Origin of the sequence: Methylobacterium sp. WL69, assembly GCF_008039485.1 — a bacterium.
Classification (GTDB): Bacteria; Pseudomonadota; Alphaproteobacteria; order Rhizobiales; family Beijerinckiaceae; genus Methylobacterium.
The window spans coordinates 1-54,055 of sequence record NZ_VRUZ01000021.1; the positions used below are offsets into that span (position 1 = coordinate 1).

Annotated in this window: 41 protein-coding genes; 14 read left to right on the plus strand and 27 right to left on the minus strand. The window is 68.6% G+C overall.

All coding sequences use genetic code 11. From position 1 onward, the window contains the following. Window positions 1-89: 89 nt before the first annotated feature. From FV218_RS08570 to FV218_RS08580, 3 genes are all read right to left on the minus strand, one after another. Window positions 90-302, minus strand: a complete 213-nt coding sequence (locus tag FV218_RS08570; RefSeq protein WP_056094411.1) for a hypothetical protein — start codon at window positions 300-302, stop codon at window positions 90-92. 139 nt (window positions 303-441) lie between these two features. Next, window positions 442-1,689, minus strand: a complete 1,248-nt coding sequence (locus FV218_RS08575) for an LL-diaminopimelate aminotransferase (protein WP_056095099.1) — start codon at window positions 1,687-1,689, stop codon at window positions 442-444. A gap of 173 nt (window positions 1,690-1,862) precedes the next feature. Further along, window positions 1,863-2,198 carry a hypothetical protein gene (locus tag FV218_RS08580; protein ID WP_147709416.1) on the minus strand — a complete coding sequence of 112 codons (336 nt, stop codon included), beginning with the start codon at window positions 2,196-2,198 and terminating at the stop codon, window positions 1,863-1,865. 148 nt (window positions 2,199-2,346) lie between these two features. On the opposite strand from FV218_RS08580, the gene phaC reads away from it, so the two are divergent. Next, entirely contained in the window at window positions 2,347-4,149 is a 1,803-nt protein-coding gene (gene phaC, locus FV218_RS08585) for a class I poly(R)-hydroxyalkanoic acid synthase (RefSeq protein WP_147709417.1), read from the plus strand. Window positions 4,150-4,306: 157 nt separating this feature from the next. On the opposite strand, the gene FV218_RS08590 is transcribed toward phaC, so the two are convergent. Both FV218_RS08590 and FV218_RS08595 read right to left on the minus strand, forming a co-directional pair. Further along, the gene (locus FV218_RS08590; protein WP_147709418.1) at window positions 4,307-5,536 is read right to left on the minus strand and encodes a GGDEF domain-containing protein; all 1,230 of its coding nucleotides are present in this window, start codon (window positions 5,534-5,536) and stop codon (window positions 4,307-4,309) included. A gap of 455 nt (window positions 5,537-5,991) precedes the next feature. After that, complete coding sequence (locus FV218_RS08595) at window positions 5,992-7,311, minus strand: outer membrane protein transport protein (protein ID WP_147709419.1); 1,320 nt, start codon at window positions 7,309-7,311, stop codon at window positions 5,992-5,994. A gap of 379 nt (window positions 7,312-7,690) precedes the next feature. On the opposite strand from FV218_RS08595, the gene FV218_RS08600 reads away from it, so the two are divergent. Both FV218_RS08600 and bioB read left to right on the plus strand, forming a co-directional pair. Continuing rightward, window positions 7,691-8,575: a fumarylacetoacetate hydrolase family protein gene (locus FV218_RS08600; protein WP_147709420.1), complete on the plus strand. Its 885-nt coding sequence runs from the start codon at window positions 7,691-7,693 to the stop codon at window positions 8,573-8,575. A 61-nt stretch (window positions 8,576-8,636) separates the two neighbouring features. Then, a complete protein-coding gene (bioB, locus tag FV218_RS08605) occupies window positions 8,637-9,647 on the plus strand; it encodes a biotin synthase BioB (RefSeq protein ID WP_147709421.1) in 1,011 nt (336 codons plus the stop codon). Between the two features lie 3 nt (window positions 9,648-9,650). On the opposite strand, the gene FV218_RS08610 is transcribed toward bioB, so the two are convergent. The 4 genes from FV218_RS08610 to FV218_RS08625 all read right to left on the minus strand — a co-directional run bounded on the left by FV218_RS08610 (window position 9,651) and on the right by FV218_RS08625 (window position 13,856). Continuing rightward, window positions 9,651-11,105 (minus strand): HAMP domain-containing sensor histidine kinase, encoded by a 1,455-nt coding sequence (locus tag FV218_RS08610; RefSeq protein ID WP_147709422.1) that lies wholly within the window; start codon window positions 11,103-11,105, stop codon window positions 9,651-9,653. A gap of 387 nt (window positions 11,106-11,492) precedes the next feature. Further along, window positions 11,493-12,317: a VTT domain-containing protein gene (locus FV218_RS08615; RefSeq protein WP_246685043.1), complete on the minus strand. Its 825-nt coding sequence runs from the start codon at window positions 12,315-12,317 to the stop codon at window positions 11,493-11,495. Between the two features lie 179 nt (window positions 12,318-12,496). Continuing rightward, on the minus strand, window positions 12,497-12,898 hold the full coding sequence (locus FV218_RS08620) for a hypothetical protein (RefSeq protein ID WP_147709424.1): 402 nt from the start codon (window positions 12,896-12,898) through the stop codon (window positions 12,497-12,499). Between the two features lie 106 nt (window positions 12,899-13,004). Then, complete coding sequence (locus tag FV218_RS08625; RefSeq protein WP_246685044.1) at window positions 13,005-13,856, minus strand: hypothetical protein; 852 nt, start codon at window positions 13,854-13,856, stop codon at window positions 13,005-13,007. A 246-nt stretch (window positions 13,857-14,102) separates the two neighbouring features. Here FV218_RS08625 and FV218_RS08630 point away from each other — a divergent pair, with 246 nt between their 5' ends. The 4 genes from FV218_RS08630 to FV218_RS08645 all read left to right on the plus strand — a co-directional run bounded on the left by FV218_RS08630 (window position 14,103) and on the right by FV218_RS08645 (window position 18,336). Further along, window positions 14,103-15,113, plus strand: a complete 1,011-nt coding sequence (locus tag FV218_RS08630; RefSeq protein ID WP_147709425.1) for an LLM class flavin-dependent oxidoreductase — start codon at window positions 14,103-14,105, stop codon at window positions 15,111-15,113. Window positions 15,114-15,392: 279 nt separating this feature from the next. Next, complete coding sequence (locus tag FV218_RS08635) at window positions 15,393-16,424, plus strand: aspartate-semialdehyde dehydrogenase (RefSeq protein WP_056094434.1); 1,032 nt, start codon at window positions 15,393-15,395, stop codon at window positions 16,422-16,424. A gap of 188 nt (window positions 16,425-16,612) precedes the next feature. After that, window positions 16,613-17,647 carry a hypothetical protein gene (locus tag FV218_RS08640; RefSeq protein WP_147709426.1) on the plus strand — a complete coding sequence of 345 codons (1,035 nt, stop codon included), beginning with the start codon at window positions 16,613-16,615 and terminating at the stop codon, window positions 17,645-17,647. Between the two features lie 113 nt (window positions 17,648-17,760). Further along, window positions 17,761-18,336 (plus strand): hypothetical protein, encoded by a 576-nt coding sequence (locus tag FV218_RS08645; RefSeq protein WP_147709427.1) that lies wholly within the window; start codon window positions 17,761-17,763, stop codon window positions 18,334-18,336. Window positions 18,337-18,414: 78 nt separating this feature from the next. Here FV218_RS08645 and glgB read toward each other — a convergent pair whose 3' ends face one another. The 7 genes from glgB to FV218_RS08680 all read right to left on the minus strand — a co-directional run bounded on the left by glgB (window position 18,415) and on the right by FV218_RS08680 (window position 38,215). Next, window positions 18,415-20,709 carry a 1,4-alpha-glucan branching protein GlgB gene (gene glgB, locus FV218_RS08650; protein ID WP_056094441.1) on the minus strand — a complete coding sequence of 765 codons (2,295 nt, stop codon included), beginning with the start codon at window positions 20,707-20,709 and terminating at the stop codon, window positions 18,415-18,417. Further along, on the minus strand, window positions 20,710-23,967 hold the full coding sequence (gene treS, locus FV218_RS08655) for a maltose alpha-D-glucosyltransferase (protein WP_147709428.1): 3,258 nt from the start codon (window positions 23,965-23,967) through the stop codon (window positions 20,710-20,712). 169 nt (window positions 23,968-24,136) lie between these two features. Next, window positions 24,137-27,520, minus strand: coding sequence for a maltotransferase domain-containing protein (locus FV218_RS08660; RefSeq protein WP_147709429.1), 3,384 nt, complete (start codon window positions 27,518-27,520; stop codon window positions 24,137-24,139). A gap of 168 nt (window positions 27,521-27,688) precedes the next feature. Next, window positions 27,689-32,596: a malto-oligosyltrehalose synthase gene (locus FV218_RS08665; RefSeq protein WP_147709430.1), complete on the minus strand. Its 4,908-nt coding sequence runs from the start codon at window positions 32,594-32,596 to the stop codon at window positions 27,689-27,691. Beyond that, on the minus strand, window positions 32,596-34,407 hold the full coding sequence (gene treZ, locus FV218_RS08670; RefSeq protein ID WP_147709431.1) for a malto-oligosyltrehalose trehalohydrolase: 1,812 nt from the start codon (window positions 34,405-34,407) through the stop codon (window positions 32,596-32,598). Before treZ ends, FV218_RS08665 begins: the two co-directional genes overlap by 1 nt. A 183-nt stretch (window positions 34,408-34,590) precedes the next feature. Further along, the gene (glgX, locus tag FV218_RS08675) at window positions 34,591-36,690 is read right to left on the minus strand and encodes a glycogen debranching protein GlgX (RefSeq protein WP_147709443.1); all 2,100 of its coding nucleotides are present in this window, start codon (window positions 36,688-36,690) and stop codon (window positions 34,591-34,593) included. Between the two features lie 103 nt (window positions 36,691-36,793). Further along, the gene (locus FV218_RS08680; RefSeq protein WP_056094453.1) at window positions 36,794-38,215 is read right to left on the minus strand and encodes a trehalose-6-phosphate synthase; all 1,422 of its coding nucleotides are present in this window, start codon (window positions 38,213-38,215) and stop codon (window positions 36,794-36,796) included. 405 nt (window positions 38,216-38,620) lie between these two features. Between FV218_RS08680 and FV218_RS08685 the strand changes: the two genes are divergently transcribed. The 5 genes from FV218_RS08685 to FV218_RS08705 all read left to right on the plus strand — a co-directional run bounded on the left by FV218_RS08685 (window position 38,621) and on the right by FV218_RS08705 (window position 41,402). Then, window positions 38,621-39,157: an apolipoprotein A1/A4/E family protein gene (locus tag FV218_RS08685; protein ID WP_244475047.1), complete on the plus strand. Its 537-nt coding sequence runs from the start codon at window positions 38,621-38,623 to the stop codon at window positions 39,155-39,157. An 11-nt stretch (window positions 39,158-39,168) separates the two neighbouring features. Then, on the plus strand, window positions 39,169-39,564 hold the full coding sequence (locus FV218_RS08690; RefSeq protein WP_056094455.1) for a phage holin family protein: 396 nt from the start codon (window positions 39,169-39,171) through the stop codon (window positions 39,562-39,564). Next, on the plus strand, window positions 39,561-39,956 hold the full coding sequence (locus tag FV218_RS08695) for a DUF3618 domain-containing protein (protein ID WP_147709432.1): 396 nt from the start codon (window positions 39,561-39,563) through the stop codon (window positions 39,954-39,956). Before FV218_RS08690 ends, FV218_RS08695 begins: the two co-directional genes overlap by 4 nt. 74 nt (window positions 39,957-40,030) lie before the next feature. Next, a complete protein-coding gene (locus FV218_RS08700; RefSeq protein WP_147709433.1) occupies window positions 40,031-40,708 on the plus strand; it encodes a hypothetical protein in 678 nt (225 codons plus the stop codon). Window positions 40,709-40,850: 142 nt separating this feature from the next. Then, window positions 40,851-41,402, plus strand: coding sequence for an alpha/beta hydrolase (locus tag FV218_RS08705; protein WP_147709434.1), 552 nt, complete (start codon window positions 40,851-40,853; stop codon window positions 41,400-41,402). Here the strand turns inward: FV218_RS08705 and FV218_RS08710 are convergent. From FV218_RS08710 to FV218_RS08745, 8 genes are all read right to left on the minus strand, one after another. After that, window positions 41,386-42,444 carry a TIGR01620 family protein gene (locus FV218_RS08710; protein ID WP_056094467.1) on the minus strand — a complete coding sequence of 353 codons (1,059 nt, stop codon included), beginning with the start codon at window positions 42,442-42,444 and terminating at the stop codon, window positions 41,386-41,388. The genes FV218_RS08705 and FV218_RS08710 overlap by 17 nt on opposite strands. A 7-nt stretch (window positions 42,445-42,451) precedes the next feature. Beyond that, on the minus strand, window positions 42,452-43,891 hold the full coding sequence (locus FV218_RS08715; RefSeq protein WP_147709435.1) for a YcjX family protein: 1,440 nt from the start codon (window positions 43,889-43,891) through the stop codon (window positions 42,452-42,454). Between the two features lie 103 nt (window positions 43,892-43,994). Continuing rightward, complete coding sequence (locus tag FV218_RS08720) at window positions 43,995-45,182, minus strand: hypothetical protein (protein ID WP_056094473.1); 1,188 nt, start codon at window positions 45,180-45,182, stop codon at window positions 43,995-43,997. 85 nt (window positions 45,183-45,267) lie between these two features. Then, the gene (locus FV218_RS08725) at window positions 45,268-45,792 is read right to left on the minus strand and encodes a histidine phosphatase family protein (RefSeq protein ID WP_147709436.1); all 525 of its coding nucleotides are present in this window, start codon (window positions 45,790-45,792) and stop codon (window positions 45,268-45,270) included. Between the two features lie 11 nt (window positions 45,793-45,803). Beyond that, window positions 45,804-46,784, minus strand: a complete 981-nt coding sequence (locus FV218_RS08730; RefSeq protein ID WP_147709437.1) for an aldo/keto reductase — start codon at window positions 46,782-46,784, stop codon at window positions 45,804-45,806. An 80-nt stretch (window positions 46,785-46,864) separates the two neighbouring features. After that, entirely contained in the window at window positions 46,865-47,716 is an 852-nt protein-coding gene (locus FV218_RS08735) for a MoxR family ATPase (protein WP_147709438.1), read from the minus strand. A gap of 369 nt (window positions 47,717-48,085) precedes the next feature. After that, window positions 48,086-48,736 (minus strand): hypothetical protein, encoded by a 651-nt coding sequence (locus FV218_RS08740; protein ID WP_056094484.1) that lies wholly within the window; start codon window positions 48,734-48,736, stop codon window positions 48,086-48,088. Beyond that, complete coding sequence (locus FV218_RS08745) at window positions 48,733-49,944, minus strand: ATPase (protein ID WP_147709439.1); 1,212 nt, start codon at window positions 49,942-49,944, stop codon at window positions 48,733-48,735. The genes FV218_RS08740 and FV218_RS08745 overlap by 4 nt, the downstream gene beginning before the upstream one ends. A gap of 256 nt (window positions 49,945-50,200) precedes the next feature. On the opposite strand from FV218_RS08745, the gene FV218_RS08750 reads away from it, so the two are divergent. Next, a complete protein-coding gene (locus tag FV218_RS08750; protein WP_246685045.1) occupies window positions 50,201-52,045 on the plus strand; it encodes a cation:proton antiporter in 1,845 nt (614 codons plus the stop codon). A 32-nt stretch (window positions 52,046-52,077) separates the two neighbouring features. Here FV218_RS08750 and FV218_RS08755 read toward each other — a convergent pair whose 3' ends face one another. Beyond that, on the minus strand, window positions 52,078-52,251 hold the full coding sequence (locus tag FV218_RS08755; protein WP_056094491.1) for a metallothionein: 174 nt from the start codon (window positions 52,249-52,251) through the stop codon (window positions 52,078-52,080). A gap of 174 nt (window positions 52,252-52,425) precedes the next feature. Between FV218_RS08755 and FV218_RS08760 the strand changes: the two genes are divergently transcribed. Further along, window positions 52,426-52,677, plus strand: a complete 252-nt coding sequence (locus tag FV218_RS08760) for a hypothetical protein (RefSeq protein ID WP_056094493.1) — start codon at window positions 52,426-52,428, stop codon at window positions 52,675-52,677. Window positions 52,678-52,754: 77 nt separating this feature from the next. Here FV218_RS08760 and FV218_RS08765 read toward each other — a convergent pair whose 3' ends face one another. Both FV218_RS08765 and FV218_RS08770 read right to left on the minus strand, forming a co-directional pair. Continuing rightward, window positions 52,755-53,129, minus strand: a complete 375-nt coding sequence (locus FV218_RS08765) for a DUF6481 family protein (RefSeq protein WP_147709440.1) — start codon at window positions 53,127-53,129, stop codon at window positions 52,755-52,757. Window positions 53,130-53,336: 207 nt separating this feature from the next. Next, window positions 53,337-53,546 carry a cold-shock protein gene (locus FV218_RS08770; RefSeq protein ID WP_147709441.1) on the minus strand — a complete coding sequence of 70 codons (210 nt, stop codon included), beginning with the start codon at window positions 53,544-53,546 and terminating at the stop codon, window positions 53,337-53,339. Window positions 53,547-54,055: the final 509 nt, after the last annotated feature.

A 54,055-nucleotide genomic window follows, 5' to 3' on the forward strand; every position in this document is an offset into this window, starting at 1 on the left:
GAGGGGATGGGGTCCGGCCGACCATGGCGCAAACCCGCCGGCGTGTCCGTGGCGCTCGCGCGTCGCCCTGTGGGAAACCGATGGTCTGGTCAGCCCTTGGAATGGAGCACCACGTCGCGCTCGCGCTGGACGGGTGTGCAGGTGGTGTAGAACGCGTTGAGCACCGTCGGGCGCGAGTCGCAGGCATAGCCGAGGCCCGGCGCCGGAGCGGGGACCGGATCACGGGCGACGATGGGCTTCGGGGCGCAGGCGCCGGCCGACGCGGCGAACGCCAGCGCGGCAAGGAGGGTCAATCGGCGCATGCGATCCTCTGCGAATGAAACTCGCGTCATCGCCCGACCCTGCGGATGCCGGGCGCGGGTGACAAGCCGCGCCGACGGCCCGCCTTCCGCTTTGCCGCGCCCTGTCGCCGCCGCGCAACAATGCGCGGCGGATCTGGGGTCAGCCGGCCTTGGCGAGGGGCGCCGATCCGGTCGAGGGCTCGGCGGGCGGCACCACGTTGTGGAGCGTCCGGTCCGAGGTCTCGAAGAACCGCCGGATGTTGCGCGCCGCCTGCCGGATGCGCTGCTCGTTCTCGACGAGGGCAATGCGGACGAAGTTGTCGCCGTGCTCGCCGAACCCGATGCCGGGGGCGACGGCCACGTCGGATTTCTCCAGCAGCAGCTTCGAGAATTCGAGGCTGCCCAGCGACTGGTACTTCTCCGGGATCGGCACCCAGGCGAACATCGAGGCCGAGGGGCTCGGGATCTTCCAGCCGGTCTTGTCGAAGGATTCGATCAGGGCGTCGCGGCGCTTCCGGTAGATCCCCCGCATCTCGACGATGCAATCCTCCGGCCCGTTGAGGGCGGCGGTCGCCGCCACCTGGATCGGCGTGAAAGCGCCGTAGTCCAGGTACGATTTCACCCGGGTGAGCGCGGCGAGGAGCCGCTCGTTGCCCACAGCGAAGCCCATGCGCCAGCCGGCCATGGAGAAGGTCTTCGACAGAGAAGTGAACTCCACCGTGCAGTCGATGGCGCCCGGAACCTGCAGCACGGAGGGCGGCGGCTCGCCGTCGAAATAGACCTCGGCATAGGCGAGATCCGACAGGATGATGATCTCGTGGCGCTTGGCGAAGGCGACGAGGTCCCGGTAAAAATCGAGGCTCGCCACGTAGGCCGTCGGGTTCGACGGATAGCAGACCACGATCGCCACGGGCTTGGGGATCGAGTGCTGCATCGCCTTCTCGATGGCCGGGAAGAACGCCGGGGTCGGCTCGGCCGGCACGGAGCGGATCACGCCGCCCGCCATGAGGAAGCCGAAGGCGTGGATCGGGTAGCTGGGGTTGGGCACCAGCACCACGTCGCCCGGAGCCGTGATCGCCTGGGCCATGTTGGCGAAGCCCTCCTTCGAGCCCAAGGTCGCCACCACCTGGGTGTCGGGGTTCAGGCTCACGCCGAAGCGGCGCTTGTAGTAATTCGCCTGGGCGCGGCGCAGGCCGGCGATGCCCTTGGACGATGAGTAGCGGTCCGTGCGCGGCCGACCGGCCGTCTCCACCAGCTTGGCGATGACGTGCTTCGGCGCGTCGAGGTCGGGATTGCCCATGCCGAGGTCGATGATGTCGGCGCCGTTGGCGCGGGCCTGGGCCTTGATCCGGTTCACCTGTTCGAAGACGTAGGGCGGCAGGCGCTTGATGCGGTGGAAGTCGGTCATGGCCTTCACGGTGTCCATGGGCGCGGATCGGGACCGAGGCGCGCGAAAAGGAAGGGGCTGTCATCACCCGGAGATACCGGCGTGGTCTATCACTTCGCGCGTGGAGCGCCGACCGTTATCTTTTTGGCGCCGCCCCCAAGGAAAGTTCGTTTCCGGCGGCCCTGGCGGATGCTTCAGGGTGTCGCGGAGGCCGGGCGGGTGGCGCGGCCCGCGCTCTCGGCCGAACGGCCCTGCGCCTCGTTGCGGCCCCGCGCGCCCATGAGTTCGGCTTCCAGGGCCTTGGTGCCCTCGGCCGATTTCGCCCGGATCGGGCGGGCGGGCGCCGAGACGCCCACGGGCAGGAAATCACCCCCCGCCTTGCGCGACTCGGTCACGAAGGCCGGCGCCGCCGGTCCCGGCTGGTAGGCCGCTTTCAAGGGGTTGAGGTCGCTCGAGCAGGCACCCGCGAGCCCCGCCACGGCAGAGAGGCAGGCGGCGGTCGCGACGGCGTGAATCGAGGGCCTGTTCATGACGGATGGGGGCCGATGAAATGCGATGCGGTCTGGCGTAAGTTCGCGATGCCGCGTTAATTTGTCGGAAACGAGGCCCCGAGCCGCCGTCGCCCACGCGGGCGCCGGTCTCTCGCGAACGCGCCTCCGGCCAGGGAGAGAAGCACGCGTGACGACCGAACGGACGACGCCGCTGCCCGACATCGACGCCCTGTCGCGCAATGCCAGCCGGCTCATGGAGGAATTCGGGCGCGCCGCCGCCGTCTATATGAAGCCGGCGACCGACGTCGATGTCCTGAAGGCGCCGCCCGAGCCGCCCGAGGAGGTCAACGATGTGGTGCGGACGCTGGGCACCGTGGCCGAGCGCTGGCTCGTCGACCCGCAGAAGACCGTCGAGGCCCAGGCCAAGCTGAGCGAAGCCTTCATCAGCCTGTGGGGCCAGACCTGGAACCGCTTCCAGGGTGAGGCGGCCCAGCCCGTCGCCGTGCCGGAGGCCAAGGACACGCGCTTCGCCCATGCCGAGTGGTCGACGAACCCGGTCTTCGATTTCATCAAGCAGAGCTACCTCATCACCTCGCGCTGGGCCGAGGGGCTGGTGGACGAGGCCGACGGGATCGACGAGCACACCCGGCACAAGGCGCAGTTCTACCTGCGCCAGATCGTCGGCGCCCTGTCGCCGTCGAACTTCGTGATGACCAACCCCGAACTCATCCGCCACACCCTGGACGAGAACGGCGCTAACCTCGTTCGCGGCATGAAGATGCTCGCCGAGGACATCGAGGCCGGCAAGGGCCAGTTGCGCGTGCGCCAGACCGACCCGGCGGCGGGCTTCGAGGTCGGCGTCAACATGGCGGTGACCCCCGGCGAGGTGGTTTTTCGCAACGACCTGATGGAGTTGATCCAGTACGCGCCCACCACCGAGACGGTGATCAAGCGCCCGTTCCTCATCGTGCCGCCGTGGATCAACAAGTTCTATATCCTCGATCTCAATCCGGCCAAAAGCCTCATCGCCTGGATGGTCGCGCAGGGGCTGACGGTGTTCTGCATCTCGTGGGTGAACCCCGACGAGCGCCACGCCGACAAGGATTTCGAGAGCTACATGCGCGAGGGCATCGAGGCCGCCATCGACGCCATCGGGATCGCCACGGGCGAGAGCGAGGTGGCGGCGGCGGGCTACTGCGTCGGCGGCACCCTGCTCGCCGTCACCCTGGCGATGCAGGCGGCCACCGGCAACAAGCGCATCAAGAGCGCCACCTTCCTCACCACCCAGGTCGATTTCACCCATGCGGGCGACCTGAAGGTGTTCGCCGACGAGACCCAGATTCGCCTCATCGAGGCCCGCATGAAGAAGCGCGGCTACCTCGAGGGCACCGGCATGGCGACCGCGTTCAACATGCTGCGGCCCAACGACCTGATCTGGTCCTACGTCGTGAACAACTACGTGAAGGGCAAGACGCCGATGCCCTTCGATCTCCTGTATTGGAACGCCGACGCCACCCGGATGCCGGCGGCCAACCACTCGTTCTACCTGCGCAACTGCTACCTCGAGAACACCCTGGCGCAGGGCAAGATGATGCTCGGCAACGTCCGCCTCGACCTGAAGAAGGTCGAAGTGCCGGTCTTCAACCTCGCGACCCGCGAGGATCACATCGCCCCGGCCTTGTCGGTGTTCGAGGGCTCGACCAAGTTCGGTGGCCCCGTCGACTACGTGCTGGCCGGCTCGGGCCACATCGCCGGCGTGGTCAACCCGCCCGCCAAGCCGAAATACGGCTTCTGGACCGGCGGCCCCGTGAGCGGGACCCTGGAGGACTGGATCTCGGCCGCCACCGAGACCAAGGGTTCGTGGTGGCCGTACTGGTTCTCGTGGCTCGAGCATCAGGCCCCCACCCGGGTGCCGGCGCGCGTGCCGGGCGAGGCCGGCCTGCCGTCCCTCGGGCCGGCGCCGGGAACGTATGTACGGATGAAGGCCTGATCGGCGCCCCGTACCCTGAACGATCGACTCGGGAACGGTTGGACCGCATTGACGGGCGGATCATTCGGGTGATGGTTTTCGGGGATGCGGTCCGGCTCTCGATCGATCGCTGGCGCGGTTTGCGCCGGCGAGCGCGAACGGGTCGTGTTCAGACGCCTCAACACTCGGAAGACGACATCGGCGACGTCGGTCTGTCGGGTTCCGTATCCTCCGATGCGACGATACGATTGCGTCCGGATGTCTTCGCTCGATAGAGCGCCTGATCGGCCGCCCGGAACAGGATCTTGCCGTTCATTCGATCCACGGCGGATCCGCTCGCCAATCCGATGCTGACGGTGACGACGGACGCGGATTCGTGGTTCCGATGCGGAATGGTCAAGGCTTCCACGGCACGGCAAACCCGCTCCGCCAAGAGGTGAAAGTCCTCTGGCCGCATGTCCACGGCTGCGATCGCGAATTCCTCACCGCCCACGCGCCCGATCAGGGCGAGCGATTCGCAGGTTCTCGACAGGCAGAGCGCAACCGAGCACAGCACATCGTCGCCTTCGAGATGGCCGTACGTGTCGTTGAACTTCTTGAAGCAATCGATGTCGATCATCGCCACGGACAGGGTGCCGTGGATCGCGTGCGCCAGGGCGTCATCGAGTTGCGCATCGAAGCCGCGACGGTTCGCGATCTGGGTCAGCGGATCGATCGTGGCCAGCTTCTCCATAACGGCCTGCTGACGGGCGATCTGTTCGAGACGAATTTCCTCCCGAAGCGTCGTCACATAGTTGCGGCGGCGTTCGTTCTGGAGGCAATGGTTTGCCAGTATGCTCGTGAAGGCCACCATTGCGCCGACGAGTGCGTACGTCATCACGACCGTGCCGTTGGAGATCGGTGACAGCGCCGCCGCGCCCAGCATGCAGGAGACACTCACGGCACAGACGATTGCCGAGGCAAGTGTCGACTGCCCCAGCAAGTTGATCGTAAATCCCATCACGATAAGATTGGCAGATAGGTAAGTCAGGGCCGCCAATTTGTCGGATTGTGCGAATAGGATCGAAAACATGATGCAAGCATTGCATGCGGACAAGGTCGATGCCGCTTGATAAACTGCACGCGAACGCCCCGGATGGAGCATGATCCAGATCATGAGACAGTTGATCGGAATCGCGATGCCCAAGCGGAGGCCGACACTCATCCAAAAGAGTCCGGGGTCGACGATCCAATCGAAGACCATCAGCAGTATGAAAAACGCGGTGCCGAGCATCAGCCCGACCAAGCCGATCCGGCGCTGGGGCTCGCGCTCGTCCCGGATGAACGAAGCCTCCAACTCGCGTGGCAGTCGGACCAGACCGAACGACTGGTAGCGTGCCAGCCAGGAATTCAGCTCTTCGACGTTCACGCTCTATCCGCCCGATGGATCGGCCCAGATCAATATTGAAAAAACAAAGTCCTATTGTTCAATCTCTATGGCATTATGCGGCGATATTAAACACAAAAATCACCTATAATCGATAAACATAGTTGTTTATGTAATTATAAATATAAAAATGCCAGAATGGTCTTTCAGAAGGCTGCCGAGGTGTGACTGTCAGTTAGGATGTTCGCCATAGCCCTCCATCGAGAGTGTGACCTCGTGGATTAGATTGGTACTACTTTCGAAGGAGGCGATGCTTTCAAACGCGATCTCTTGCCGATCGCGCAAATGAGCGTTCATTGGATTGATCAACGGCAGGACCGCTGGTCGACGCCTCTGGTGATCTGCTGGCTCCGTCCGGCGAAGAGGGGCGGGAAGCCTCACGGGCAAGCGAGCGGCGGGACCGAGGTCGTCCCGCCGCTTGCGGGGAAGCCCCGCACTCAAAACTTTCGTATGACGGGCGCCGGCGCGGCAGCGGCGGGTTCGCCGAACACGTAGCGAAAGCCCACCGATACGAGATCGGCGCTGCCGTCGGCCACGCCCGCGAAGGCGATGTTCTGGACGTTGTAGTCGCGCCCCACCCCCGACAGGATGCGGGCCTTGTCGAGGAACAGGTGCGAGTAGGCGACGTTCAGGGTCAGCTTCTCGCTCCAGCGGTAGCTCGCACCGACGGAGACGTTGACGCGGTCGTTGTCCGGCAGGCGCACGGAGCGGTTGGAGAAGTCGATGGGCGATTCCTCGTAGGCCACGCCGGCGCGGAGCGTCAGGGCCGGCGACCAGTCGTACTCGCCGCCAATGGAGTAGGTGAACCCATCCTTGTAGTTCAGGGGCAGGAAGCTCACCGGCACGCCGCGGGTCTTCGAGACGATGCCGATGGTGCCGAGCCGGGTCCAGTTGTCCCACTCGAACCCGAGGCTGACGCGGGCCACGGGCGAGACCGCCTGGGTCAGGCCGACGCTGAGCTTCTCCGGGGTGTTGAGGTTGGCGGTGACCTGGCCGCCCAAGGGCGCCAGGGCCAGGAGCGGCACGCCGATGGAGCCCTCGATGTCGTGGTGGACCGAGGAGCGGTAGCCGATGCCGAAGGCGGTGCCTTCCCACGGGGTGACGAGGGCGCCCGCCGTGAAGCCGACGCCCCACGAGTCGCCCTTGAGGAACGAGCTCGGCAGGGCCGCCGGGTTGATGGGCAGCGGCACGGCCTGGCGCAGGGTGAGGCGGAAATACTCGATGTTCGGGCCGGCGGCGACGGACAGCCACTCGTTGACCTTGAAGCCGATGACCGGATTGAAGGCGAGGGTGAAGATCCGGTTCGAACGGCCGTAGACCTCGCCGGCCCAGACGTTGCGCGGCTTGGTCACGAGGCCGAACGGAGCGCCCGTCTGGATGCCGATCCAGACGCGGTCGCTGAGCTGATACGAGGTGGCGCCCGAGGGCAGCACCGCCCCCTGGCCGATGTCGCTGCTGCCGCCGAGCGGCAGGAAGACTGGGTTGGTGCCGGCCTGGGGCGTGATCCGTCCGGACAGGCCGATGAAGGTGAGGTTCTGCTCCGTGACCCAGCCGAGCCGCATGGTCACGGCGGCCGGGTTCCAGAACATGGACGAGACGCCGCCCGAACCGGCCGCCGCCCCGGCGAAGGCTTCGCCTTGCGCCTGCGTGCTCTGCTCGCGGATGCCGAAGGCGCCGGCGGAGGCGCCATCAATGCCGCCCACAACCATCGCCGACGCGACGCCCGCGAGGGCGATGGACCGAATTCTGCCTGCCATGGAGCTGCTCCCACCCGTTTGTCCGATGCTCGCTGTCGGCACCTTGACAGGGAGAGTGGCGTACTTGCGGCGACTTCGCAATGTGCGGAAAACTAGGTAAAATATACTGTATATAGAGAACTGCACTGTGTTCGGTGAGTAGATCTTTCGAGTCCGCTGTATCCGCTCGCGGACCTCGAATTTTGGTTTAGATGTAAACCTTATCCACGATTGGTCCGGCCCCCCGCGGAAAAGTGATCGGCGTCCGCGTTCCGTCGGCGGGTGTCGCATTCGGGCGACACCCCTGCGTGGGGTTTCGATGTGAGGCGGTTTGCGTCACCCTTGCGGCGGCGACCGCGACGGGCGATGCCGTCGCTCGGGTCAGGCGAAGGAGCGCGCGATGAAACTCATGCGGCACGGTGCGAGCGGCGACGAGCGGCCGGGACTCGTGGACGCAAAGGGTGGACTGCGCGACCTGTCCGGACATCTCCGCGATCTCAGCGGCCTCGCCCTCTCGCGGGAAGGGCTCGACCGGCTTCGCATCATCGACCCGGAAAGCCTGCCCCTGCTGCCGGCGGACACGCGCCTCGGCCCCTGCGTCGGCGGCACCGGCAACTTCATCGCCATCGGCCTCAACTACGCCGACCACGCCGCCGAGATCGGCGCCGACATCCCGGCCGAACCCATCGTGTTCAACAAGGCGCCGTCCTGCATCGTCGGGCCGAACGACCGGGTGATCCTCCCCAAGGGTTCGGCCAAGACCGACTGGGAGGTGGAACTCGCCATCGTCGTCGGCGCGCGCGCCTCCTACGTCCACGCCAACGAGGCGCTCTCCTACGTGGCGGGCCTCTGCCTCTGCAACGACCTGTCGGAGCGCGAATACCAGCTCGAGCGCGGCGGCACCTGGACCAAGGGCAAGGGCTGCCCGACCTTCGGTCCCCTCGGCCCCTGGCTCGTCACCCTGGACGAGATTCCGCGCCTCGACGATCTTCACCTGTGGCTCGACGTGAACGGCGAGCGGATGCAGACCGGTTCGACGGCGACGATGATCTTCGGCGTCGCCCAGATCGTCGCCTACCTGTCGCACTTCATGATGCTGATGCCGGGCGACGTCATCACCACCGGCACGCCGCCGGGCGTCGGCATGGGCGCCAAGCCGCCGCGCTTCCTCAAGAACGGCGACGTGATCACGCTGGGCATCGACGGCCTCGGCACCCAGCGGCAGGAGGTGGTGGCCTTCGACGACTGGACCGCCAGGGTGGCGGCGGGCGAGCCGACCCACTGATCCCGCCCCGCCGGCTTGATTTTCCGGCCGGGATTCGCCTTTTGGTGCCATGATCGAGACGATGACCGAGCTAGCCGCTCCCCGCCCCACCCTGGCGACCTCCGCGATCCGGCACGATTGGACCGTGGCGGAGATTCAGGCAATCCACGACCTGCCGCTCCTCGACCTCGTCTACCGGGCGGCGGAAGTCCATCGCGCCCACAACGATCCGGCCGACATCCAGCGGGCGGCGCTCCTGTCCATCAAGACCGGCGGCTGCCCCGAGGATTGCGCCTATTGCCCGCAATCGGCCCACCACAAGGAGGCGGGCGTGCCGCGGGAGCGGCTGATGCCCGTCGACGCTGTGCTGAAGGAAGCCGCCGCCGCCAAGGCCTCGGGCGCGCACCGCTTCTGCATGGGCGCGGCCTGGCGCCAGCCCAAGGACGGACCGGACTTCGACGCGGTGCTCGCCATGGTGCGCGGCGTGCGCAGCCTCGGCATGGAAGCCTGCGTGACGCTGGGCATGCTCAACCCCTCGCAGGCGGCGCGACTCGCGGAAGCCGGCCTCACCTCCTACAACCACAACCTCGACACCGGGCCCGAGTTCTACGGCGACATCATCTCGACGCGGACCTACGCGGATCGCCTGAACACCCTCCAGAACGTGCGCGACGCCGGCATCGGCCTGTGCTGCGGCGGCATCGTCGGCATGGGCGAGGGCGTGAAGGATCGCGCCGCCATGCTGCAGGTTCTGGCCAACCACGCGCCCCACCCGGAGAGCGTGCCGATCAACGCCCTCGTGGCTGTGGCCGGGACGCCCCTGGAAGAGCGCCCGCCCGTCGATCCCCTCGACCTCGTGCGCATGTGCGCCACCGCCCGCATCGTGATGCCGCGCGCCCGCGTGCGCCTCAGCGCCGGGCGCAAGGACCTCACCCGCGAGGCGCAGATCCTGTGCTTCCTCGCCGGCGCCAATTCGATCTTCTACGGCGAGCGCCTGCTGACCACGGCCAACAACGAGACCGACGCCGACGCCGAACTGCTGCGCGACATCGGCATCTCGGTCCCGGGCCTGACCCTGGCGGCGGCCGAGTGAGCCTCAGGCGCGCTTCTCCGCCGGCAGCGTGATCCGGAAGCGGACGCCCACCTCGGTCTGATCGAGGGTGATCGTGCCGCCGTTGAGTTCGATGAGTTCGGCGGCGATGGCGAGGCCGAGGCCGGTGCCGCCGGGCCGGGTCGAGCCCTTGAACGGCGCGAACAGGTGCGCCCGCGCCCGGGCCGGGAGGCCCGGACCGTTGTCGGTCACCAGGATCGTGACGCTGTCGCCCGCGCGGCTCGCCTCCAGGCTCACCACGGGCGCGCGGTTCGTCGCCTCGGCCTGCATGGCCTGCACGGCATTGCGCACGAGGTTGGCGAGCGCCCGCGAGAGCTGCTCGGGATCGGCGTGGACGGTGATGTCAGGCGCGCAACGTTCCCGAAAGACCACCGCGCAATCTGGCCCGCGCCCGGACAGGTCGGCCTGGTCGGCCAGCAGGGGAGCCAGGGGAAACGGCCGCTGCTGGGGGTGGCACTCCGTCGCCCGTCCATAGGCCAGGGTCTCCTCGCAGAACCGGATCGCCCGGCCGAGGGTCGCCACTAGGCGCGGCGCCACGCGCTGCACCACCGGGTCGGTCACACCCTCCAGGCGGTCGCCGAGGAGCTGCGCCGTGGTCAGCAGGTTGCGCATCTCGTGATTGATCTTGCTCACGGACAGCCCGAGATCGGCGAGGTGGCGCTTGGCCCGCAGCTCGCTCGCCAGCGACATCTCCATCCTGGCCAGGGCGACCTCGGCATCGCCGACCTCGTCGTTGCGCCCCGATGGGACGATGACGCGGGCCGTCTCCTGCGGATCGTCGGCGAAGGCCGTGATGTTGCTGACGAACCGGCGCACGGGCCGCACGATGGCGCGCTGGAGCACGAAGAAGACCAGGCCGGCCACGACGGCGGCGATGGCCAGGGACGTGCCGAGCAGGCGCAGGCAGAACGCCGCCACGGCCTGGCGCAGGGGCGCCTCGTCGACGATGACCTCCACGGGGTCGAAGCCCTCGCGGTATCGTCCGATCACCCGGATCGGGGTCGCCGAGGGGCGGAACAGGGTCTCCCACGCGCCGCCGATGGACTGGGCGAGATCGCTGGATTGCAGGTTGATCACGCGGGAGACGGCGGGCGGCGGCCCGCGGGCGATGACCTTCCGACTGCCGTCGGCATCGGCGATGATCGCCTGCGCCCGGACGCCGGTCAGGAGCCGGTCGGCGAGCTCGGGCGAGACGGTGTGATCCGGCGCGGCGTTGATCACCAGGGCCGCCACATGGGCGGCCGCGATCCGGTCCGAGAGCCACATCATCCGGTAGTTCGCCACCGTCGGCACGTAGATCAGGATCTCGCACAGGCCCACGAGGGTGATGGTGAGCAGGAACACCCGGCCCGAGAGACCCAGGCGAAACCGGGATGCCCGTGGCGCCTGTGCCTGCGCAGCGATGAACGTCGTCTCCGGGTGCAGAGCCTCCGATTTCATGGATGATTTCATCAAGCGTTTCGACCTCTACAGGCCCGTGTGAACAAGTCCGGTCTGGACGATCGCGTCAGATATGGATGGCTCTTGGCCCGGCGACCATCCTCGAATGCGCCAAAAGGCAGGTTGCCCGTGACAAGACGCACGCGCGCATCATGAACAATGATGAAAGCGTCGTTCAAACGGATGGGTTGCAAGGATCATCCACGGCGATGGTCCTGCCGTTGCCCGGAGAAACGGCCGGGCCGAACTTCGCGCGTCGCCCGGTACAGCCTGGGACGGAGCGGGCGTGCTTCGTCGACTGGATACGATATGCAAAAAACTTAGAACGGGACGGTTCGGCCGTCGGCGACCGATCCGCCTCCCCGCACGCCCGCGGTCGCGTCGTGTTCAGGGTAAGTGCCGAGGGCGTTCGGATATCTCAGGATGGGGTGCCGTCGGGAAACGGCGGCCGAGGCGGCGTCGCAGGACGACGGACAGCATGGCGAAGGCGGCAAGGGCGGCGAGGCCGGCGATCATCTTAGGGGTGATCAGGCTCTTCAGGCTCAGGGTTTGGGCGCATTCGAGCTCCCCCGCCGCGCGGCAGGCCGCTCGGGCCGCCTCATGGGTGGCGACCACGTCCTCGATGGCGGCCCCCGTGGTGGCATAGACCAGGGCGCCGGGGCTGAGGCCGACGATCGTCGCGAGGAGGAAGGTCCGCAATGGGACGCCGAAGGCCGCCGGCGCGAGGTTGGTCAGCCAGAACGGGAAGATCGGCAGCAGCCGCAGGAAGGCGACGTAGCCGAAGGCATCCCGCCGGAACCCCGCGGCGAGGCCGGCGAGGCGGGGGCCGGCGCGGCGCCGCAGCAGATCCGATGCCGGGCCCCGGCCGATGGAGAACACGATGGCCGCGCCCGTGCTCGCCGAGGTGACGGCGATGAGGGCGCCGGGCACGATGCCGAAGAGAAACCCGCACAGCATCGTGAGGAACAGGCTCGCCGGCGCGGAGACCACCACGGCACCCACATAGGCGAGGGCCGTCAGGGCCATGGTCCGGGCGGGATTCTCGGCGACGGCGGCGCTCAGCCACGCTCGGGACGCGAGGAGGCGGTCGAGATCGAGGAGTTGCGCGACGCCGGAGACCAGGACCGCGAGGGAAGCCGTGACGATGACGGCAATCGGCAGCCAGCGCAGGATTCGGTGCCGGGCGGGCCGGGGCGAGACCTCGGAAGGCAAGACCTCCGGGGGTGAGATCTGCGGAGGCGTGTCCTCTCGTATCATTCCGGGCCCGTTCGTTCGGCATCGAAGGAGCGCGGTTGTCTTCGCACACCGGCGCGAATTCAACCGCCTTCGCACATACGAAAAAGGCGCCGTCCCGGGGGACGACGCCTGTTCATCAGATCCTAGCGCTTCGCTTAGTAGCGGCCGGCCAGCGGCGAAGTCGGATCCAGGATCGGATCGAGCGGCGAGAAGTCGATGTTGCGGATCGCGCTCGACCGGGCGCCGATGAACGGGCCGTTGGTGATCGGATCGGCGAGGATGCCGGTGCCGAAACGGTCGTTTCGACCGTAGGGTGGGGAGTTCAGGTAGCTCGCCGTGATGAGCTGCGGGTTCGTGGCCGGATTGCTCACGGAGCCATTGTTGGCCTCCACCACGTTGCCGGCATCGAGCCAGGAGCGCGGGCGGATGCGAATCGGCAGCGGCTGGCTGACGCGAACGCCGGCGGGAGCATAGCGTCCCTGCGCTTCGGCCGCGGTGTTGAGGCCGACGCCGGCGAGGGTCAGGGAGCCCATCAGGGCAATCGTGGCAGAGCGCATGATGCACCTTGTGTAAATCTGGAGCGAATGTGTAGGCCGAACTCGTTAAGAAACTCGGCCATTCGTATGCGGGGTTGACGTTCGAGCCCGTGCTTTAGTTCCACGATTAAGGCCGCGCTTGCGCATTGCGCCGCAATCTGGCCTCATTTTTTCGTGGGCCGCCCGTGGCGAGGGACCCCGTCCGGGTATCCGGCGGCGGACGGCAGGCGGGATCGCGCCGTCCGGAGAAGCCGGGCGTGTCCGGCGCGGCCGCGAGGAGGCCATCGAGGGCACAAGCCACGGCGCGGGGCTCCGGCGCCTGGCCGAGGGGGGCGCAGAGCCAGCCGTCGAACCGGAAGAGTGCGCCGGCCGATCCGGCAAAGCCGGTGCAGATCCGGTCGAGGGGGCCGCTGAACGTCGCCTCGAGGGTCTCGACGGCACCGAACTTCGTCTCGATGCGCCCGCGCTCGCCCGTGCGGATCACCGAGAGGCCGGGACCGTCGGCGGCGCGCCGGGCGAGGGTCACGAACAGGCGTCCGGCCGGGGCGCCCGGACCGGCTTCGGCGACGGTGAGGCGCAGGTAGGGCGACTCGATGTTCGGGAAGGCACCGAGAGCGAGGGTCTCCTCGCGCCGGCCGCTGACGGGATCGTGGCGCACGGCCTCGGTCCGGGCCGGCTCTCCGGCCCCGGAATCGTCGAGGCGGAAGCGCGGCGCGGCGACGGCGCTCGGCATCGCCGGCCGGACGGCGAGGCTCACGCTCGGGACGAACGGCGCCGGCGCATCGGACGCCGCCGCAGCATCGCCCTCGGGCCGGGCCGCCTGCGGGCGGGTCTCGCGCGTGAGCAGGCTCAACCCGGCGATGAGGGCAGCCGCACAGGCGAGGCGCGGGAGAATCCGCAGGGCCGCCGCCGGGCGCCGCCGGGGACCGGCCAGGCCTGTCTCCCGTGCCGTGTCATCGCTCGTGGTGATCTGCCGCAACCGTACCGCCTCCGCTTCGGACCGCCCGTCGCGGCGATCCTCGCCGACCGGCCGGTACGATCCGGTTTCGGCCGCGCGCGGCGGCGGCGGTTTTCCGAGTCGCGGTGAATCGCTGCTTAAGCGTCGCGGGCCCGACCCATGCCATGACGGCATGACAGGGTGCGCTTGCGTCCGCGCGCGCCCGTCGCGATCTCATGGGCGGGGGTACGCGATCCGTCTTCCGGATCGATGAAGGACAGCCACACGATGATTCCGCTCTCCGTCCTCGACCTTGCGCCGGTGCCGCAAGGGGCGACTCCGGGCGACGCCCTGCGCAATGCCCTCGCGCTCGCCCGCCACACGGAAGAACTCGGCTACCGGCGCTACTGGGTGGCCGAGCACCACAACATGATCGGCATCGCCAGCGCGGCGACCGCGGTGGTGGTCGGCTATCTCGCGGCCGGCACGCGCACCATCCGGGTCGGCGCCGGCGGCATCATGCTGCCGAACCATTCGCCCCTGGTGATCGCCGAGCAGTTCGGCACCCTGGAGGCCCTGTATCCCGGCCGGATCGACCTCGGCCTCGGCCGCGCGCCCGGCACCGATCCGCGGACCTCGCGGGCCCTGCGCCGGTCCCACGAGGCGGCCGACACCTTCCCGCAGGACGTCCGCGAGCTGCAGAGCCTGTTCGGCGATCTCCAGCCGGGGCAGGCGGTGCAGGCCGTACCCGGCACGGGGCTGAACGTGCCCCTGTGGGTTCTCGGATCGAGCCTGTTCGGGGCGCAGCTCGCCGCCGCCTTCGGCCTGCCCTATTCCTTCGCGTCGCATTTCGCGCCCGACGCCCTGCTGCCGGCGCTGGCGACCTACCGGGCGAACTTCGTCCCCTCCCCCCAGCTGGCGGCCCCGCACGCGATGATCGGCGTCAACGTGGTGGCGGCCGAGACCGATGCGGCGGCGCGCCGGCTGTTCACCTCGGCCCAGCAGCAGTTCACCCACCTGCTGCGCGGGACGCGAGGCCTGCTGCAGCCACCCCTCGATGACATCGAGACCTACTGGTCGCCCGCTGAGAAGGCGCAGGCCTCCCGGATGCTAGCCCGCTCCCTCGTCGGGTCGCCCGAGACCATCGCCCGCGGGCTCGCCGACCTCGTGGCCGAGACCGGGGCGGACGAGCTCATGGTGGCGTCGGCGATCCACGATCCGGCGGCACGCCAACGCTCCTACGCGCTCCTGGCCGAGGTGCGGGACGGCCTGGAACACCGGCCCGCCCGCGTCGCCTGAACACCCCTGCCGGATGCGGTGAACCCTTGACAGGTTCGGGAGCAAGGCGTCTTGCTCCCGCGCTTCACGACTCATGCCGCAGCGCGGCATGGGACGGCATGCCGGATGTCCCGGGATGTGCGACCTCCGCGGCCGGCAGGCCGCCGCGCTGCCCGTCCCGGGTGGTGCGGCGCACGGTGGGGAGGCCCTTAGGACGGTGCCCAAGTCCCGAACGTTGCCGCTTGGCTTCAGTCGAGCGCCGTCCCGGGATCGGGCGCTTCGAGCGGAGTGGTGAGGATCATGGGTTACAAGGTCGCCGTCGTCGGTGCCACGGGCAATGTGGGCCGCGAGATGCTGGACATCCTGTCCGAGCGGGCGTTTCCCGCCGACGAGGTCGTGGCCATCGCCTCGCGCCGCTCCATGGGCCAGGACGTCTCCTTCGGCGACAAGATCCTGAAGGTGCAGGCGCTCGATTCCTACGACTTCTCCGACACGGACATCTGCCTGATGTCGGCGGGCGGCGAGACCTCGAAGGAATGGTCGCCGCGCATCGGCCAGACCGGCTGCGTCGTCATCGATAACTCGTCGGCGTTCCGCTACCATCAGGACGTGCCCCTGATCGTGCCGGAGGTGAACCCCGACGCGATCCTGGGCTTCTCCAAGCTCAACATCATCGCCAATCCGAACTGCTCGACGGCCCAGCTCGTCGTCGCCCTCAAGCCGCTCCACGATGTCGCGAAGATCACCCGCGTGGTGGTCTCGACCTACCAGTCGGTCTCGGGCGCCGGCAAGGACGCCATGGACGAGCTGTTCCAGCAGACCCGCTCGGTCTTCACCGCCGGCCAGATGGTGCAGGAGAAGTTCCCCAAGCGCATCGCCTTCAACGTCATCCCTCAGATCGACGTCTTCATGGAAGACGGCTTCACGAAGGAAGAGTGGAAGATGATGGCCGAAACGAAGAAGATGCTCGACCCGAAGATCAAGCTCACGGCCACCTGCGTGCGGGTGCCGGTGTTCATCGGCCACGCCGAGGCGGTCAACGTCGAGTTCGAGAGCCCGATGTCGGCCGACGAGGCCCGGGCGATCCTGCGCTCGGCGCCCGGCATCCTTGTGGTCGATAAGCGCGAGCCCGGCGGCTACATGACCCCGCACGAGGCGGCGGGCGAGGACGCCACCTACATCTCGCGCATCCGCGAGGACGCCACCGTGGAGAACGGCCTCGCGTTCTGGTGCGTGTCGGACAACCTGCGCAAGGGCGCGGCCCTCAACACCGTGCAGATCGCCGAGATGCTGGTGAACCGGAAGCTCCTGCCGCGCCATCAGGCCGCCTGAAGCGCCCTCCCCGGTCCGTCGCGGACCGGGTTCTTCGAATCCTGCCAGAGACGCCGTCCCGTTCGCGGGGCGGCGTTTTGCGTTCGGAGGCCCTCTTGACCGGCAATGGACCAAAATCGAATTTACTTGAATAATTTCCTATTGTGTGCATCCTACGGTAGAACATTTCATGAACAAAGGTGTTCGCCATGCCAGTGCGCAACCGAGATTTCCGGCTCCGGACGACGGACGGTCGCGATGAGATGCGGCTTCGCCTCGCCCTCCTGACCACGGAGACGAAGCTGCTCCGCGTCCGCCACCTGATGCGGAAGTACGACCCGAATCAGCCCCGCGTTCCGGCCGGCCAGGGCGGCGGCGGACAATGGAGTCCGGCCGGGGGCGGGAACGATTCGAGTTCGCAGACGCAGCAGCGGACGCTGCTCGATGGCGGCGGTGAAGTCCTCACCCTTCGCATTCGCTCCGGCCGCAATGAAGGGGACGAACAGCACCGGGTCATCACGCCCGACGGCGACAGCCGCTTGTTCGAGAATTCCGGCGACACCCAGACCGTTCGCGACGGGCAGACCGGCGAGGTCCTGTCGCGCGGAACGTTCCTGGGAGCGAGTGCGCCGCCCGAGGCGACGGTGCAACCGGTCTTCCTGCCGTTCGTCGTTGTCCCCGCCGTCGCAGCGACGCTGGAAGCAGCCGCGTTCCTGTTCATCTACCTCCGGGCGCGGGAACCGCGTTTCGGGAAGGCGCCCGGTACGACCGCCCTGCGCTACGACTTCGAGACGGATGTGGACAAGAAATATCCGTTGATCTGGGTTGGACCGGTCAGCCAAACGACGCTCAATCAGGCGTGTCCCCTCAATCGCGAGGTGCAGGCGGTGACGAACGAGGCGGCGAAGCGATTGCGGGCTTTGAATCCGCATTTGGACAACACAAGACTTGGCAATCTTATTCACTATGATATTGCCAGGACATTCAAAAATTTGAATTACCTGGGTGTTCATGTAGAGCTTTCGCTCGATAGGAGCGACATAGATGCTCATTATGGCAAGAAAGATTCGGTTCGCTTGGATCTCTTCGAGCTAACACCAGACAATAAGGTGTGCATCTATGACTATAAGACCGGCAGAGATGAGCTGACCCCTACTCGCGCTCTTTTGCTAACTAGGATCGCAAAGACCCGCTTTCCTGAATCGGAAGGTATTATCATGATACAAGTCCGGCCTGAAATATGACAACAAAACGTCAGATCAAGTCTTTGGTTCAGCCGCTTCTGCAGAGGAACCCGGACCTCGTCTTCGTCGGAAACCAGACTCTCTGGTTTCGCCCAGTGGGATCGGTTGGGCGAGTGATCCGAATCGATCGCACGAGCGATGCCGACCAGTGTGTCGCGGATTGGTTTCTGACGGAATTCTTCATGCCCGGCGTCCGGACATGGGAGACGTACGGACGTTGCGGTGATCGCATCGGTCGTTCGGATGGTTTCAAGGGTGGTTGGTATTGGTCCTGGTCCGATCCGACGATGCAGGCGGATTTCATCACACGGGTCGAAGCGGACGCCTTGGACCGACTTCGACCCTTCGATACAGTCAACAAGTGCCTGAATTTCACCCGCGCGCGCCCTGAAACATTTATCCGTCTCGATTCGCATTGGTATCTCTTCGCCCACATAGCCCTCGGGGAACTCGACGCGGCGCGGGCGATGTGGACGAAGTCCCGGGAGTACTATCGCCCGGGCCGGATCATGGACGAACCCTTTCATCAATTGGAATATGACCGCCTTTGTCTGATCGACGCGCCGCTGATGGCCGACGACCGGGCGGGGCTGGCAGCCCTCCTGCACCGGTGGGAGGCGGAGAACATCGTCGGCAGCCCCCTCGAACCCCACTGGGTCAAGAAGCCCCTCCCCCTCGAAGTGGGCTGATGCGGCATCCGACCCACGAAAAAGCCGGCGGCGTCGCGAGGACGCCGCCGGCTTTTTTGTCCGCCATGCAGGCCGTTATCAGTCCGCGCGCACGAAAATCGTCGTGGCCAGCGGCGGGATGGTCAGGCTGATGGAATGGCTCTGGCCGTGGCTGGCGATGGCTTCGGCACGCACCCCGCCCATGTTGCCGACGTTGGAGCCGCCGTAGCGCTCGGCGTCCGAGTTGATGGCCTCGCGGTAGAAACCCGCCTCCGGCACGCCGATGCGGTAGCTCTCGCGCACGACGGGCGTGAAGTTCGACACCACCACGGCGACCTCGCCGGCCTCGCGGCCCTTGCGGGCCCAGGCGATGACGCTGTTGTCCTGGTCGTCCGCCACCAGCCACTGGAAACCGGCGGCTTCCGTGTCGCGGGTGTGGAGGGCCGGGACGGCTGCGTAGAGGTGGTTAAGGTCGCGGACCAGATCCTTGACGCCCTGGTGGTGGGGGTCGTCGAGGAGGTGCCAGTCGAGGGACTGGTTGTGGTTCCACTCCTTCTCCTGGCCGAACTCGCAGCCCATGAAGAGCAGCTTCTTGCCCGGATGGCCCCACATGAAGCCGTAATAGGCTCGGAGGTTGGCGAACTTCTGCCAGCGGTCGCCGGTCATCTTGCCGAGCAGCGAGCCCTTCCCGTGCACCACCTCGTCGTGGGACAGGGGCAGGATGAAGTTTTCCGAGAAGGCGTAGAGCAGGCCGAAGGTCAAGTCGTGGTGGTGGTAGCGCCGGTGGATCGTCTCCTTGGAGACGAAGTTCAGGGTGTCGTGCATCCACCCCATGTTCCACTTGAAGCCGAAGCCGAGGCCGCCCGTGTAGGTCGGGTGGGAGACGCCGGGCCAGGAGGTGGATTCCTCCGCCACCGTCAGGGTGCCGGGGGCGTGGGCGTAGGTGGCCTCGTTGGTCTTGCGCAGGAAGTCGATGGCGTCGAGGTTCTCGTTGCCGCCATAGCGGTTCGGGATCCACTCGCCCTGCCGGCGCGAATAGTCGAGGTAGAGCATCGACGCGACGGCATCCACGCGCAGGCCGTCGAGGTGGTAGTGCTCGAGCCAGAACCGGGCGTTGGCGGCGAGGAAGGTCGAGACCTCCGACCGGCCGAAATTGTAGATGTAGGTGCCCCAATCCTGATGGAAGCCCTGGCGCGGGTCGGCGTGCTCGTAGAGGTGCGTGCCGTCGAACTGGCCGAGACCGTGGGCATCGAGGGGGAAGTGGCCCGGCACCCAGTCGAGCATCACACCGATGCCGGCGTCATGCGCGGCATCGACGAAGGCGGCGAAGTCGTCGGGCGTGCCGAAGCGGCTCGTCGGGGCGAACAGAGACACCGGCTGGTAGCCCCATGAGCCGTCGAACGGAAACTCCGTGATCGGCAGCATCTCGATGTGGGTGAAGCCCATCTCCTTGACGTAGGGGATGAGGCGGTCGCCGAGTTCCTTGTAGGTGAGGTAGCGGTTGCCCTCCTCGGCCACCCGCGCCCACGAGCCGAGATGGACCTCGTAGATCGAGATGGGGACATGGCGCGGGTCCTTTTCCCCGCGCGTCGCCATCCACTTCTCGTCGTGCCAAGCGGGATCGTTGGTGCCCTGCAGGACGGAGGCGGTCTCGGGGGGCTTCTGCGCCGCGAAGGCGACGGGGTCGGCCTTCAGCGGCAGCACGGTCCCGTCAGGGCCGAGCAGCTCGAACTTGTAGTGCGCGCCCGCCTTCAGGCCGGGGACGAACAGTTCCCACACCCCGCCGTTCTGCCACAGGCGCATGGGATGGCGCCGGCCGTCCCAGGCGTTGAAGTCGCCGACCACGCTGACGCGGCGGGCGTTGGGTGCCCACACGGCGAAGCGGAAGCCCTGGATGCCGTCGACCGTGCGCGCCTGGGCGCCGAGGATGCGGTAGGTGACGTTGCTGCCGACCTCGCGCAGGGCGTCGATGTCGTGCTGCTCCAGGGACGAGCCGAAGCCGTAGGGGTCGTGGCGGTTGCGCTCGGTGCCGTCCCAGTCCTCCACGGCGAGTTCGTAGAGCGGGCGACCCTGGGCTTCGACCTTCGCGACGAAGAAGCCGTCCGGGTGCTTGCGCTCGAACGGGATGCGCTTGCCCCCCGTCAGGAGGGTCGCGCCCTTCGCCTCCGGCAGCACGGCCCGGACTTCCCAGGCGCCCGGCCCGACCTCGTGGGGACCCAGCACCGAGAACGGATCGCCGTGGTTGGCCGCCATGATGGCGGCCACCGAATCGGGATGCACGCCGCGCGTCTCGGGCGCCCGCGTGCCCGTGGCAACAGGCGGTACGTTCGCGGCCCCCGAGGTTGCCGATGCGTGCCCGGTGCGGCCCGCGAACGTCTCGTCGATGCCCGTCATTCAAACGCCTTTCTTGATATCGTCCAGAATGGTCAGAACCCCACGTGCGGGGATTTCGATCCAATCGGGACGGTTGTTCGCCTCGTAATCGACCTCGTAGAGGGCCTTGGTCAGGAGCGACAGCTTCAGCAGCCGGCTCTCGGTCTCCGCATCCGTTACCCCGCCGCCGCTGGCCGAAACCGTCTGCCGATAGCCGTCGAGGAACGCCGCATCGATCATGCCACGCCAGGCGATGGAGGCCCGGCGCGCCCGCTCCTCGGAATCGGCGAAGCGTACGGCGATCTCGCGGGTCACGGTCTCGGCGCCGTAGGCGAACGAGCGCATCATCCCGGCGACATCGCGGAGCGGCGTCGCCTTGAGGCGGCGCTCGTCGGCCGGCCGCGAGGGCTCGCCCTCGAAATCGACGATGATGAGGTCGTCCTCCGCCGCCAGCACCTGCCCGAGGTGGTAGTCGCCGTGGATACGGGTCTTCGTGGCCCCGAGCGGGGGCCGGGCCGTGAGCGCCTCGATGGCGTCCTCGACCTCCCGGCGGCGCCCGGCGAGCTCCGTGCTCGCCGCGTTGGCCGTGCGTCCGGCGAGCGCATCGAGGCCCCGGAAGGCGCGCTCGGCCTGGCGGCGGGTGTCGTCGCCGAGCGCGTGCAGGTCGGCATGCTCGAACGGCTCGGCCGCAAAGGCCGGGTCGTCCGTCGCCACCGCGAAGGCGTTGTGCATCTCGGCCGTGCGGCGGCCGAGCAGGATCGCCCAGCGCAGGTGGGACTCGAACGCCTCCTCGGGCGTCGGCGCCTCGCTCTCGGGGGCGAGCACCACCGTGTCGAAGTCGCGGCGCAGGCCCTCGAGCATGAGGGTCCAGGCGTCGCCCTGGTTCGGCACGAACTTCTGCAGGACGGCGACGGCCGTGCGCACGCCGTCGGGATCGACATGCTCGACGACGCCGAGCAGGGCCGGCGTGTTGTTGAAGTGGGCGGTTTCCGTGAGGAAGCGCCCGACCTCGATCTCGGGATGGACCCCGGTCTGGAGCCGCCGCAGCAGCTTCAGCATCATCTTCGAGCCGATGGCGATGGAGGTGTTGCTTTGCTCGGCGCTGAGGTTGCGCACCTCGCCTGCCTCGAACGTGATCGCCGGGTCGAAGGCGGACGTCGTCGAGAACACGAGCTTGCCCGTCTCGGTGGGCAGCTCGCGGCCTTCCCGCATGCCTTCCACCATGGCGACGGCAAAGGCCGGCGAGGCCGAGGCGCCGAACAGCAGGCCCGTGCGCGGACCGCGCCGGACCCGGGCCACGGCGAACGGCATCAGGGTCTCGTCCTCGCGGCCCTCGTCGACGGCGACGGGCACGAAGTAATCCTGACGCTCGCCGTTGGCGAGGTGGACTGCGACGCGCGGCAGAAGGAAGCGCGCCTCGCCCGTCGCATCCTTGAGGGTCGCGCTGTCGGTGACGCTCACCGATTTGATGCGCGAGCCCTTGGCGCCGAACCAGCGGCGGGTCGCGATGAAGCGCGGCGCCACGGTGCGCTCGAAGGCGGTACGCTCGCGCCCGGCCATCAGGGTCTCGATGCCGCCGGTCAACACCAGGGTGAACAGCTCCGGCGTTTCCGGCTGCGGGCCGATGGTGCCGGTGTTGGCCGCGCTGAGGGAGAACCAGTAGAAACCGTAGGAGGGCAGCGTCAGCAGGTAGGGCAGCTCGCCGATGGCCGGGAATTCCGAACCGCCGGTGAGCTCGATGGGAACGGCGTTGCGCAGTTCCGAGAGATCGAGCTGCACGGCCTGCGGCGCGCGCGAGAGGTTCGCCACGCACAGCACCCGCTCGCCCTCGAACTCGCGAATCCAGGCGAGAACCTTGCGGTTCGAAGGATACAGGAACTGCATCCCGCCGCGGCCGAGGGCCACGGAATTGTTGCGGATGGCGATCATGCGCCGGGTCCAGTTCAGCAGGCTGGTCTGCGACTGGGTCTGCGCCTCGACGTTGATGGCATCGAAACCGTAGATCGGGTCCTGCACCGAGGGCAGGAACAGCTTGGCGGGATTGGCGCGGGAGAAGCCGCCGTTGCGGTCCGGGGACCACTGCATCGGGGTGCGCACGCCGTCGCGGTCACCGAGGTAGATGTTGTCGCCCATGCCGATCTCGTCGCCGTAGTAGAGCACCGGCGTGCCGGGCATCGACAGGACGAGGGACTTCATCAGTTCGATCTTGCGCCGGTCGTTCTCCAGGAGCGGCGCGAGGCGGCGCCGGATGCCGAGATTGATGCGGGCGCGGCGCTCGGCGGCGTAGAACGACCACAGGTAGTCGCGCTCTTCCGCCGTCACCATTTCGAGGGTCAGCTCGTCGTGGTTGCGCAGGAAGATGGCCCACTGGCAGCCCTCGGGGATCTCCGGGGTCTGGCGCATGATGTCGGTGATCGGGTGCCGGTCTTCCCTGGCGATGGCCATGTACATGCGCGGCATCAGCGGGAAGTGGAACGCCATGTGGCATTCGTCGCCGTCGCCGAAGTACTGCGCCGTCTCCTCGGGCCACTGATTGGCTTCCGCCAGCAGCATCCGGTCGGGATAGCTCGCATCGAGGGCCGCGCGGATCGCCTTGATGACCGTGTGGGTCTCGGGCAGGTTCTCGCAGTTCGTGCCGTCGCGCTCGATCAGATACGGGATCGCGTCGAGGCGCAGGCCGTCGACGCCCATGTCGAGCCAGTAGCGCATCACCTCGATGACGGCCTCGAGCACGGCCGGGTTGTCGAAGTTGAGGTCGGGCTGATGGCTGTAGAACCGGTGCCAGAAATACTGCTTGGCGACGGGGTCCCAGGTCCAGTTCGAGGTCTCGGTGTCGAGGAAGATGATCCGCGTGTCGGCATACGGCGTGTCGGTGTCCGACCAGACGTAGAAGTCGCGTTCCGGCGATCCAGCCGGTGCCTCGCGGGCGCGCTGGAACCAGGGATGCTGATCCGAGGTGTGGTTGATGACGAGCTCGGTGATGACGCGCAGGCCACGCTCGTGCGCGGCCTCCACGAACTTCCGGAACTCCTCCATGGTGCCGTAGGAGGCGTTGACCTCGCGGTAGTCGCCGATGTCGTAGCCATCGTCGCGCAGGGGCGACGGATAGAACGGCATCAGCCAGATCGCCGTGACCCCGAGGTCGCGGACGTAGTCGAGCTTCTGCGTCAGGCCCTCGAAATCGCCGATCCCGTCGTTGTTCGAGTCGAAGAACGACTTGACGTGGATTTGGTAGATGATGGCGTCACGGTACCATTGCGGATCGCTGCGATCGATCATCGCGTCGTTGCCTCATGCATCGAGTTCAAGGGCGTATTCGGAGTGTGCGCACCGGGGCCCGTACGGGGATCGCCGGGTGCGGCGTCCATCGGGTGGATAGGCGCCGACACTGAGGCGACACCGCGACGATCGCTCACGATTGTCGCGGTTTCTGCTGACATGGGTCCGGTCAAGGCGCAACCCGGCGCGGGGCCCGCAGGCGCCAGACGATGGCCGAGCGTTCGGCCGGATCGAAGGCGATGCGGTGGGACTTGCCGCGCAATTCGAATTTGTAGCCGAGCAGCAGGTCCTCGACCTCGACCGCGCCGTCGTCGGGCTGGCCGACGAGCCACAGGGGCACCTCGTAGGTGCATTCCTGGCGGTTCTTCGGATCGAGGTTGACCATGGTGAAGATGCAATTGTCGCCTTCCGGCGTGGTCTTGGCGTAGGCGATGATCTCGTCGTTATACGCACCCGTGAAGACCACATTGCGGAAATCCCACAGGGCCGGGTTGTCCTGGCGGATGCGGTTCAGCTTGATGATGTGCTCGCGGATGTTGCCGGGCCGGTCGTAGTCCCAGGCCTTCAGCTCGTACTTCTCGGAATTCAGATACTCCTCCTTGCTCGGATAGGGTGCGGCCTCGCACAGTTCGAAGCCGTTGTAGATGCCCCAGACGCTGGAGAGTGTCGCCGCGAGGGTGGCGCGCACGACGAAACCCGCCCGACCACTCGTCTGCAGGTAGATCGGGTTGATATCCGGCGTGTTCGCAAAGAAGTTCGGGCGGTAATACTCGCCCATCTCGCCAGCGAGCTCGGTGGAATAGGCAATGAGGTCGGCCTTGGTGTCGCGCCAAGTGAAGTAGGTGTAGCTCTGCTGGTAGCCGGCCTTGGCGAGCTTCTTCATCATCTTCGGCCGGGTGAAGGCCTCGGCGAGGAAGATCACGTCGGGGTAGCGGCCGTTGACCTGCCCGATCATCCATTCCCAGAACGGAATCGGTTTGGTGTGCGGGTTGTCGACCCGGAAGATGCGCGCGCCGAGGGCCGCCCAGCCGAGCACGATGTCGCGCAGCTCGATCCACAGGGAGGGAAGCGCCCCGCCGTAGAAGTGAACGTTGGAGATGTCCTCGTACTTCTTTGGCGGGTTCTCGGCGAATTTCAGGGTGCCGTCGGGACGCCACTCGAACCACTCCGGGTGGTCCTTGATCCAGGGATGGTCGGGAGAGCACTGGATGGCGAAGTCGAGGGCGATCTCCATGCCGTAGGCATGGCTCGCCGCCACCAGCCGGCGGAAATCGTCCAGGGTGCCGAGGTCGGGATGCACCGCCTCGTGGCCGCCCGCCTCCGAGCCGACGGCGTAGACCGAGCCGACATCGCCTTCGAGCGCCTTGAGGGTGTTGTTCTTGCCCTTGCGGTTGGTCTTGCCGATGGGGTGGATCGGGGTGAAGTACAGCACGTCGAAGCCGAGTTCGCGGATCTCGGGCAGGCGCCGGATCACGTCGTCGAAGGTACCGTGGCGGTTGACGTCCATGGACTGCGAGCGCGGGAATATCTCGTACCAGGCCGAGAACCGGGCCGCGAGGCGGTCGGCGATGACCGGGACGTTCACGGGGTAGCGCGACAGGTTCACCCGCGGCGCGTAGCGGCGGACGAGGCGCGCGTTCTCAGGGATCAGCATGAGATCGAGCTGAGCCGCCGAGCCGGTGGTCTTGGCATCGAGGGCGGTGGCGAGCGCCTTCAGCCGGTCGCGGTCGGCGCCCGCGGCCTCGTCGGTCGCATCCACCACGAAGGCGATGCCCTCCACCGTCTCCAATTGGACGTCGACCCCGGCGTCGCGCTTCTTCAGGGTGTCGCGCATCCACGATGAGAACGCGTCGCGCCACGCCCGGATGGTGAATTCGTAGCGGGCGTTGCGCTCCAGGGGGAAGTGTCCGCCCCAACGGTCGTTCTCGGTGAACACCATCGGGTCGGAGGCCCAGATGTCCTCGCCGACGACGCGGGACAGGATCTCGGCATCGATGATTTCGTGGCCGTCGCTGAAGATGTCGGCCGTGACGTGGACGCTCTCGCCGACCACGCGCTTGACCGCCGAGCGGCCGCCGTCGATCTCGGGCGACACCGCCTCGATGACGACGCGACCCTCGCCCGTCGGCGTGGTGAGCGGCGGCTCCTTCGTGACCGTTTCGCGGGAGGCACTGAGGATGCGGACCTCGCCCGGCTGCAGGTCGACGCTGATGCCGGGGGTGAACGCAATGGGGGCGACGTCCGGCGTGCGGTCGGTGAAGGTCCCAAGCATGCCGCCCGTGCGGGCGACGAGGGGAGCGGCGTCCACGGCGACCGGGACCGTGCCGGGGTTGTGGAGCACGAGCACGGCGCTGCGGGCCGAGGCGCCGTGGCCGGTGTCGAAGCGCAGAAGGGCAACGAACGCCGCGTCGGGTGCCGAGATGCGCGCCTGCGCGCCCTCGACGTTGGCCGCCGGGAGACCCGCCCGCAACGCGTTGATGGCGGTGACATACGCCGAGATGTCGATGCCGGTGTCGGATTCGCGGCTCTCGGGTGTGGTCTCGACCACGTGCAAGCTCTTCGCGTAGCCCCACTCGTACCCGATGGGCATGAGCACGCCGGCGGAGAAGAAGGCCGCGAGCGCGTAGCGCGCCTTGAGGTGGCGTGAGATGGATTCGGCATCACCGTCGAGGTCCGCTGCGAGGCGGGCCATGTCGTGGTTCTCGGGGAACGCGATGGAGGGGGCGACGACGCGCAGGCGGTCGTACTGCTCCAGGGCCCAGGGAGCCTTGAGGTCCCACCAGGCGAAGCTGTTGAACAGGTAGTCGAACCCGGCGCCCGCCGTGGCCTGCGCCTCCTCGAAGGTGCAGCCGAGGGTCTCGGCGGCGAACAGGCATGTGGGCTCCACCGCCTTGGCGGCGCCGATGAGATCGCGCCACACGGGGGCCGGCACCTTGTAGGCGGCGTCGCAGCGGAACCCGGCAACGCCGAGGTCCTGCAGGCGGTTGACGTAGCCCGACCACAGGGCGGTCAGCTCCGTGCGGCTCTTCTCCGTGTGATAGTCGAGTTCGGCGAGGTCACCCCACACCGTGCGCTTCGTCGGATCGTCGGGATCGACGGCGTAGGGGCTCTCGATCTCGCCGTCGGCGTCGCGGAGAAACAGGTCGGGCCGGTCGCGGGCGAGCGAGCCGTCGCGGGCCGTGTGGTTGACCACGAGGTCGGTCATGACGCTCAGGCCCTGGGCGCGGGCGGCGGCGCAGAACCGGCGGATCTGCTCGTCGTCGGAGGTGCCGTCCTGGTCGCGGAACCGCTCGTCAAGGCGGTCGGTGTCGGCCACCGCGTAGAGGCTGCGCGAGCCGCCGGTCTGGTGGAACGGGTTGAGGTAGACCCAGTCGAACCCGAGGGCCGCGATGCGCGGCAGTTCGGCGGTCCAGGACGAGACCCGGCCGACGAGCAACGGGAACAGATTGTAGATGCGCGGTCCCTCGGCGCGGGGCGCGAGGCCTTGGGGAAGCGGCACCACGCCGGCGTCGGTCCGCTGGGCGGTACTCGTTGCGGGGCTCGGTGCGTTCATGCGTGCTCCATTGGGTTCTTGTGTCTCGCACTATCCCTCCCCCTCAACGGGAGAGGGTGCCTGCGGAGCAGGCGGGAGAGGGGGCGACCTTTCCGGACAAGGCGCTGCCCCTCTCCCAGTCGCTCCGCGACCACCCATCCCCGCATAGGGGGGAGGGTCGAACGGCCGTCAGCGGGTCCGTTTCAGGACCGCGTAGGGCAGACGCGCGAACAGGCGGTCGAGTTCGATCCGTCCATCCGTCGCCTCGGCGGTGTCCCCCGTGACGAGGTCGGTCCAGGCGCTATCGGCCTGCACCGGCAGGTGGGTCCCGGCGAAGGCCGCGCCCGACCACACTCCGTCCCCGACGAGACCGGAGACGAGGCGCGGCACGGCGACCAGGAGGTCGCCCTCCCCGCTCGTCGCATCCGAACGTGTGAAGGCGATGACATGATCGGCTTTTCCGCCGGCGGGGATGACGGCCTGATAGTCGGCTTCGGCGTAGAAGGCCGGGCGCTCGGTCCGGTCGGCCAGCAGACGCGCCAGGGTCGCCTGCTTGACCCGGCCGTCGCTCCAGTGCGCCAGGAGATCGGGGACCGCGCCGCCCTCCTCCAGGGACCGGGCGAGCGCCGGATAATCCACCGGGCGGCGGTTGTCGGGATCGACGAACGAGAAATCCCAGAACTCCGTACCCTGGTAGGTGTCGGGTAGGCCCGGCAGGGTCGCCTTCAGCACCGTGCGGCCGAGACCCGCGATCATGCCGAGATGGGCCAGACGCTTGGCGAAGGGCCGCATCCGCGCGAGGAACTCCGAGCCCGGCGCGACGAGCTTGGCGAAGAGCGCGTGGACGGCGCCCTCGTAGGATTCGTCGACGTTGACCCAGCTCGACCGGCGCTTCGATTCGCGCAGCGCCTTTTCGGAGTAGGCGTCGAGGCGGTGACGGAAGTCCTCGACGGCCGCGGGCTCGTCCCGGTCCAGCAGTTCGAGGGGCCACGCGCCCAGGATCGCCTGAAAGAACATCCACTGGTCGTTGGAATCCGGCACGGCCTCGCCGTCGATGGTGGTGAGGTGCGGGCCGGCAAGCGCTTGCCACGCGGTCCAGGCCTCGGCCCAGTCACCGGGCATCTCCGAGAGGGCGAGCAGGCGCGAGCGGGCATCCTCGCCGCGCTTGGTGTCGTGCGTCGCCGTGGCGATCATGGCGTTGGGCCAGTCGCGGGCGCGGGCCGCCTGGAGGGCGTGGAAGTGTGCGGCGTCGATGCCGTACTCGCCCGGATCGCCGCCGACTTCGTTCAGCGCCAGCAGTTCCGAGAACCGGTAGAACAGGGTGTCCTCCAGGCTTTTGGCCATCACCGGGCCGGTGAGCTGCTGGAAGCGGCGGCGGAAGCGCAGGATCACCGCCGGGTCGGGGCGACCCGGTCCGGTGACGTCGATGCGGCCCAGCATGGCGTCGGCGGCGAAATCGTGCACCGAACGGTCCGGCAGGGCGCTCCAGCGCTTCGCCTTCTTCACCGCATTCTCGATGAGGCGGACATCCTCGTCCTCGACGTCGCTCTCGTCGATGTCCCCCGGCAGGTAGCTGCGGTAGGTGGGAAAGCGCGCGATGATCTCGATGAGCGCCCGGCGGATGGCGTTGACGGAGAAGTCGCGGGTGCGCCGGTCGGCATCGGCCACGGCCTTCAGGTCCGAGGTCATCACCTCGAGCTCGGAGGCGAAGCTGATCTCCAGGATTTCTGCCTTCGCCGCGCGAAGCTGAAACTTGTAGGGCTCGTCGAAATGCGTGCGCGCCTCGTAGAGGTCGCGGATCGCTATCTGCTTGCCCTTGTCGACCAGGATGCCGTCGAGCTGGTTCAGCACGTCGTAGCCGGTGGTGCCGGCGACGGGCCAAGGCCGCAGGCGCTCGCCGGGCTCGAGGATCTTCTCAACCACCACGTAGAAGCCGGGGCCGACGGCCGCTTGCAGCGCGCGGGCGTAGCCCTGCGGATCGGCGAGACCGTCGATGTGGTCGATGCGAAGGCCGTCGATGCGGCCCTCGCGGATGTGGCGGAACACCGTCTCGTGCGAGCGCTGGAACACGTCGGACTTCTCGACGCGCAGGCCCGCCAGGCCGTTCACGTCGAAGAACCGGCGGTAATTGATATCGCTCGCCGCCACCCGCCAATGGGCCAGCCGGTAGGATTGCTGCTCCAGCAGGCGGTGCAGGGGCCCAAAGCTGTCGGGATGACCCTTGGCGCCATTCAGGAGCCGCAGGGTCCGTCCGATGGCCTCCGCGATGGCGGGCGAGGCGGCGACCGCCTCGACGAGGCGCTCCTTCAGGTCCTCGGCCTCGGCCGGGAAGGCCCGGCGACGCTCGTCATTGGTCTCTTCGCCCATGAGGCGAAGGCGCTCGGAGATGCCGAGCACTTCCAGAGCCGCCGCATCCTCGATGTCGCCGAGCGCCGCGAGGGACCGGTTGAGGATGGTCGGATATTGCTGCGGGCAGATCGGGAATTCGTGCTCGTAGTGCCAGACGCTGAAGGCGCCTTTCTGCGGATCGAACTTCAGCTCCAGCGTGCCCTTTTCCAGGGCCTCGCCGTAGCGGTCGCCGAGGAACGGCACCACGAGCTTGTTGTTGGCGCCGAGCCTGGACCAGTCGATGTCGAAGGCGTCCGCGTGGGGCGACAGGCCGCCCCATTCGAGGACCGACAGCCACCACGGATTGTCGGCGCCGCCGACGCCCATGTGGTTGGGCACGATATCGAGCAGCAGCTTCAGCCCGGCCGCGTGCAGGGTCTCGGAGAAGCGCACGAAGCCTTCCTCGCCGCCGAGCTCCGGGTTGATGGTGGCGTGGTCGACGATGTCGTAGCCGTGGGTCGAGCCCGGCCGCGCCTTCTGGATCGGCGAGGCGTAGACGTGGCTGATGCCGAGCTTGGCCAGGTACGGAACGATTTTTTCCGCGTCCGCGAAGGTGAAGTCCTTGTGGAACTGCAGCCGGTAGGTGGCACGCGGCGGCGGCGAAGCGAGGCGCGCGGCGCCCGAGCGCGGCCCGCGCTCCTCGGCCGCCAGGGAGGCGGCGAGCTTGGCGAGCGGCCCGCCGGGGGCCGCGATGGCTTCCAGGGTCCGGTCGAGCTTGCGCCGCCAGTTCGGGTAGCCCTCCGTCGAGCCCGGTACGTTGGCCTGGGACAGTTCAGAGACCACGTCCTCGTACTGCACCGCGGTCAGCATCGACGGCGCACGGGCGAGGTAGCGCGCGGCGGCTTCGAGAGGCGCGGCCTCAGGCGGATCGTAGCTCGGCAGCAACTGCTCGGCGGCCAACGCCTCGGTGAGGCGGGTGCGCTCGTCGACGCGCTCGCGCCGCTCCGTGTCCGCCCGTTCGGAATCGTAGAGGCCGAGCGCCTGACGGGTGTCGGTGTCGACGCCGCGCCACCAGCCGAGGAAGGTCGGCAGGTCGTGGGTGGTGATGGCCGTCAGGGCCTCGCGCGGATAGGCGGCCGGCGGCTTGAAGCGGGCACCGTCCTCGCGCTCGAAGGCGAGGATGCGGTAGCTCAGGATGCCGGCCTGCATCAGGGCGTCGGAGAAGCCCGCGGGCGCCGTGCCGAGATCCTCTGCGATGACGAGGCATTTGGCGCGGTGGCTCTCCAGGCGCAGTACGGCCAGCATCGGCTCGAACGGCATGGCAACGTAGGCGCCGGCCTGCGCCGTGGCCCCGAGGGGGATCAGGAACAGGCGGGCGAGCTGGAAGGCGTGGTCGATGCGGATGGCGCCCGCATGGCGCATGTTCGCCTGCACCAGGGCGCGGAAGGCGGCGAGGCCGTCGCGCTCCATCTCCAGGGGGTGGAAGGCCGGCAGACCCCAGTCCTGGCCCTTGGGCGCGAGCAGGTCGGGCGGCGCGCCGATGGAGACGCCGTTGGCGAACCGCTCGGGGTGCGACCAGATCTCGGAGCCGCCGCGATCGGCGCCGACCGCGAGGTCGCGATAGAGGCCGAGACGCATGCCGGTGCCCAGCGCGATCTCGGACGCATCCTCCAGCTGCCGGTCGGCGAGGTACTGCAGCCAGACGTGGTAGGTCACCGTCGCCGCGTGCTCTGCCGCGAAGGCCCGCACGGCGTCGGTGCCGTTGCGCCGGTATTCCTCCGGCCAGTCGCCGAGCCAGAGGGCGCCCTGCCCCTGAAAATGCTCGGCCAGCGCCTCGAAGGTGCCGTGCGCCTCCAGATCCGCGCCGCCTGCGATGCGGAAGGCGGCAAAGCGCGCATCGGTACCGTCACGGGCGGCGGATTCCTGCCACAGGGCGCGGAGCACCGGCGAGAGTACGCCCCAGATGCCGGCGTGATCGACGAGCTTGGCCTCGCGCAGGGCCTCGACCCGTGCGCCCATGGAGGCGAGGAGGTCCGCGGCCTTCGACCCGACGAAGCCCGGAAGGACGCCCGGCTCGATGAACAGGGTCTCGAGAAACAGGCGCGAGGACGGCGAGTACGGCGAGATCTTGGTGCGATCGCTGGCGAACAGCGCGTGGACGGGGCTGAGGCCCAGGAACGAAGCGCCGCGCAGGCCGGCGTCGCGGGCGGCGCGCCCCGCATCGGCGTAGGAGCCGATGCCGAGGTTGTCCGGCGAGCGCAGGCCGTAGAGCTGGGCGGCGAGCCCCCAGTCGCGCGCACCCTCGTCGGCATAGGCACGCGGACGCCAGCAGCGCTGGGGGGCTGCGATGACCCAGGATTCGGCGCGCTGATCGCCCAGCGTCGCCGTCAGGCGATGATAGCCGGGCGTCAAGGGCGGCAGTTCGAAGCCGTCTGGCGCCGAGGCGGGAACGGCAACACGGCCCTCACGGACGTGGCCACGCTCGTCGACGAGACGCCACGCCAGGGTCCCGGCGGCCGACACTCTCAGAGGCACCCGCGCGGCGCGGCGCGCCTCGACGGGCAGGAGCGACGGGGTCAGTCCCTCGCGAACCTTCGCCACAAGGCTCAGACTCGCGGCGATCTCGCCGTCGTCGCCGACGGGGAAGCCCAAAGCGGCGATCATCCCGGCCCTCGTCTCCAGGGCGGTCTCCACGGCCTGGCCGAAGGCGTCGGTATAGCCGGGGGCGACGCCGAGGAGATCGGCGAGGCGTTCGAGGTCGCGGCTCATCAGTTCACACCCGTCAGGAAGATGCCCGTCCAGGACGGGAGTTCGATGGTCTCGCCGGTCACGACGTCGGCCCCGTTGCACCACACGATCTGGCCTCCGCCGCGCGGCGTCTGCAGGGGCGCATCGCCGAAATTGGCGACGAAGCGCAGCCACCCCCCGTCGTAGCGCCAGGAGCAGTCGACTGCGTCGGCACGCGGCAGGGTGGCCTTCGCCCCCCAATACGCCGTCTTCGTCAGGGGCACGACGGTCTGATGCCGGATCTGCAGAAGGTTGCGGGTGTCGGCCCACACGCCGCGATGGGGGGCGCGTTCGACTTCCGCCCAGTCGATCCGCGAATCCGTGAAGGTCGTCGCCTCCGTCGGATCGGGGATCACCGACGTGTCGTCGGCGAACGCCGCGAAGCTCTTGAACTCGCGCCGGCGGCCTTCGCGCACAGCCTTGTTCAGCTCCGCGTCGGGCGCGAAATCGACGAAGAACAGGAACGGTGCGGTGGCCGACCATTCCTCGCCCATCCACAGCATGGGGATCTGCGGGCTGAGCAGGAGGCCGGCGCGGGCGAGGGCGAGCTTGGCCGGATCGGCGAGCGCGCTCAGGCGTTCGCCGAGCGCCCGGTTGCCGACCTGATCGTGGTTCTGCAGGAAGGTGACGAAGGCCGAGGGCGGCAGGTGGCCCGAGGGCTCGCCACGCGGATGGTTGTCGAGGGTCGGGAACGGCTCGCCCTGATAGGCGAAGCCTTCCGCCAGGCACCGGGCCAGATGGGCCACCGGCTTATCCGAGAAACTCTCGTAGTACCCGGCTTCTTCTCCCGTCAGCAGCACGTGCCAGCAATGATGCAGGTCGTCGGCCCATTGCGCCGTGTGCTGGACGGGCTGACCGTCGTCCCTGCGTTCCAGCCACTTCGCCTCGTTGGCCTCGTTCTCGAGGACGAGGTGGATGTGGCGGCCGGGCAGGCGGGCGCGGATCGTCTCGGCGAGCTCACCGATGAAGTGCTTTTCGGAATCGTCGAGGATGGCGTGGACGGCGTCGAAGCGCAGGCCGTCGAAGTGGTATTCCTCCAGCCAGTACAGGGCGTTCTCGATGAAGAAGTCCCGCACGGTACGGCCGCTGGTCTCGCCGTCGAAGTTAATGCCGGCGCCCCACGGCGTCTGGTGGCGCTCGGTGAAGAACGTTTTGGCGTAAGCGTGCAGATAGTTTCCGGCGGGGCCGAAGTGATTGTAGACGGCATCGAGGAACACCATCAGGCCGAGGGAATGCGCCTTGTCGACGAGGCGCTTGAGGTCGTCGGGGCGGCCGTAGGCGCTGTCCGGCGCGTAGGGCAGCACCCCGTCGTAGCCCCAGTTGCGGGTGCCCTTGAAGTCGGCGAGCGGCAGCAGCTCGATGGCGGTGACGCCGAGGTCGCGCAGTTCCTCGAGCTTGCCTTCGAGGGCGGCGTAGGTGCCCTCCGGCGTCGCGGTGCCGACATGCAATTCGTAGAGGACCGTTTCCTCCCACGGGCGGCCGGTCCAGGCGGAATCGTTCCAGTCGAAGCTGCGCGGATCGATCACCTCGCTCAGGCCCGACACGTCGTCGGGCTGGAAACGCGAGGCGGGGTCGGGCACCACGAGGTCGCCGTCGATCCGGTAGCCGTAGCGCGCCCCCGCCTCGACGCTCGGCACGGTCACACGCCGCCAGCCCTCGCCGGCCTCGGCAATCTCATGATCGGTCCCATCGACCACGAGGGTGACGGACTTCGCGGTGGGAGCCCACAGGGCAAACCGCACGCCGTCTTTTCCCGCCTCGCCGCCGAAGGCCATCGCATGGGCTCGCCGCATCGCAGTCCGTCTTTCGTCACTACCTGAGGGGCGATCGGCGAGCGAAGCCGGCCGACCCTTCAGAAGGCTGTCGGCCGCGCTCTTGTTCCATCGCTTCGAGGTAAGGCGTCCCGCCGCGTCGGCAACCGCCCAGCTCGACAGATTTGTGCGATGCGGGATCGCCGACCGGTCGTGACGCCGGTGCTACAATCGTCCGTAGGTCGCCGGCCGGGTCCGCAGGACGTAGAGCGCGCGGGCGTCGAGGCGCAGGCGGGCGCCGGCCGGGAACAGGGTCTGGCCCTCCGGAACCGTGCCCGTCGATCGCGTCGTGTCGAACACCAAGCTCCACGGCCCTCCGATCACGGGCGCAAAGGTGAAGTCGCACGGGTCCTCGGCGGCGTTGACGAGGATGAGGAGGCGGTCGGCGTCGGGCAGATCGTTGCCGATCTGCATGCCGAAGGCCTGGCGGGTTTCCTCGGCCCAGGCGTTCCCGTCCATCTCCGCCCCGCAGGGCGACAGCCAGTGCACGTCGCGCAACGGGCCGTCCTCGACGGCGCCGCCGTCGAGGAAGTCGCGTCGGCGCAGGGCCGGCTGTTCCCGGCGCAGGCGGGTCAGGTTGGCGACGAAGCTGCCGAGCGCCGGATCGGGATCGGTCCCCCAATCGACCCAGTTCGTGGCGTTGTCCTGATTGTAGGCGTTGTTGTTGCCGTCCTGGCTGCGCGAGCGCTCGTCGCCCATCAGCAGCATCGGCACGCCTTGGGCCAGGACGATCGTGGCCAGGATGTTCCGCTTCTGGCGGGCGCGCATCGCGAGAATCGCGGAATCGTCGCTCGGCCCCTCGACGCCGTAATTGCGCGTGAGGTTGTGACCATGGCCGTCGCGGTTGTCCTCACCGTTGGCGAGGTTGTGCTTGTCCTCGTAGGCGACGACGTCGGCCAGGGTGAACCCGTCGTGGGAGGCGGCGTAGTTGATGCTGGCCAGCGGCGTGCGGCCGGAGGCGGCGAAGATCTCGCGCGAGCCGGAGAGCCCCTGCGTGACCTTCGACAGTACGCCCCGGTCGCCGCGCCAGAACCCGCGCACGCTGTCGCGAAACTGATCGTTCCACTCGCTCCACCCACGCGGATAGGCGCCGAGCTGATAGCCGCCCTGCCCGATGTCCCACGGCTCGGCGATCATCTTGACCCGCGACAGGACGGGGTCCTGCGCAACGGCCTGGAAAAAGGCGGCCTTCGCTGAGAAGTCGTGGGGGACGCGGCCGAGACTGGTGGCGAGGTCGAAGCGGAAGCCGGCGACCCCGTAGGCCGTCACCCAGTGGCGCAGGGAATCGAGGGTGAGCTGCATCACCCTCGGGTGGTCGAGGTCGAGGGTGTTGCCGCAGCCGGTGCAATCGATCTCCCGGCGCGGATCGTCCGGTTCGAGCTTGTAGTAGCTGGCGTTGTCGATGCCCCGGAACGACAGGGTCGGGCCGGAATGATCGGCCTCGGCCGTGTGGTTGTAGACGACATCCAGGAACACCTCGATCTCGGCCGCCGCCAATTCGCGGATCGCCGCCTTGAGGCCGCCGATCCCGGCCGGGCCCCGGTAGCGCGGTTCGAGGGCGAAGTAGTTCAGCGGCGAGTAGCCCCAGAAGTTGACCAGCCCCTTGTCCACGAGGAAGCGGTCGTCGGCGAAGGCCTGGATCGGCAGGAGCTGGAGGGCGGTGACGCCGAGCTTCAGCAGATGTTCGATGATGGCCGGATGGGCCAGGGCCGCGTAGGTGCCGCGCGCGGCCTCCGGGACGTCGGGGTGGAGCTGGGTCAGCGCCTTGACGTGCGCCTCGTAGATCACCGTCTGCGACAGGGGACGGTGCACGGGACTGACCGCGAGATCGGGCACCTCCGGCGCCGTGACCACGCCGCGCGGCATGTAGGCCGCGCTGTCGCGCCGGTCGATCTGATCCTCGCGCAGGATGCCGCGCCGGTGACCGTAGAGGGCGTCGTGCCAGCGGATGCGGCCCTGGATCTCGCGGGCATAAGGATCGAGGACGAGCTTGGCCGGGTTGAAACGGTGGCCGTGGGCTGGGTCCCACCGGCCGTGGACGCGGTAGCCGTAGAGCTGACCGGGAAACACGCCGCGCAGGTGGCCGTGCCAGACATCGTCCGTGCGGCACGGCAACCGGATGCGGCGGGTCTCGTGGCGCTCGCCCGGCTCGAACAGGCAGAGATCCACGGCGGTGGCGTTCTGGGAGAACAGGGCGAAGTTGACGCCCCGGCCGTCGAAATGGGCCCCGAGCGGCGCGGGTACGCCATCGTCGAGGCCGATCATGCTGTCAGTCACAGAGACGTCCGCAATAGGGAGAGCCACGCGGGCGACGGCCGCCCGGCATGGAGTCCTGCAAGGCTTATTCCGCCGCGGCCGCCGCGCAAACCTATTCCGCAGCCGCCGCCGCGCGCGGCGGCTCACGCTCGACGGTGCGGAAGTTCTCCAGCTCCGTCATGAAGTTGCGCGCCCACCAGTCGACGTCTTCGCGCGTCATGCGCTCGAGCATCGGCTTCCAGCGCTCCAGGCGCTCGCCGCGCGGCATGTAGAGCGCCGTGCGGATGGCCTCGGCAACCTCGAAGCGGTCGTAGGGATTGACCAGGAGCGCCTCCGGCAGCTGTCGCGCCGCGCCGGCGAACTTCGACAGGACGAGGACGCCGGGGTCCTCGTCGGACTGGGCGACGACGTATTCCTTGGCGACGAGGTTCATGCCGTCGCGCATGGGCGTCACGAGGCCGACGCGGGCGGCGCGGTAGAGCCCCGCGAGGACGGGTCGGGGATAGGCCTTGGTGACGTACTGGATCGGGGTCCAGTTCGGCTCGCCCAGGCTGCCGTTGATCTCCCCCACGGTCTCGTTCACCTCGCGGCTGAGTTCCTCGTACTCGGGAACCTCCGTGCGGGATTTCGGCGTGATCTGGATGTAGACGACGTTGCCGCGCTGGTCCGGGTTCGAGGCGAAGAAGCGCTCCACCGCCTCCATGCGCTCGGGCACGCCCTTGGAATAGTCGAGGCGATCGACGCCGATGAGGAGCTTGCGGGTGCGCAGGCCCGCCATAGTCTCGCGCACGGTCCGGTTGGCACCGGCATTCTCCGCTGCTTCCTTGAAGCCCGCCACGTCGATGCCGATGGGGAAGCTGCGGATGCGGGTACGGCGCCCGTCCACCATCAGGGAGCCGCCGCCCAGCGGAATGGCGCGCAGCTCGTCGATGAGATTGCGGGTGAGGTTGTGAACGTCCGGATCGGTCTGGAGGCCGATGAGGTCGTAGTCGGCGATGCCGCGCAGGAGGTCGTTGCTCGCCGGCAGGGTGTTGAACACGTCCGCCGCCGGCCACGGAATGTGGTGGAAATAGCCGATGGGGTTGGCGATGCCGAGGCCGCGCAGCTCGGAGGCCAGCGGCAGCAGGTGATAATCGTGCACCCAGATGATGTCGTCGGGCTGGATCAGGTCGGCGAGGGCCCGGGCGAAGATCCGGTTGACGCGCTGATAGCCGGCGTAATCCGAGCGCGAGAACGCACCGAGCCCGAGCCGGTAATGCATGATCGGCCACAGGGCACGGTTGGCGAAGCCGCTGTAATATTCCCGGTGGTCCTGGGGCGAGAGATCGACGACGGCGTACTGGACCCGGCCCCGATCGATGAGGGTCGGCTCCGTGGAGGGATTCTCCACGACGTTGCCGCTCCAGCCGAACCACAACCCCTCATAGGCCGTGAAGGCCTCCTTGACCGCGACGGCGAGACCGCCGGCCGCAACGGCTTTGCCACCATCCTCGGGGATTGCGACGCGGTTCGATACGATGACGAGACGTGCCACGTAAGCCGGCTCCGGTCCTCAGGGCGCGGCGCGGGAATCGCGCGCGCTCAGACTGATACAGTGGGTGAACGCGCGGAAGCCGAGCGCGATCCGTTGGTTGCAGCCAAGCGCGTTAAGACTATCCCGGTCAAGGGGCGCCCGTGCCCGCCTCACGGCAAAATACGCATGCCCAGGGTCCGCCACACCCGTGATCCGGACACCCGCCGAAGCAACGAGCGACAACGTTCATCGTCCCAACCGGTCGTCACGGCGAGGCTCCCCGGCCAAGCTTTTGTCTCCTAGGGGCCGTGACCTGAACAGAGACTGACGCGCACCGTTTCGCCCGTGCGGAACCCTGTCTCCACGGGCGCTGTTGAACTGCGGCAACAGCGCAACCGATCAGCGCCGAGGAGTATCACCGTGAACGTGAATCAACCCACAGGAGCGCCGGGGGCGGAGGCTGCGGCGAATCGCGAGACGGCCGACTGGAAAGCCCTGCGCGGCGACGTCGAGGGCATCGCCGACGAGGCGGTGGAGCGCGGCCGGGGCTTCGTGTCCGCGGCCCGGGGGCACGCCGAGGAGTATGTCGACCGCCGCAAGGGCGACGCCGCCCAGTCGGTCAACGACCTCGCGCGCACGGTTCGGGACTCGAGTAAGACCTTCGAGGACCGGCCCAACATCCGTGCCTTCTTCGACAGCGCGGCGGAAGGCCTCGAGCACCTCGGGACGCAGATCGAGAACAAGAGCTTCTCCGAGTTCTACGAGGATGCCGAGGCCCTCGCCCGCCGGGCCCCCGTCGCCGTGGCTGTCGCCACCTTCGTGACCGGGTTTGTCGTGGCCCGTTTCATCAAGTCGTCGAGCGTTTCGGCCGTGCGTGACTTCGACGCCCGTGAGGTTCCGGTCCGGGGCGGTTCCCTGCGCGACGTGCCGGCACCCGGTCTCCGCCGCGATCACGGCGTCTGAGGCCGGCGCCCATGTCGAACGGACCCAATCCCAGCATCCAGGGCCTCATCGGCGACGCCCTGCGGGAGACCAACGAACTCGCCCGCAAGGAGATCGCCCTCTTCCGCAACGAAATGACGAGCAACGTCCGCTCACTCTTCGTCGGTCTCGGGCTCCTCGTGGGCGCCGCCGTGTTCGGCGTCGTCGCCCTGTTCGTCCTCGTGGACGCCTTGGTGAAGTGGCTCGCCACGGTGGTCCACTCTGAGGCGCTCGCCGCCCTCATTGTCGGCGGCGTGCTCCTCGTCGTCGCGGTGATCCTCGCGCTGGTCGGCCGCAACGCCATGTCGCTGTCGACCCTCGCTCCCGTGCGGACCTCGCGTCAGGTCCGCCAGGATGCCCGCGCACTGTCTGAAAGGGTCTCCGGATGAGCGGATCGTTGAACGAACTCGAGAAGGACATCGAAGCGAGCCGCGCCCGCCTCGACCAGACCATCGACCAGATCCAGGAACGGCTCTCGGTGTCGAGCATCGTCGACGAGATGCTCGGCAACGCCCGCCGGACACCGCTGAGCGGAGTCTACGATGGGGCGTTGGCCGCCGTCCGCCGCAACCCGGTGCCGGTGATGATCATCGCCGCCGGGGTCGGCTGGCTCCTGCACCGGATGTCGTCCGACGCGGCCGCCGCCGTCGCCACGGAGCGCCGGGTCCGCCAGGCGAAGGACAGCCTGCCGGTGGTGCAGACGGGAGCCGACCGCGTCTACGACCCGGACCTGCCGACGCGCCATCCCGTCAAGGATCTCGGCCAAGAGACTCAACTCTGACCCGGCTCTGATTCAGTCCGCGTCCGATCCCACTTCGGCCCGTGCCAAGGGCCTATTCTCTGCAGGAGCCACCCATGTCCCACTCCCCGAAGCCCGGTGACGAATCCCGTTCCCTGCCCGACGACATCGCCCTCGCGGCGGGCATGCCGCGCGGCCACCTGGACGATCGCACCCTCGACGCGCGTGTCGGATCGACGGCCGATGACGTGCGGTCCGGCGCGACCAACCTGCGCGACATGGCCCTCGAGACCGCCGACGACCTGACGAACCGCGCCGCCGGCATCGCCGGAGACGTCCGGGACCGGGTGTCCGAGGCGGCCCAGACCGTGCGTGACCGCTTGGCCGGTACGGCCCAGGATCTGCGCGAGCGGGCCTACGATGTTCGCGACACCGGCCGGCGCCGGATCGAGGATCTCGGCGAGCGCGGGTCGGAGCGTCTTCGCGATGGCCGCTCGGCCGTCGAGGATTTCGTTACCGAGAACCCCCTCCTCGTCGGCGTCGTCGGCCTCGCCGCCGGCCTTCTCATCGGCGCCCTCCTGCCCCGCACCCGGCAGGAAGACGAGACCGTGGGTCCGTGGGCCGACGAGGTTCGCGACCAGGGGCTCCGCTACGCCCGCGACGTGACCCATCGCGGACGCGAGTTCGTCGCGAGCGCCCTCGACCCGGAAAACCTCCAGGCCGCCGCCCAGCGCGCGACGGCGCCCCAGGGCGGTACCGGCTACGCCGAGACGCCGGGTACCCGTCCGCACTGACGCGACGGCGCGATCTGGTCGATGGTGAGGGGCGGTGTCCGAAAGGGCGCCGCCCCTTCTTTCGTCGAGGGATGGATCGATCGCCGCCGGGCGCGACGGGATGGGCTCGACCGGTCAGGATCGAGGCGCTATCGCATCGCCCATGAAGATCGGCGATTGCGACATCCTCATCCTGCCGGGCTATGCCGGCTCCGAAGACGGCCATTGGCAGGCCCGCTGGGCCGAGCGCCTGTCCACGGGCCGCATCGTCGAGCAGGACGACTGGCACCATCCCGACGCCCCTGCCTGGCGCGCCCGCATCGTTGCGGCGGTGTCGGAAGCGGAGCGTCCCGTTCTCCTCATCGCGCACAGCCTCGGTGTGGTGGCCGCCGTGCAGGCGGCCCCGGATTTCCCGCCGGGCGTCGTGCGCGGCGCGATCCTGGTGGCATTTCCCGATGTCGAGACCACGCCGAACCTTCCGGCCAGCGTCACCGCCTTCGCGCCGGTGCCGCGCGATCCCCTGCCGTTCCCGTCGCTTGTGGTGGCGAGCCGCAACGATCCGTACTGCGCCTACGAGCGGGCCGAGGATTTTGCGTTTTCCTGGGGCGCCGTGGTGGTCGATGCCGGGGAATCCGGCCACATCAACGTCGCCTCGGGCCACGGGCCGTGGCCGGAGGGTCTGATGCGCCTCGCGGGGTTCATGAAGAACCTTTAATTCCGGCTCCGTCCGCATCCCCGGCGGATCGGAACAGCGCACCGGCCACATCCGACAGGCGCGGCGCCTCCTCGCGCACGAACGGCAGCGGGCGGCACACCGCCATGGCGGCGAGGCCGAACCGCGCCGTCATCAGACCGTTGAGGACGCCCTCCCCGAGCTTGGCCGACACCTTCGCGGCGAGGCCGAGCCCCAGGGCCTGCTGGATCATGCTCTCGCCCACCGCCATGCCGCCCGTCACCGTGAGGTGGGCGAGGGCCGAGCGAGCGAGGCGCAGGAAGCCGAGGAAGCCCGGGCGCCCGCCGTAGATGGTGGCGATCTGGCGGAGCAGCCGCACGGCGGCGAAGATCACGAACGCCACGTCGACGATGGCGCGGGGGCTGAGCGCCGTGACGCCCGACACTTGCTTCGCCGCCGTCGCGACGGCTTGGCGCGCCTGGCGGTCGAGGGGGGCGAGGAGCTCGTGTTCGGCGAGGCCGAGGCGGTCGTCGACATCGAGGATGGCGTCGCCGAGGGTGTCGAGGCGGGTCCGGCCGGCGGCCAGGGCAGCGCGCCCTGCATAGAGGGCGCTGAGATCCCTCACCACCGTCTGGGCCGCGCTGTGGTCGCGGCTCCCCAGCGCCTCCACGGCCCTGGCCCGCAGGCGTTCGATCTGGCGCTCGCGCCAGATGCCGGAGAGTTCGCGCACGACAAGTCCGAGGAGGCCCAGGGCCGCGACGCCCAGAAGCACCAGGGCGACGGCGCCGAGCCACGGGGCGGCGCTGAAGAGATCCGCGATGAGCCGCTCAATGGAGAGGCCGACGCCGAGGGACACGAGCCCGCCGAGGGCCACGAGCAGCATCGACAGCCACGGCGCGCGAGATTTCGGCGCCACCGGCACCGGCGTGCCGTCGGCCGCCTCGACGATTTCAAAGGGTTCTTCGACGATGCGGACCTGACTCGGAGACATCGGCGGCGGCACGACGCCCTCGGTCACCCCGGCCGGTTCGGTGGCGGGGATGCGGAAGGCCCGGGGGCGGTTCGGCGGGGGCGTGGAGGTCATGCGGGACTCAACTGAGCTTGTCGCCAAGGAGGAACTGCATCGCCCGGTCGAGGCGGATCTGCGGCAGGTGGCCGGGCCGTCCAAGGGCGTCGGGCTTGACGAGGGGGGGGCGGAAGCGCGGGAAGCGAAGGGAACCGGGCGGCACAGCGCCCTCCAGCACCGCTTCCGGCCGTTCGGGGAGCTCACCGGGGAAGATCGCCGCCTCGCTCGAGCCGTCGAAGGTCTCGTCGCCCACGGACTCGCCGGCCTCCGGCGTGCCCGAGACAGCGCGCAGGATTTCCGCGCCGTCGTGGATCGTGGTCTCGCGGGTGGCGCGCACGGAGGCGAGCGCCACGGTGCCGACCCGGGCCCCCGCGGCTTCCGTGCGGCGCATAGCCCGCGACACTAGGAGGCGCAGGAGGGCGTCGAGGCGGTCGTGGCTGGTCTGGTGGAGGTGATCGGCCTTGGTGGCGGCGAACAGGATGCGCTCGGTACGAGGCGCGAACAGGCGCGACAGGATGGTGTTGCGGCCGATGCGGAAGCTGAGGAGCACGGAGTCGAGCGCCTCTTCCAGCTCGGCCAGGGCCGCCGGGCCGGCATCGACGGCCGCGAGCACGTCGACGAGCACGATCTGCCGGTCGACCCGCTGGAAGTGGTTGCGGAAGAACGGTTCGACCACCTTGGCCTTGTAGGCCTCGAAGCGCCGCTCCATCAGGCCGGCGAGGCTGCCGGGGTCGAGGGGATCGGTGAGGTTGTCCAGGGGGGCGAAGGTCAGGGCCGGGGAGCCGGCGAGATCGCCCGGCATGAAGAATCGGCCGGGCGGCGTCGTCGCCACGGATTCCGGGCCGGCGCGCAGCGCCGAGAGGTAGGCCTTGAAGGCGGTGCTGGCGCGTTCGGCCACCATCTCGTCCAGGGGCGCCTTCGGATCGAGACTCTTCAGGGTGGCGAGCCAGGGCGCCGCCATGGCGGCCCGGCCGCTGCGGCGCGTGCCGGATATCGTGGCCCGGGACCACGCCGTGTAGCTCTGGTCGATGAGGGCGAGATCGAGGAGCCATTCGCCGGGATAATCGACCACGTCGAGCATCAGGGTGCCCGGCCCCGAGCGCCAGCCGCCCTTGCGCTCGTACTCGATGGCGAGGCGAAACTGGCTGATCCGGTCGGTGGAGCGCGGCCAGAGGCGCTCCTGCGTCAGGGCCGCGACGTGTTCCTCGAAGGGGAAACGCGGCAGGTCGTCGTCGGGCTGGGGCACGAGGCGGGCGCGGCGCAGACGACCCTCGTGGGCCGGCGCGAAGGCCGGGAGGGCGTGCGCCTCGACGAGATGGTGGATCAGGGCCGTCGTGAACACGGTCTTGCCCGAGCGGGCGAGGCCGGTGACGCCCAGCCGCAGAGTCGGCTGGATCAAGAGGTCGCTCGATGCCTCGGCGAACGCCTTGACCGCGGAACCCGCACGCGCGGCAAAGCTGTTCATGAACGACTCATCGAGGATACGGGGAGACTTGGGGAGTACGGGAGACGAGGTGCGGCGGCCCGGCTGAGGTGGCGCCGGTGCGGCCGGCCCGCAAGGTCACGGCTCAAGGGATCGGGGCCGGCGGCCCCACCGCCGCCAGGGTACCGGCGTCGAGGCGGCCGATGGCCGCGTCGACCAGGGCGGGGCCGGCACGGAGGGCGCCGAGTTCGACGCTCGACATGGCGAGCATCACCGCGCGCAGGGCCGGCAACGGACGTCCGTCCGGCCCGAACAGGTTGAGGTCGTCCTCGACCTTCAGGCCGACACTGTTGGCGATGCGCGCGGCGTAGTTGCGGATGCGGGTCTCGTCGGTGCCGCAGAACGGCGTCGGTACGCTGAGATCGAGGGGGTGCAGGCCGGCGACGAGGGGCGGCAGGGCGGCGGACTCGGCCACGAACCGCTTCTGCAACCCGGCCGTCGCCGTCTCGACGGCCCGGGTCGCGTTGCCCAGCACCACGCTCGGCTCGACGAGGAGCACGGAGGGTCTGGCCGTGATCACGGAGGGCTTCACCAGGAGTTCGGAGGGCCGCACCAGGAGCCCGTGGCGGGGCGTCGCCGGTGGTTTGGCCGAGACGGAGGCGAGGGTCTTCGGAGCCGATCCCGGAGGCACCCGCTTGCCCATCCGCGCCAGGGGCGACCACGGCTGGACCCGCAGGGGACCGCCCTTCGCCGCGAGCGCCCGGCGCGGCATCCCGGCCCGCGTGTTGCGGGCGAGAAAACGCGCCCGCAGGGTCCCGCCGAGGCCGCGCGGCGCGAGGGCGGTCGGCACCCGCGTAGCGGTCGGCGGGGTTCCCCGGCACTCGGCTGGCGCCCAGCGCCTGACGATGGCGAGGGCCGTGCGCCGGTTGAAGTCGCGATAGTAGCGCCGGAGCAGCCCCGCGGCCGCGTCAGCGCCGTCGGCCGCCGTGGCGAAGCCCGTATGACCCTCGGCATCGGCACCGATCTCGCCGGACCAGCGCGCCTTCTTGATGCACCAGTAATTGTTGAGCTTGACGCAGCGGGCGACGAAGGCCGGCTCTGTCGTGGACCAACGCGCCGCCAGGGCGAGGGATGCCGGACGCAGAGACGTCCCCGCCTCCGTTCGCCAGTTCGAGACCGCACGACTTTCCGCCAGGAAGTGGGGTGCCTCCAGAGGCGTGCCGAGGGCGGACCAGTCCCGGGCGGGTTCCGACACGGCGCGGCGCACGGTCTCGACGCCGCCCGCGAGGGACGGCACCAGCGCCGTCAGGACCAGAAGGGATGCGAGGAGCACGACACTCGGAGAGCTTGACCGGGGAACAGGGAAACGGCCGCGCCCGGCAACGGTTCAATTCCCGTCGGACGTGGTCCGCCTGCGCTCAGGCAGCCTCTTCGGCGTCGAGGTCGCGGGGCGCCACGAAGCGCTCCAAGCGCCCGGAGCCCGCGCGGATCTCGTCCCAGGTCTCGACGTCGAAATCCAGCACCGCGAGTGCGCCCGTTGGAAATCCCTCGGCGAGGCGGCCGCGCGCCGCGCGCGGTCCGGACTCGACGAGGCGGAGCGCCACGTCCTGAAAGCCGGGATTGTGGCCGACCATGAGGAGGCACCGCGCCGCACCGGGCGTTGCGCGGATCACCTTCAGGAGGGCGGCGTCGGGCGCCTCGTAGATCTCGGGAACGAACGTCGCTTCCGGCCCGCTCAGGGCAGCGTGGATCGGCTCCCAGGTTTCCCGCGTCCGTTTGGCCGGCGAGACGGCGACGTGATCGGGCCGCAGATTTTCCGTGGCGAGGTAGGCGGCCATGAGCGGCGCGTTCCGCCGGCCGCGCGGGTTGAGGGGCCGGTCGAGATCGGCGATCCCGGCCGGACGATCGGATTTGGCGTGGCGCAGGAGCAGGACACGGAGCATTCGGTGACCTTTCAGTTGAAGCCGACGACGGCGTGCGGAACGTACGGCCGCTCGAGGGCCGCCATTTCCTCCGCCGTCAGGGCGAGGTCGAGGGCCGCCGCGGCGTCGTCGAGGTGACCGGGCTTCGAGGCGCCGACGATGGGCACCGTCACGGGCGACTTCTGGGCGACCCAGGCCAGGGCGACCTGGGCGCGGGGCACGCCGCGTGCCTCGGCGATGGACGCAACCGCCTCGACCACGGCCCGGTCGGCGGCTTCCGTGGCGTCGTAGAGACGCTTGCCGACGAGGTCCGTTTCCTGGCGTGCACTCGACGCGTCCCAGTCCCGGGTCAGGCGCCCGCGCGCCAGGGGACTCCACGGCAGCACGGCAATGTCCTGATCGGCGCAGAGCGGCAGCATCTCGCGCTCTTCCTCGCGGTGGAGCAGGTTGTAGTGGTTCTGCATGGTCGCGAACCGGGTCCAGCCGTTGCGGTCGGCGAGGAACAACGCCTTGGCGAACTGCCACGCGTACATCGAGGACGCGCCGATGTAGCGGGCCTTGCCGGCCTTCACCACGTCGTGGAGCGCCTCCAGGGTGACCTCGATGGGCGTGTCGTAATCCCAGCGGTGGATCTGGAGGAGATCGACGTAGTCGGTGTCGAGCCGCGTCAGGCTGGCATCGACGGCGGAAAAGATCGCCTTTCGCGAGAGGCCGCCGGCATTGGGGCGGTCGCTCAAGCCGTAATAGCACTTCGTGGCGATGACGAGGTCGTCGCGCCGTGCGAACTCCTTCAGGGCCCGGCCGACGATCTCCTCGCTGGTGCCGTCGGAATAGTAGTTCGCCGTGTCGAAGAAATTGATGCCCATCTCGACGGCCTTGCGCAGGAGCGGCCGGCTCGCCTCCTCGGTCATGGTCCAGGGATGGGGACCGCGCTCGGGGATGCCGTAGGTCATGCAGCCGAGGCAGAGCGGCGAGACGTCGAGGCCGGTGCGGCCGAGTTTCTTCATCTTCATGGGAACGGTCCGCTGCTGAGGATGGGACGCGGCGATGGGCTCTATCTGGTCCGGCCGGCCGGCTTCGCCAGGGGCGCTGTTCAGCCGCCGCGCCCCTCGCGCCGCATCATGAAGGCGAGCTTTTCGAACACGCTCACGTCCTGCTCGTTCTTCAAGAGCGCCCCGTGCAGCGGCGGGATCAGCTTGCGGCCGTCGCGCTCGCGCAGGGTCTCGGGGGTCACGTCCTCCGAGACCAGGAGCTTCAGCCAGTCGAGCAGTTCCGAGGTGGAGGGCTTCTTCTTCAGGCCCGGTACGGCTCGGGTCTCGAGGAAGACCCGCAGGGCCTCTTCCACCAGACGGTGCTTGATACCGGGGTAGTGAACCTCGACGATGGCCTTCAGGGTCTCGGCGTCGGGGAACTGGATGTAGTGGAAGAAGCACCGGCGCAGGAACGCGTCGGGCAGCTCCTTCTCGTTGTTCGAGGTGATGATGACGATGGGCCGGCGCTCGGCCCGGATCGTCTGCCCGGTCTCGTAGACGTGGAATTCCATGCGGTCGAGTTCGGTCAGGAGGTCGTTGGGGAACTCGATATCGGCCTTGTCGATCTCGTCGATGAGCAGCACCGGCCGCTCCGCATGGGTGAACGCCTCCCACAGCTTGCCGCGGCGGATGTAGTTGCCAATGTCGGACACGCGCGGGTCGCCGAGCTGGCTGTCGCGCAGGCGCGAGACGGCATCGTACTCGTAGAGCCCCTGCTGCGCCTTGGTGGTCGACTTGACGTTCCAGGTGAGCAGCGGCGCGCCGAGGCCCTTGGCGATTTCCTCGGCCAGCACGGTCTTGCCGGTGCCGGGCTCGCCCTTCACCAGCAGCGGCCGCTCCAGCACGATGGCGGCATTGACCGCCGTCGTGAGGTCGGACGTCGCGACGTAGTCGGCGGTGCCGGTAAAGCGCATGGGATCTGTCCGTGGGCGGTGGTGCGGGGCGGACTGGCCGAGACGGTACCACGTCCGTTTCTTGTCTCGTCCGGATGAGCCGGGGATACCGCGGAGGTTGCTCGCGGACAACGCATCTCGGAAGCGCGTGCAGCGCCTGTCGGTTCAGACTCCCCAGTGCGGCATCGCTCGGTTCCAAATGACCGGCCGTGAGGTCGACCGCCGGATTGAGCTGTGACGCGCTATCTCTGCGCTACCATCATCGTCGGCGACCTCGGGACGCCGACGCCGTCCGCATCCGTCATCGCCCAAATGACCAACCGGGCCGACGCATCCCTATTCCTCAGCGCCACTTGCCTATTCCTCAGCGCCGCTTGGTAGAATGCCGCTTCAGAGCGTCTTCCCGTCGTGCCAGACGCAATTCGAGGCCAGGATGCCGAGGTTCACGTCGGATTTCTGCGGCTGCGGCAGGGTCTTGCCGTCCATGGCGAGATCGATCTTGATCTCGACCTGGCCCTTGGCCTCGTTGGTGCGGCGGGAGAAGTAGCAGTATTGCTGGAACGGCTGGTCCTCGTTGGCCTTGAAGTTCCAGCCGGTGACGATCTGGCCGTCCATGTAGGGCACCTGCTTGAACACCGTGAAGGTGGTGTTCACGATGGCCTTCGAGGCCGGCGCCGCGTCGTTGCCGAGCTGCGCCTTCGTCGGGGTCGGCGTACCGGTGGCCTTCGGCAATCCGCCTTCGAGCTTGAGGACGTTGTCCGTGAGCGTCACTTCACCCTTGGTTTTCAGGGTCACGTCGGAGAGGGCCGCCTGCATGGCGGCGGCGATCTTCTCGGCCGCCGTGTCGAACTGGTTCATATAGGCGTAGCCGTAGGACGCCGCGCCGAGGCCGATGCCGGCCAGCGCGCAGAACGCGCCGAAGCCGAGGGACCGGAACAGGAAGGCGCGGGCCGCGATGATCTTTGTCTCCGCGCGCAGGCGCCCGTTGACGTTCTGCGCCAGGACGACGTTCTCCGGCGTACCGGTGGTGTGGATGCTCATGCGCCGGCTCCCGCGCTGGCCGGCAACGCGGATTGGCCCGTCGGACGCCGGTCGATGGGCCGGTCGATGGGAATGACCGCGCCGGAGGCGGCGTTCGCCTCGCGCGCCGGCTTCGGCTGCGAGAGCCCGATTTCCTGGCGCAGGGCGTCGGTGATGGAATCCAGCATATAGGGGGTGGCTGCCGGATCGACGGTTGCGCCGAGGTCGTCCTCGTCCATGAAGGTTTTCCGCACAGAGACGGCGCAGAGGGCCAGGATCGTCGAGGCGAAGGCGGCGCACAGGGCCGGCACGAACACGAAGATGCGCAGGAAGGCGTGGACCTGCGCCTCCGTCACATCGATGGGATCGACGCCGTAGACCATGGCGGTGAAGGAGTGCAGCTGCGAGCGGTTGACCGAGTTGCGGTAGGTCTGCTCGGCATCCGCCACCTTGCGGTCGGCCGCGCCCCGGTCGAGGGCGCTGCGGGCCTTGCGGGCTTCTTCGAGGGCCTTCGTCACGCCGGCGCGGTCGCTACCGGCCTTGGCGACGCTGGCGTTGAGGGTTGCCGTGCGCGGGTCGGTGACGCATTTGAGGTTGGAGTAGCGCTGGCCCCGGCTGTTGGTGCCGGAGACCCGCTCGCAGCGCTGGGCCGGCAGGGCGGAGAGCTGGCTCGCGTTCTCGGCGGCGCGCTTCTCGATCTGATCGAGTTCGGTGGTGTACTGCGTCACCCGGGCGTCGGCCGCCGCGATCCGACCGTCGATGGTGCTCCGGTCGGCCTGCGCGTCCTTGAGGGCGGTCTTGGCCTTGGCCGCATCCATCAGACGGGGATGGAACATCATCTCGCCGAGCTGCGAGACCGACTTCGTCGTGACTCCGGCGGCAAAGATGATCCCGATGATGGCCATGGCGCGGATCGCGTAGGAGCGCTGCGTCCGCGCGAGGATGCCCAGCGGCACCCGGCACAGCTCCACCGCCGCGTAGACCAGCGGCGCCAGGAGCATGAAGTAGAACGCTTGGGAATCGCCGTCGCTGTAGACCCCAGCGAACAGCCACGCGCCCCAGAGCGAGGCGCCGATGACCATGAACTCGACGAGATAGGCGATGCCGACGTAGCCCCACTTGATGCGGTAGCCCTTCTCGACGTGGCGCTCGTGGGTCCAGCGATCGGATTCCCGTTGCCATTCGCGGCGCTCGCGCTGGACATCCCGGCTGGGCGGCGTCTTTCGCATGGGGCACTCGTGTCTCGAAACGCGACGAACGCCGCACTTAACATTCCGTTACGCCCCCGGCTAAGCGGGTATTGTGCCGTTTTTGCGCCAAGCCGTGCGGTGCGTTGTCCTTGCAACGCTGCCGGGCACGCGATTCGTGCGATCCGGCGCGAACGGCGATTGCGCGTCCGCTCTCCCGGACCGCATGATCGCCGGGACCGAGCCCCGCACGGGGGCTCGGTTGATGGCGCCGGCCGGAAGGAGACCCTGGGACCCGATGACGGACATGCACGCCGGCTCCTACAAGGAAGCGATCCTGTTCCTCGTCACCGCCGGCGTGGTGGTGCCGCTGTTCCATCGCCTGCGCATCAGCCCCGTCCTCGGGTTCATCGGCGCGGGGGCCCTCCTCGGGCCGTTCGGCCTCGGCCGTCTCGCGGAGGCCTATCCGTGGCTCGCATGGGTCACCATCGGCAACCGGGCCGAGATCGCGCATCTGGCCGAGTTCGGCGTGATCTTTCTCATGTTCATGATCGGCGTCGAGCTCTCTTGGGAGCGCCTGCGCACCCTGCGCCGCCTCGTCTTCGGCCTCGGCTCGATCCAGGTGGTCGCCTCCGCCCTGGTGATCGGCGCCATCCTGTACGCCCTGGCGGTGCCCCTCGCCGCCGCCGCCATCGTCGGCCTGGCGCTGGCCCTGTCCTCCACGGCGGTGGTGCTGCCGGTCCTGGCCGAGCAGAAGCGCCTGAACACGCCCGCCGGCCGGGCGAGCTTCGCGGTGCTTCTGTTCCAGGATCTCGCCGTGGCCCCGGTCCTGTTCGCCATCGCGGTGCTGGGGCGCAGCGACGGGGCCAATGTCGGGGGCGCGCTGGCCTTCGCCCTCGGTCAGGCGGCGGTGGCCATCGTCGTCATCGTCGTGGCGGGGCGCCTCGCCCTGCGACCACTGTTCCAGCTCGTGGCCCGCACCCGCTCGCCCGAACTGTTCATGGCGGCCTGCCTCCTCGTCATCATCGGCACGGCGCTCACGGCCGCCGCCGCCGGCCTGTCCATGACGCTGGGCGCCTTCGTCGCCGGCCTGCTGCTCGCCGAAACCGAGTACCGCCGCGCCATCGAGGCCACCATCGATCCGTTCAAGGGCCTGCTGCTGGGCGTGTTCTTCGTGTCCGTGGGCATGAACCTCGACCCGGCCCACCTCATGGCGGCGCCCGGGGCCATCCTGGGCCTCGCCCTGGGGCTGATCCTGCTCAAGGGCGTGGTCATCGTCGCGGCCGCCCGCTTCCTCAGGCTGTCGCGCGCCGTCGGCCTCGAGGCGGCCCTGCTGCTTGGCCCCGGCGGCGAATTCGCCTTCGTGCTCATCGGCGGGGCTCTCGCCGGAAACCTCGTCCCCGAGGAAGTCGGCCAGGCCGCCCTCATCGTCACCACGGTGACGATGATCGCGATTCCGGCGCTCGCCGTCCTCGCCCGCCGCCTCGGCAAACGGATGACGCACGGGCAGCTCGGCCGCGCCCGGGCGGAGCCCGTGCCGGACAAGCAGCAGAACCGTGTGATCATCGCCGGGTACGGCCGGGTCGGCCGCCTCGTCGGCGAGATGCTGGCCCGCCACAAGATCCCGTACCTCGCCCTCGATGCCGACGCGGCCCGCGTCTCGGAGCACCGGCGCCTCGGCAACCCCGTCTACTTCGGCGACTCGGCCAATCCGGAGCTCCTGCGCCGCTGCGACATCGCCAATGCGCGGGCACTGGTCGTCACCCTCGACAACCCGCACGCCGTGGAGGCCGTTGTCGAGGCCGCCCGCGCCGAGCGGGCCGATATCACCATCGTGGCCCGCGCCCGCGACGCGCGCCATGCGACGGCCCTCTACGAGATGGGCGTGGACGACGCGGTGCCGGAGACCATCGAAGCCTCCCTGCAATTGTCGGAGGCCGTCCTCGTCGATGTCGGCGTACCCATGGGCCTCGTCATCGCCTCGATCCACGAGCGCCGCGACGAGTACCGCGCCATGCTCAAGCGGAAGGAGACGGAGGTGCGCCCCGCCTTCCGGGCACGGCGCACGGTGGGCAAGGGCACCGAAGCGCGCGAAGCGGCGTCGCTCAAGGACGAGGCGAAGCCGGTGGTCAAGAGCGCGTAGGGCGAGGCCGCCCTCCCCCCTACGCCCATGACTCAGCCGTGGCAGGCGCAGCCGGAATGGCCGCAGCCGTCGTGGGAGGCGTGACCGTCGGCGCAGGCCTCGCAGCAGAAGGTCTTGCCGTCCCGTTCGATCCCGGTGCCTGTCTTCACCTTGCAGACGCAGTCGGCACAGGCACAGGGAACCATTTCGGCGGTCGCATCGGCCATGGAAAACGATCCTTCGTTGGCAGGTGGATGGTGCGCATTCTTGCCAACGCCGCGTCCGTCCGCAAGCCGTGCCCGGTCCGCGCACGAAGATAGTCCCCACCGCGGGGACGAAGCGTGCTAGGGGTCGGCCAACCCCGCACGACTCCGTGCCCTGGGCAACTCCATGAGGCCCCAGTGGCGAACGCGTTCAAGAGCGGTGCATCCCAATCGCGCACGACCGACGATTTCAACGAGCGCGCCAAGCGCCTCTCGGAGCGGCTCGGCGCCATCGAGAAGCCCGCCCAGATGAAGCGTGGGAATGCGCCGCGTCGCTCGTTCAAGGCCGGGCCGCGCCCCGAGGCCGATACCGAGCCGAAGGACGAGCAGGCCGAAGGTCAGAACGAGGCCGCCGAGACCAACGAGACTGAGACCGAAACCGAAGCCTGAACGACGGCGGCGACGGCCAAAAACAGGGGCCGACACGGCGTCGGCCCCTTCCTCGTTCAGTGTCGGAGACGAACCGCTCAGCGGCGGGCCTTGGCCTTGCGGGCGGCATAGCGCGCATCGCGTGCGGCCTTCTTCTCCGCCAGGTCGGAGGCCTTGCGTTCGGCGGCCGCCAGGGCCTCCGCCTCTTCGCGGGCGATCTGAGCCGCGAGCTCCGCCTCTTCGCGGGCGCGCTTCTCTTCCGCGGCCTGGCGCTCGGCGGCGATCCGGGCGGCTTCGCGCTCACGGGCCCGTTCCTCGCGGGCGCGGGAGACCGCGGCACGGGCCTCGGCCTTGGCGATTATGTCCGGGTCATCCGCCGGGGGACGGGCCTTGAATTTTTCCAGCAGCATCTGCTTGGCGCTGGCGGAGTTCTTGCGGCGATCGTCGAAATTCCTGTAGTCGAAGGCGCCCATCTGACCTTTCTCGTGGTGTGTCGCGGCCGAGCCCGCTTCGCGGGGCGCGCGGCCTTAGGGTGAATCAGAACGTTTGGAAAGCTGTGTCGATCGGGGCTGCCAATGCCCGAACGACGGACCGGAATCAACAGAAGCCGCCCGGTGGCGAGCGGCTTCCCGTCGAGATGTTGAATCGATGCCTCAGTGGGCGGGCAACGAGGCCCGCCCTCAGGCCGCCTGGAGGTTTCCGGCGGATTGCTTGCCCGTGCGGCGATCGTTCTCGATCTCGTAGGACAGCTTCTGCCCCTCGATGAGATTGCGCATCCCGGCGCGCTCGACGGCGGAAATGTGGACGAACACGTCCTTGCTGCCGTCATCCGGCTGGATGAATCCGTAGCCCTTGGTCTCGTTGAACCATTTCACGGTACCCGTGCTCATGGCTTATCCTTTCGTCGTGAGAAGTCGTGCCCGCAGCCCCGCGCCCGTGCAGGCGCGGCTCCTGGGAAGCGGGGCGGTGAGATGCCGTAGGACCGAGGGCGGCATCCTCGCGCGGTCCCGTGGGACCGGTGGTCCCGAAAGGACCGGAGGCTGCGCGGCCGTGCTGGGGAAGCGACCATGCGGAGAACTTGGTGATCTGGGAAGCCTGCGACGGACAGACAAGGCGTGAAGCCGGGCGGGGTTCCCGCGGCCCATCCGGAGGGGGCCCGCGCGTCCTGTCTTCAACCGCGCCCGGGACGGCGCCCTGGACGGGGACGACGACACCCCCGAGGTTGCTGCATGACGGTGTGACGGCTACGCTACAGCCCGATGGGAACGGCGCGTCGGGGGCTTTCGTGAGGAACCCGCATGGTCGCGAAACGTCTCCGGTCATGTCGGCGCGGCCCTTAACCACGTGGAGATGGGTCGGGTGAGTTAGTACGGACCGGCATCGAAGCGGGGGCGGGATG

Coding starts and splice junctions, on each gene's coding strand:
- FV218_RS08730 (WP_147709437.1), bottom strand. CDS start 46,784: ATGAAGATGAAGAAACTCGGCCGCACCGGCCTCGACGTCTCGCCGCTC.
- treS (WP_147709428.1), bottom strand. CDS start 23,967: ATGATCGATCGCAGCGATCCGCAATGGTACCGTGACGCCATCATCTAC.
- FV218_RS08735 (WP_147709438.1), bottom strand. CDS start 47,716: ATGCGCTTTACCGGCACCGCCGACTACGTCGCGACGTCCGACCTCACG.
- FV218_RS08600 (WP_147709420.1), top strand. CDS start 7,691: ATGAAACTCATGCGGCACGGTGCGAGCGGCGACGAGCGGCCGGGACTC.
- FV218_RS08570 (WP_056094411.1), bottom strand. CDS start 302: ATGCGCCGATTGACCCTCCTTGCCGCGCTGGCGTTCGCCGCGTCGGCC.
- FV218_RS08695 (WP_147709432.1), top strand. CDS start 39,561: ATGAGCGGATCGTTGAACGAACTCGAGAAGGACATCGAAGCGAGCCGC.
- treZ (WP_147709431.1), bottom strand. CDS start 34,407: ATGCGGCGAGCCCATGCGATGGCCTTCGGCGGCGAGGCGGGAAAAGAC.
- FV218_RS08710 (WP_056094467.1), bottom strand. CDS start 42,444: ATGACCTCCACGCCCCCGCCGAACCGCCCCCGGGCCTTCCGCATCCCC.
- bioB (WP_147709421.1), top strand. CDS start 8,637: ATGACCGAGCTAGCCGCTCCCCGCCCCACCCTGGCGACCTCCGCGATC.
- glgB (WP_056094441.1), bottom strand. CDS start 20,709: ATGACGGGCATCGACGAGACGTTCGCGGGCCGCACCGGGCACGCATCG.
- FV218_RS08620 (WP_147709424.1), bottom strand. CDS start 12,898: ATGCGCTCTGCCACGATTGCCCTGATGGGCTCCCTGACCCTCGCCGGC.
- FV218_RS08770 (WP_147709441.1), bottom strand. CDS start 53,546: ATGAGCACGGGTACCGTGAAATGGTTCAACGAGACCAAGGGCTACGGA.
- FV218_RS08690 (WP_056094455.1), top strand. CDS start 39,169: ATGTCGAACGGACCCAATCCCAGCATCCAGGGCCTCATCGGCGACGCC.
- FV218_RS08640 (WP_147709426.1), top strand. CDS start 16,613: ATGCCAGTGCGCAACCGAGATTTCCGGCTCCGGACGACGGACGGTCGC.
- FV218_RS08740 (WP_056094484.1), bottom strand. CDS start 48,736: ATGAGCATCCACACCACCGGTACGCCGGAGAACGTCGTCCTGGCGCAG.
- FV218_RS08580 (WP_147709416.1), bottom strand. CDS start 2,198: ATGAACAGGCCCTCGATTCACGCCGTCGCGACCGCCGCCTGCCTCTCT.
- FV218_RS08575 (WP_056095099.1), bottom strand. CDS start 1,689: ATGACCGACTTCCACCGCATCAAGCGCCTGCCGCCCTACGTCTTCGAA.
- FV218_RS08715 (WP_147709435.1), bottom strand. CDS start 43,891: ATGAACAGCTTTGCCGCGCGTGCGGGTTCCGCGGTCAAGGCGTTCGCC.
- FV218_RS08595 (WP_147709419.1), bottom strand. CDS start 7,311: ATGGCAGGCAGAATTCGGTCCATCGCCCTCGCGGGCGTCGCGTCGGCG.
- FV218_RS08725 (WP_147709436.1), bottom strand. CDS start 45,792: ATGCTCCGTGTCCTGCTCCTGCGCCACGCCAAATCCGATCGTCCGGCC.
- FV218_RS08745 (WP_147709439.1), bottom strand. CDS start 49,944: ATGCGAAAGACGCCGCCCAGCCGGGATGTCCAGCGCGAGCGCCGCGAA.
- glgX (WP_147709443.1), bottom strand. CDS start 36,690: ATGATCGGCCTCGACGATGGCGTACCCGCGCCGCTCGGGGCCCATTTC.
- FV218_RS08705 (WP_147709434.1), top strand. CDS start 40,851: ATGAAGATCGGCGATTGCGACATCCTCATCCTGCCGGGCTATGCCGGC.
- FV218_RS08610 (WP_147709422.1), bottom strand. CDS start 11,105: ATGAAATCGGAGGCTCTGCACCCGGAGACGACGTTCATCGCTGCGCAG.
- FV218_RS08700 (WP_147709433.1), top strand. CDS start 40,031: ATGTCCCACTCCCCGAAGCCCGGTGACGAATCCCGTTCCCTGCCCGAC.
- FV218_RS08750 (WP_246685045.1), top strand. CDS start 50,201: ATGACGGACATGCACGCCGGCTCCTACAAGGAAGCGATCCTGTTCCTC.
- FV218_RS08630 (WP_147709425.1), top strand. CDS start 14,103: ATGATTCCGCTCTCCGTCCTCGACCTTGCGCCGGTGCCGCAAGGGGCG.
- FV218_RS08755 (WP_056094491.1), bottom strand. CDS start 52,251: ATGGCCGATGCGACCGCCGAAATGGTTCCCTGTGCCTGTGCCGACTGC.
- FV218_RS08660 (WP_147709429.1), bottom strand. CDS start 27,520: ATGAACGCACCGAGCCCCGCAACGAGTACCGCCCAGCGGACCGACGCC.
- FV218_RS08765 (WP_147709440.1), bottom strand. CDS start 53,129: ATGGGCGCCTTCGACTACAGGAATTTCGACGATCGCCGCAAGAACTCC.
- FV218_RS08665 (WP_147709430.1), bottom strand. CDS start 32,596: ATGAGCCGCGACCTCGAACGCCTCGCCGATCTCCTCGGCGTCGCCCCC.
- FV218_RS08635 (WP_056094434.1), top strand. CDS start 15,393: ATGGGTTACAAGGTCGCCGTCGTCGGTGCCACGGGCAATGTGGGCCGC.